This is a genomic window from Bradyrhizobium semiaridum (genome assembly GCF_020329505.1).
Classification (GTDB): domain Bacteria; phylum Pseudomonadota; class Alphaproteobacteria; order Rhizobiales; family Xanthobacteraceae; genus Bradyrhizobium; species Bradyrhizobium semiaridum.
In genome coordinates this window covers 1-55,953 of the sequence record NZ_JAGKJJ010000030.1, presented here as the reverse complement: position 1 = coordinate 55,953, position 55,953 = coordinate 1, and the positions used below count along the sequence as shown (strand labels likewise).

45 protein-coding genes and 1 pseudogene are annotated in these 55,953 nt (G+C 65.1%); 21 read left to right on the top strand and 25 right to left on the bottom strand.

Features of this window, described 5'->3' with window-relative positions; genetic code table 11:
- From J6500_RS26685 to J6500_RS26655, 7 genes are all read right to left on the bottom strand, one after another.
- The coding region (locus J6500_RS26685) for an SDR family oxidoreductase (RefSeq protein ID WP_225715679.1) at positions 1 to 496 on the bottom strand (496 nt) is incomplete at its 3' end.
- The gene (locus J6500_RS26680; protein WP_225715678.1) at positions 493 to 2,808 is read right to left on the bottom strand and encodes a bifunctional salicylyl-CoA 5-hydroxylase/oxidoreductase; all 2,316 of its coding nucleotides are present in this window, start codon (positions 2,806 to 2,808) and stop codon (positions 493 to 495) included. The genes J6500_RS26680 and J6500_RS26685, both read right to left, overlap by 4 nt.
- Before the next feature lie 254 nt (positions 2,809 to 3,062).
- A complete protein-coding gene (locus tag J6500_RS26675) occupies positions 3,063 to 4,601 on the bottom strand; it encodes a sugar ABC transporter ATP-binding protein (protein ID WP_225715677.1) in 1,539 nt (512 codons plus the stop codon).
- The gene (locus J6500_RS26670) at positions 4,598 to 5,719 is read right to left on the bottom strand and encodes an SMP-30/gluconolactonase/LRE family protein (protein ID WP_225715676.1); all 1,122 of its coding nucleotides are present in this window, start codon (positions 5,717 to 5,719) and stop codon (positions 4,598 to 4,600) included. Before J6500_RS26670 ends, J6500_RS26675 begins: the two co-directional genes overlap by 4 nt.
- The gene (locus tag J6500_RS26665) at positions 5,719 to 7,857 is read right to left on the bottom strand and encodes an ABC transporter permease (RefSeq protein ID WP_225715675.1); all 2,139 of its coding nucleotides are present in this window, start codon (positions 7,855 to 7,857) and stop codon (positions 5,719 to 5,721) included. Before J6500_RS26665 ends, J6500_RS26670 begins: the two co-directional genes overlap by 1 nt.
- Before the next feature lie 67 nt (positions 7,858 to 7,924).
- Positions 7,925 to 8,947 carry a sugar ABC transporter substrate-binding protein gene (locus tag J6500_RS26660; protein WP_225715674.1) on the bottom strand — a complete coding sequence of 341 codons (1,023 nt, stop codon included), beginning with the start codon at positions 8,945 to 8,947 and terminating at the stop codon, positions 7,925 to 7,927.
- A gap of 71 nt (positions 8,948 to 9,018) precedes the next feature.
- Positions 9,019 to 10,044: an ABC transporter permease gene (locus J6500_RS26655; RefSeq protein WP_225715673.1), complete on the bottom strand. Its 1,026-nt coding sequence runs from the start codon at positions 10,042 to 10,044 to the stop codon at positions 9,019 to 9,021.
- A 79-nt stretch (positions 10,045 to 10,123) separates the two neighbouring features.
- Here J6500_RS26655 and J6500_RS26650 point away from each other — a divergent pair, with 79 nt between their 5' ends.
- Entirely contained in the window at positions 10,124 to 11,128 is a 1,005-nt protein-coding gene (locus J6500_RS26650) for a LysR family transcriptional regulator (RefSeq protein ID WP_225715672.1), read from the top strand.
- 75 nt (positions 11,129 to 11,203) lie between these two features.
- On the opposite strand, the pseudogene J6500_RS26645 reads toward J6500_RS26650, so the two are convergent.
- A pseudogene (locus J6500_RS26645) lies at positions 11,204 to 11,750 on the bottom strand (carboxymuconolactone decarboxylase family protein).
- Between the two features lie 219 nt (positions 11,751 to 11,969).
- Here J6500_RS26645 and ilvD point away from each other — a divergent pair.
- The gene (ilvD, locus tag J6500_RS26640; RefSeq protein ID WP_225715671.1) at positions 11,970 to 13,817 is read left to right on the top strand and encodes a dihydroxy-acid dehydratase; all 1,848 of its coding nucleotides are present in this window, start codon (positions 11,970 to 11,972) and stop codon (positions 13,815 to 13,817) included.
- 6 nt (positions 13,818 to 13,823) lie between these two features.
- Here the strand turns inward: ilvD and J6500_RS26635 are convergent, their stop codons facing one another.
- The 3 genes from J6500_RS26635 to J6500_RS26625 form a co-directional block, all read right to left on the bottom strand.
- Entirely contained in the window at positions 13,824 to 14,039 is a 216-nt protein-coding gene (locus J6500_RS26635; RefSeq protein ID WP_225715670.1) for a hypothetical protein, read from the bottom strand.
- 277 nt (positions 14,040 to 14,316) lie between these two features.
- Positions 14,317 to 15,366, bottom strand: a complete 1,050-nt coding sequence (locus J6500_RS26630; protein ID WP_225715669.1) for a hydroxyacid dehydrogenase — start codon at positions 15,364 to 15,366, stop codon at positions 14,317 to 14,319.
- 58 nt (positions 15,367 to 15,424) lie between these two features.
- The gene (locus tag J6500_RS26625) at positions 15,425 to 16,390 is read right to left on the bottom strand and encodes a Bug family tripartite tricarboxylate transporter substrate binding protein (protein ID WP_225715668.1); all 966 of its coding nucleotides are present in this window, start codon (positions 16,388 to 16,390) and stop codon (positions 15,425 to 15,427) included.
- Between the two features lie 174 nt (positions 16,391 to 16,564).
- On the opposite strand from J6500_RS26625, the gene J6500_RS26620 reads away from it, so the two are divergent.
- Both J6500_RS26620 and J6500_RS26615 read left to right on the top strand, forming a co-directional pair.
- Positions 16,565 to 17,119: a thiamine pyrophosphate-binding protein gene (locus J6500_RS26620; RefSeq protein WP_225715667.1), complete on the top strand. Its 555-nt coding sequence runs from the start codon at positions 16,565 to 16,567 to the stop codon at positions 17,117 to 17,119.
- 8 nt (positions 17,120 to 17,127) lie between these two features.
- A complete protein-coding gene (locus J6500_RS26615) occupies positions 17,128 to 17,727 on the top strand; it encodes a thiamine pyrophosphate-dependent enzyme (protein WP_225715666.1) in 600 nt (199 codons plus the stop codon).
- 178 nt (positions 17,728 to 17,905) lie between these two features.
- Here J6500_RS26615 and J6500_RS26610 read toward each other — a convergent pair whose 3' ends face one another.
- The 5 genes from J6500_RS26610 to J6500_RS26590 all read right to left on the bottom strand — a co-directional run bounded on the left by J6500_RS26610 (position 17,906) and on the right by J6500_RS26590 (position 23,607).
- Positions 17,906 to 18,967 (bottom strand): ketopantoate reductase family protein, encoded by a 1,062-nt coding sequence (locus J6500_RS26610; protein ID WP_225715665.1) that lies wholly within the window; start codon positions 18,965 to 18,967, stop codon positions 17,906 to 17,908.
- A gap of 170 nt (positions 18,968 to 19,137) precedes the next feature.
- Positions 19,138 to 19,524, bottom strand: coding sequence for a DUF1236 domain-containing protein (locus J6500_RS26605; RefSeq protein ID WP_225715664.1), 387 nt, complete (start codon positions 19,522 to 19,524; stop codon positions 19,138 to 19,140).
- 405 nt (positions 19,525 to 19,929) lie between these two features.
- The gene (locus tag J6500_RS26600) at positions 19,930 to 20,709 is read right to left on the bottom strand and encodes an NYN domain-containing protein (protein WP_225715663.1); all 780 of its coding nucleotides are present in this window, start codon (positions 20,707 to 20,709) and stop codon (positions 19,930 to 19,932) included.
- A gap of 153 nt (positions 20,710 to 20,862) precedes the next feature.
- Positions 20,863 to 21,270, bottom strand: coding sequence for a hypothetical protein (locus J6500_RS26595; RefSeq protein WP_225715662.1), 408 nt, complete (start codon positions 21,268 to 21,270; stop codon positions 20,863 to 20,865).
- Between the two features lie 207 nt (positions 21,271 to 21,477).
- Positions 21,478 to 23,607, bottom strand: a complete 2,130-nt coding sequence (locus J6500_RS26590; RefSeq protein ID WP_225715661.1) for an acetate--CoA ligase family protein — start codon at positions 23,605 to 23,607, stop codon at positions 21,478 to 21,480.
- Between the two features lie 218 nt (positions 23,608 to 23,825).
- Between J6500_RS26590 and J6500_RS26585 the strand changes: the two genes are divergently transcribed.
- The 3 genes from J6500_RS26585 to frc all read left to right on the top strand — a co-directional run bounded on the left by J6500_RS26585 (position 23,826) and on the right by frc (position 27,676).
- Entirely contained in the window at positions 23,826 to 24,521 is a 696-nt protein-coding gene (locus J6500_RS26585) for a GntR family transcriptional regulator (protein ID WP_225715680.1), read from the top strand.
- 78 nt (positions 24,522 to 24,599) lie between these two features.
- Positions 24,600 to 26,333, top strand: coding sequence for an oxalyl-CoA decarboxylase (gene oxc, locus J6500_RS26580; protein ID WP_225715660.1), 1,734 nt, complete (start codon positions 24,600 to 24,602; stop codon positions 26,331 to 26,333).
- Positions 26,334 to 26,398: 65 nt separating this feature from the next.
- Positions 26,399 to 27,676, top strand: coding sequence for a formyl-CoA transferase (gene frc, locus J6500_RS26575; protein WP_225715659.1), 1,278 nt, complete (start codon positions 26,399 to 26,401; stop codon positions 27,674 to 27,676).
- Positions 27,677 to 27,764: 88 nt separating this feature from the next.
- Here the strand turns inward: frc and J6500_RS26570 are convergent, their stop codons facing one another.
- Both J6500_RS26570 and J6500_RS26565 read right to left on the bottom strand, forming a co-directional pair.
- Positions 27,765 to 29,963 (bottom strand): Ig-like domain-containing protein, encoded by a 2,199-nt coding sequence (locus tag J6500_RS26570; protein ID WP_225715658.1) that lies wholly within the window; start codon positions 29,961 to 29,963, stop codon positions 27,765 to 27,767.
- Positions 29,964 to 30,365: 402 nt separating this feature from the next.
- Positions 30,366 to 31,226 carry a LysR family transcriptional regulator gene (locus J6500_RS26565; RefSeq protein WP_225715657.1) on the bottom strand — a complete coding sequence of 287 codons (861 nt, stop codon included), beginning with the start codon at positions 31,224 to 31,226 and terminating at the stop codon, positions 30,366 to 30,368.
- Positions 31,227 to 31,330: 104 nt separating this feature from the next.
- Here J6500_RS26565 and J6500_RS26560 point away from each other — a divergent pair, with 104 nt between their 5' ends.
- Positions 31,331 to 31,729, top strand: coding sequence for a tautomerase family protein (locus J6500_RS26560; protein WP_225715656.1), 399 nt, complete (start codon positions 31,331 to 31,333; stop codon positions 31,727 to 31,729).
- Between the two features lie 36 nt (positions 31,730 to 31,765).
- On the opposite strand, the gene J6500_RS26555 is transcribed toward J6500_RS26560, so the two are convergent.
- Positions 31,766 to 31,933 carry a hypothetical protein gene (locus tag J6500_RS26555; RefSeq protein ID WP_225715655.1) on the bottom strand — a complete coding sequence of 56 codons (168 nt, stop codon included), beginning with the start codon at positions 31,931 to 31,933 and terminating at the stop codon, positions 31,766 to 31,768.
- 397 nt (positions 31,934 to 32,330) lie between these two features.
- On the opposite strand from J6500_RS26555, the gene J6500_RS26550 reads away from it, so the two are divergent.
- The 6 genes from J6500_RS26550 (at position 32,331) to J6500_RS26525 (ending at position 38,708) form a co-directional block, all read left to right on the top strand.
- Positions 32,331 to 32,468 carry a hypothetical protein gene (locus tag J6500_RS26550; RefSeq protein WP_225715654.1) on the top strand — a complete coding sequence of 46 codons (138 nt, stop codon included), beginning with the start codon at positions 32,331 to 32,333 and terminating at the stop codon, positions 32,466 to 32,468.
- A gap of 258 nt (positions 32,469 to 32,726) precedes the next feature.
- Positions 32,727 to 34,022 carry an oxalate/formate MFS antiporter gene (gene oxlT / locus J6500_RS26545; protein ID WP_225715653.1) on the top strand — a complete coding sequence of 432 codons (1,296 nt, stop codon included), beginning with the start codon at positions 32,727 to 32,729 and terminating at the stop codon, positions 34,020 to 34,022.
- Between the two features lie 242 nt (positions 34,023 to 34,264).
- Positions 34,265 to 35,605 (top strand): oxalate/formate MFS antiporter, encoded by a 1,341-nt coding sequence (gene oxlT, locus J6500_RS26540; RefSeq protein WP_225715652.1) that lies wholly within the window; start codon positions 34,265 to 34,267, stop codon positions 35,603 to 35,605.
- Positions 35,606 to 35,888: 283 nt separating this feature from the next.
- Positions 35,889 to 36,353 carry a CBS domain-containing protein gene (locus J6500_RS26535; protein WP_225715651.1) on the top strand — a complete coding sequence of 155 codons (465 nt, stop codon included), beginning with the start codon at positions 35,889 to 35,891 and terminating at the stop codon, positions 36,351 to 36,353.
- 227 nt (positions 36,354 to 36,580) lie between these two features.
- Positions 36,581 to 37,576, top strand: a complete 996-nt coding sequence (locus J6500_RS26530) for an NAD(P)H-dependent flavin oxidoreductase (protein ID WP_225715650.1) — start codon at positions 36,581 to 36,583, stop codon at positions 37,574 to 37,576.
- Between the two features lie 163 nt (positions 37,577 to 37,739).
- On the top strand, positions 37,740 to 38,708 hold the full coding sequence (locus J6500_RS26525) for a zinc-binding dehydrogenase (RefSeq protein WP_225715649.1): 969 nt from the start codon (positions 37,740 to 37,742) through the stop codon (positions 38,706 to 38,708).
- 79 nt (positions 38,709 to 38,787) lie between these two features.
- Here J6500_RS26525 and J6500_RS26520 read toward each other — a convergent pair whose 3' ends face one another.
- The gene (locus J6500_RS26520; RefSeq protein ID WP_225715648.1) at positions 38,788 to 39,639 is read right to left on the bottom strand and encodes a DMT family transporter; all 852 of its coding nucleotides are present in this window, start codon (positions 39,637 to 39,639) and stop codon (positions 38,788 to 38,790) included.
- A 69-nt stretch (positions 39,640 to 39,708) separates the two neighbouring features.
- Positions 39,709 to 40,269, bottom strand: a complete 561-nt coding sequence (locus J6500_RS26515; protein WP_225715647.1) for a TetR/AcrR family transcriptional regulator — start codon at positions 40,267 to 40,269, stop codon at positions 39,709 to 39,711.
- Positions 40,270 to 40,647: 378 nt separating this feature from the next.
- Here J6500_RS26515 and J6500_RS26510 point away from each other — a divergent pair, with 378 nt between their 5' ends.
- Complete coding sequence (locus J6500_RS26510; protein WP_225715646.1) at positions 40,648 to 42,036, top strand: cation-efflux pump; 1,389 nt, start codon at positions 40,648 to 40,650, stop codon at positions 42,034 to 42,036.
- Positions 42,037 to 42,230: 194 nt separating this feature from the next.
- Positions 42,231 to 44,552 (top strand): sensor histidine kinase, encoded by a 2,322-nt coding sequence (locus J6500_RS26505; protein ID WP_225715645.1) that lies wholly within the window; start codon positions 42,231 to 42,233, stop codon positions 44,550 to 44,552.
- Between the two features lie 9 nt (positions 44,553 to 44,561).
- Here the strand turns inward: J6500_RS26505 and mdoH are convergent, their stop codons facing one another.
- The 3 genes from mdoH to J6500_RS26490 all read right to left on the bottom strand — a co-directional run bounded on the left by mdoH (position 44,562) and on the right by J6500_RS26490 (position 49,289).
- The gene (gene mdoH / locus J6500_RS26500) at positions 44,562 to 46,682 is read right to left on the bottom strand and encodes a glucans biosynthesis glucosyltransferase MdoH (RefSeq protein ID WP_225715644.1); all 2,121 of its coding nucleotides are present in this window, start codon (positions 46,680 to 46,682) and stop codon (positions 44,562 to 44,564) included.
- On the bottom strand, positions 46,670 to 48,184 hold the full coding sequence (locus J6500_RS26495) for a glucan biosynthesis protein G (RefSeq protein ID WP_225715643.1): 1,515 nt from the start codon (positions 48,182 to 48,184) through the stop codon (positions 46,670 to 46,672). Before J6500_RS26495 ends, mdoH begins: the two co-directional genes overlap by 13 nt.
- 208 nt (positions 48,185 to 48,392) lie before the next feature.
- Positions 48,393 to 49,289: a LysR family transcriptional regulator gene (locus J6500_RS26490; RefSeq protein WP_225715642.1), complete on the bottom strand. Its 897-nt coding sequence runs from the start codon at positions 49,287 to 49,289 to the stop codon at positions 48,393 to 48,395.
- 244 nt (positions 49,290 to 49,533) lie between these two features.
- Here J6500_RS26490 and J6500_RS26485 point away from each other — a divergent pair, with 244 nt between their 5' ends.
- Genes J6500_RS26485 through J6500_RS26465 form a run of 5 tightly spaced genes read left to right on the top strand, consistent with a single transcriptional unit; the run spans position 49,534 to position 55,510 of the window.
- Entirely contained in the window at positions 49,534 to 50,010 is a 477-nt protein-coding gene (locus J6500_RS26485; protein WP_225715641.1) for a formate dehydrogenase subunit gamma, read from the top strand.
- The gene (locus J6500_RS26480) at positions 50,007 to 51,575 is read left to right on the top strand and encodes a formate dehydrogenase beta subunit (RefSeq protein WP_225715640.1); all 1,569 of its coding nucleotides are present in this window, start codon (positions 50,007 to 50,009) and stop codon (positions 51,573 to 51,575) included. The genes J6500_RS26485 and J6500_RS26480 overlap by 4 nt, the downstream gene beginning before the upstream one ends.
- 14 nt (positions 51,576 to 51,589) lie before the next feature.
- Entirely contained in the window at positions 51,590 to 54,466 is a 2,877-nt protein-coding gene (gene fdhF, locus J6500_RS26475) for a formate dehydrogenase subunit alpha (RefSeq protein ID WP_225715639.1), read from the top strand.
- A 2-nt stretch (positions 54,467 to 54,468) separates the two neighbouring features.
- The gene (fdhD, locus tag J6500_RS26470) at positions 54,469 to 55,305 is read left to right on the top strand and encodes a formate dehydrogenase accessory sulfurtransferase FdhD (RefSeq protein WP_225715638.1); all 837 of its coding nucleotides are present in this window, start codon (positions 54,469 to 54,471) and stop codon (positions 55,303 to 55,305) included.
- Complete coding sequence (locus J6500_RS26465) at positions 55,289 to 55,510, top strand: formate dehydrogenase subunit delta (RefSeq protein WP_225715637.1); 222 nt, start codon at positions 55,289 to 55,291, stop codon at positions 55,508 to 55,510. The genes fdhD and J6500_RS26465 overlap by 17 nt, the downstream gene beginning before the upstream one ends.
- A 251-nt stretch (positions 55,511 to 55,761) precedes the next feature.
- On the opposite strand, the gene J6500_RS26460 is transcribed toward J6500_RS26465, so the two are convergent.
- A partial coding sequence (locus J6500_RS26460; protein ID WP_225715636.1) for a hypothetical protein occupies positions 55,762 to 55,953 on the bottom strand: 192 nt, incomplete at its 5' end.

The window sequence follows — 55,953 nt, the reverse complement described above, 5'->3', positions numbered from 1 at the left end:
GCGTCAGGCCGACGACGCCGTGCTTGGCCGCGACATAGGCCGAGACGTAGCCATAACCGGTGAGCCCCGCGGTCGAGGCGACGTTGATCACGCGCCCGCGGCCGCGTTTGGCCATCCCGGGAAGCACGGCGTGCGTCACCAGGAAGACGCTGGTGAGATTGCTCGCCAGCATGTCCGCCCACAGCACCGCATCCGTCTTGTCGAACGGCGCACTGCCGGCCTTGCCGGCGTTGTTGACGAGGATGTCGATCGGCCCGGCCTCGGCCTCGATCTGCGCAACGCCCTTGCGCACCGCCGCCTCGTCGGTCACGTCGATCGCAACGATAGCGCCCGCGCACTTGCCGAGCATCGCGGCGGTGGCCTTCAGCGCATCGATCCGGCGGCCGGCGATGCTGACGCGCACACCGGCCTTGGCAAGCGCGATCGCGGTCGCGGCGCCGATGCCGGACCCGGCGCCGGTGACGAACGCATGAGCATTGGGCCAGAAACTTGTCATGCCTTGCCTCCGGCAGCGGCGCGCTCGAGATTGGCCTCATATTGCGGCTTGCCCGACAGATATTGCTTGGGCCAGGTGATCGACTTAACGCCGATCTTGGCGGCCTCGTGCAGTGTCCAGGCGGGATCGGCGAGATGCGGCCGTGCGATCGCGCAGAGATCGGCGCGGCCGGCGGCGATGATCGAGTTGGCGTGATCGGCTTCCGAGATCGCGCCGACCGCGATTGTGGCGATGCCGACCTCGTTGCGGATCTTGTCGGCGAACGGCGTCTGGTAGAGCCGACCGTAGATCGGGTGATCGTCGGCCCAGACCTGGCCCGACGAGCAATCGATCAGGTCGGCGCCGGCCTCCTTGAACAACTTCGCGAAGGCGAGCGCGTCCTCCGGAGTGTTGCCGCCTTCGGCCCAGTCGTGACACGACAGCCGGACCGACATCGGCTTCTCCGCCGGCCACACCGCGCGGATCGCGCGGAACACCTCCAGCGGATAGCGCGCGCGGTTCTCGATCGATCCGCCACAGTCGTCGGTGCGGCGGTTGGTCAGCGGCGAGAGGAAGCTCGACAGCAGATAGCCGTGGGCGCAGTGCAGCTCCAGGATATCGAAGCCAGCCCCTGCCGCGCGCTTAGCCGCGGCAACGAACTGCTCGCGCACCTCGTCCATCTCGGTGCGGGTCATCGGCTCCGGCACCTGCCCGTCGGGCAGGTAGGGAACCGGCGACGCCGAAACCAGCGGCCAGTTTCCGTCGGGCAGCGGCGCGTCCATGCCTTCCCATGCCACGCGCGTCGAGCCCTTGCGGCCGGCATGGCCGAGCTGGATGCCAATCCGCGCTTGCGAATTGCGATGCACGAAGTCGACGATCCGCTTATAGGCCGCCGCCTGCTCATCGTTCCACAGCCCGCAGCAGCCGGGCGTGATCCGCGCCTCCGGCGACACGCAGGTCATCTCGGTGAACAGCAGGCCCGCGCCGCCCAGCGCGCGGGAGCCGAAATGCACCAGATGGAAGTCGTTCGGCACGCCCTCCTCCGCCGAATACATCGCCATCGGCGAGACGATGATGCGGTTGCTCAGCGACAGGCCGCGGATATGGAACGGGGTCAGCATCGGCGGCGTGACGCGGTCGTTGCCGACCGGCACGCCGTTCCGTTCGGCGAACCAGCGCTCGTAGCCTTCCAGCCAGGCCTTGTCTCGCAGCCGCAAATTCTCGTGGCTGATGCGCTGCGAGCGGGTCAACAGCGAATACATGAACTGCTCCGGCTCCAGCGTGTCAGCATAGCGCGAGCCGACCACCTCGAACCATTCCATCGCGTTGCGCGCGGCGTTCTGGATCCGCGCTACGTCGACCCGGCGCAGCGCCTCATAGGCGGCCAGCACCGCGGGGATGTTCTCCCTGGTGGCACCGTGGATCTTGAACTGGTTGGTCAGCTCGATCGCATCCTCCAGCGCGAGCTTGGTGCCCGAGCCGATGGCGAAATGCGCGGTGTGCGCTGCATCGCCCATCAGCACGACATGGCTGTTGCCGTTGAACGCGGTCCACTTGTCGCAGATCAGCCGCGGAAACGACAGCCAGGCCGAGCCGCGCAGATGGCGCGCATTGGAGACCAGCGAATGGCCCTCGAGGACTTCGGCGAACACCTTCTCGCAGAACGCGATCGAGTCGGCCTGCGCCATCTTGTCGAGGCCGTGGGCGAGATAGGCCTCCTCGGTGGTCTCGATGATGAAGGTCGCCGCGCCTTCCTCGAACTTGTAGATGTGGGCCTGGAACCAGCCGTGCTCGGTCTTGCGGAAGTCGAAGGTGAAGGCGTCGAACGGACGCTTGGTGCCGAGCCAGATGTAGCGGTTCGGCCGCATCTGCATGTCGGGCTTGAAGTCGTCGGCATATTTGACGCGGAGCTTCGAATTGACGCCGTCGCAGGCGACGATCAGATCGGCGTCTGGGAATTCGAGATCGGAGTTCACCTCGCGCTCGAAGATCAGCTCGACGCCGAGCTCCTCGGCCCGTGCCTGCAGGATGTTGAGCAGCCGCTTGCGGCCGATGCCGACGAAGCCGTGGCCGGTGGTGCGCATGCGGCGGCCCTTGATCAGGACCTCGATATCGTCCCAGTGGTTGAAGGCCTGCTCGATCGTGTCGGCGGTGACCGGATCCCATTTGCGCATGTTGTCCATGGTCGCATCGGAGAACACCACGCCGAAGCCGAAGGTGTCATAGGGCCGGTTGCGCTCGACCACGGAAATCCGGTGTGCGGGATCCAGCATCTTCATCAGGATGCCGAAATAGAGCCCGGCCGGCCCGCCCCCGATGCAAACGATGCGCATGGCGATCTCCCGTCTGACGGCCGCGGGTGGCTCGAACGGAGCAGGTTCCCATGGAGCCGATCCCGGGATAATATTTTATACTTAAAATAATTGTCAAGAGCGGTAGCGGCGCGCAATGCGGGTTTGGGTCTCCGCTTGCCGTCATTCCCGGGCGACGCGAAGCGTCGAGCCCGGAATCCATTCATTCACCGACACTAGGGCCTGATGGATTCCGGATTCGTGCTTCGCACGCCAGGGAATGACGATAGGAAAGCTCAGTGCACCGCGGCGTACAGGATCTTGTCCTGGGTCGCCTCGGCGGCGTCGAATTCGGCGACGATGCGGCCGGTGCGGGCGACCAGGATGCGGTCGGAGACGGCGAGGATTTCCGGCAGGTAGGACGAGATCACCACCACCGCCTTGCCCTCGTCGGCGAGGCGGCGGATTTCGCCGTGGATGTGCGGGATGGTGCCGACGTCGACGCCGCGGGTCGGCTCGTCGAAGATGATGATCGAGGGATCCTGCACCAGCGTCTTGGCCAGCACCACCTTCTGCTGGTTGCCGCCGGACAGTTCGATGATCTTCGCCTTGCGCTGCAACGCGCTGATCTTGAGCCGCTCGACCCAGTAATTGGCAAGCTTGCTGCGCCTCGCGCGCGACAGCAGGAAGCTCCAGCCCTTCCGGGTGGCAAGGCTGCCGATATAGACGTTGTCGTCGACCACCATGGTCTCGAAGAAGCCGTTGGCCTTGCGATCCTCGGTGATGTAGGCGATGCCGTCGTTGATCGCCTGGCGCGGCACGCGGTAGCGGATCGGCTTGCCGCGCAGGCGGATGGTGCCGCCATTGACGAGGTTGCGCTTCAGCGCGCCGTAGATAATCTTGGCGATCTCGGTGCGGCCGGAGCCGATCAGGCCGGCGATGCCGACCACCTCGCCGGCATAGACCGAGAACGACATGTTCTTGACCGCCATGCCCATGGTGACGTTCTCGACCGTCAGCACCTTCTCGCGGCGCTGATGGGTCTTTTCCTTGCGGCCATAGACCGCCTGCGCCACGTCGCGCCCGACCATGTGCTGCACCAGCGCATCGCGCGTCAGCTGCTTGGCCGGTGCCGTGATCACCAGCTTGCCGTCGCGCAGCACGGTGATGCGGTCGGCGATTTGCAGGGACTCTTCCAGGGCATGCGAGATGTAGATGATGGAGACGCCGCGGGCGCGCAGGTCTCGCACCAGATGGAAGAAGTGGACGATCTCCTCCGGCGTCAGCGAGGCGGTCGGCTCGTCGAAGATGATGATGCGCGCCTTGTTATAGATCGCGCGCGCGATCTCGACCATCTGCTTCTTGGCGGTGCCGAGCAGCGCCACCGGCGTCGCCGGATCGACATGGAAGTTGAGCGATTGCAACAGCTGCTGGGCCTGGATGTTCAGGGTGCGGAACCGCGTCAGCAGCTTCTCGTTGCCGAGCTCGATGTTCTGAGCGGCGGTCATGGTCGGCACCAGGCTGGTCTCCTGATAGACCATGCAGATGCCGGCATCGAGCGCATCGCGCGGCTGTTCGAAAGCGGCCGGCTTGCCGTCCAGCAGATAGTCGCCGGACGTGAGCCGGATCGCGCCGGCGATCGCCTTGCACAGCGTCGACTTGCCGGCGCCGTTCTCGCCGACCAGCGCATGCACCTCGCCTGGGTAGAGATCGAAATTGACGCCCTCGATGGCGTGCACGCCGCCGTAGATCTTCGAGCCGCTGGTGATTTGCAACACCGGCTCGCGGGCCGCGCTCCGGGTATTGGAAGCCGCCTGCATCACGCCGTCATTCATCGCAGGTCTCCCGTAAAGAGCAGCAGCCGTCCGGCGCCGCGCGCGGCGATGACGACGCCGCGCGGTGTGGCGCAGGCGGCGGTGATGCCGTGGAAGCGGCCGCCGGCGCGGCTGTGCAGGCTGTCGGTGGCATCGCCCTCGGCGTCGAGATGCACCAGTAGGCCATAGGAACGCGGCGGCGCCCATGGCTTCTGGATGCCGAGCGCCTTGACGCCGCCGATCTGCATCGGCTCCAGACAATCGCTGCCGCCGGCGAGCGCCGGCGCCACCCAGTAATCCGGCGGCATCGTTGCCATCATCTCCTCGCGGAAATCGTCTTCCTTGAGCACGAACTCGATGAGATGCGTGCGCCGCGCGAAGATGCCGAGCAGCAGGCCGCCCTGGCCGTCCGGATGCAACCGCGCCGGATAGCCCGGCATGTTGGATGCGATGACCTCGCCGGCGCCGAGGCCGCTGCCGGTGAGCGCGAAGCGGCTGAGCCGGTGCGCCCAGCTTTCGGTCAGCCACAGGCTCTTGCCGTCGGCAGAGACGGAGACGCCGTAGGGATACGCCAGACCGCGCAGCGGCACCTGCGGATTGTCGAGGCCGGCTCCGCAGGTGATCAGGCGGCCGTTGGCGCGCTTCTCCATCAAATCGTGCCGCCACTCGCCGGGGCGGCGGCCGGCGCTGCCTTCGACCGCATAGATGCGGCCATCGGGTGCGGCAGCCACCGACAACAGCCCCGCGAGCGGACTGCCGTCGGCGGCCTCCAGCCAACGCGGCGCGGGGCTTGCGGGATCGATCACCGCAAGGCCCCTGCCCGCCACGCACACCAGCAAGCGGCCGTCCGGATGCAGCGCGAGGCCACCGGCATCGTCGGCGAACTCGGCGACGACGGTACGCGCCGAGAAATCGGCCCCGCCGAGCTTCAAGACCTGCTTGCCGGCAGAGACGTAGAGTGTGCCGTCGCCGGCGGCGATGACGTCGTCGATGCCGGGCAGCGGGTCGCCGATCGGCACCGCCGTGTCGAGCCGGTCGTTCGGGCTGAGCGCGCCGTCGAGCGGCGGGATCGCGTTCTGGCCGCCGTCGCGGTCGATGACGCTTCTGATATCGCGCAGCAGATGATCGAAGAATCCCATTACGCCGTCACCCTGCTCTTGCTGCCCCAATAGGCGTCGTAGCCGGTCCAGCTGTCGTCGACGCCGTCGAGCTTGATGCGGCCGATCCGGTTGTTCTCAAGCCCGCCGAGATAGAGATAGCCCTGATGCTCGCGCATCGAGGTCAGCGTGGAATGCGAGATACCAGTCGGATCCCACCACGACTCCAGCGCCTCGCCCTTCTCGTTGAACTTCAGCACGCAGCCATGGTTCAGCGCGGGTGCCAGCCACTCGTCGGTCGGCACCTGCTTGACCATGCGCAAGCGGAAGCCGGGCTTGCGGCAGGATAAATCGAAGGTCGGGGTGCGGATGCCGACCAGCGCCAGCCAATAGGTGCCGTCGGACGCGCGGTTGATGTTGTCGGGGTTGCCCGGCAACTCGTCCATCAGGACTTCGGTGCGGCCCTTGTTCGGCCCCTCGATCCAGTGCCGGAAGATCTTGCACAGCGAGGTCGACGCGATGAGGATCGATTTGCCGTCGTGGGAGACGCAGATCCCGTTCGGGAAGTAGAAGTGGTTGATAACCGTGCGCGTGGTCTTGGTCGCTGGATCGTAGCAGACCACACGGCCGTTCGGCCTGCCCTCGAGGATGTCGAGGGTGTTGGTGGTCATCTCGTAGCGCGTGGTGCAGTCGCTGAAGTAGATCTTGCCGTCCGGCGCGATGTCGAGATCGTCGGCCATGCGCAGGCGGGAGTCGTCGTTGAGCTTGTACCAGGTGCGATTGGTCTCGTCGGTGACCTTGAAGATACGGCCGTCGGGCGCGACGCCGTAGACGCCCATGCCGGCGACCGCGACGATCAGGTTTTCGTCGCGATCGAACTGCATGCCGAGCGGCCGGCCGCCGATATGGGCGAACACCTCGCGGGTTTCGAAGTTTGGGCCGGAAAAACGGATCACATTGCCGTCGCGGGTCGAGCCGTAGAGCCTGCCCTGGCGGTCGAGGATCACATCCTCGGGGCCCTCGACCTGATCGAGGCCGATCGCCTGCGCATTGATCAGGCGGTCGTTCTGCGCATAGGGCGAGGCCGATCCCGGCTGCACCGTCGGCGCCGCGGCAAGCGGAACGAAGGCCGGATTGACGTAGATCTTCTGGATCGCCTTGCCGCGGTTCTTCGACCATTTGACGTCGATGCCGACGGCGGCGAGCAGGATCATGCCGGTCACTGCCGAAGTGACGTAGCCGGGGATGCCCATCCGCACGAGGCCGTTGATCAGAAGGAAAATGATTAGCGCGCCGATCATCGCCCGCCACACCGTGCCCTTGCCACCGGCGAGCGAGACGCCGCCGAGCACCACGGCGGTGAGCGCCTGGAATTCCCAGCCGACGCCGGTGGTGGAGTCGGTCGAGGACTGACGTGCTGCGTAGAAGATGCCGCTCGCCGCGCACAGCGCGCCTGAGAGCACATAGGTCATGAACAGCATCAGGCGGACGCGGATGCCGGCATGGCGCGCTGCCTTGCGGCTGGCACCGATCGCGGTGAGATGCCAGCCGTAGCGCGAGCGCGACAGGAAGATATGGCAGACCAGCAGCACCACGAACAGCGCCGCCGCGTTGATCGGAATGCCGAGCACGCTGCCGCCGCCGATGAAATCCCAGGCGTCGCTGTCGACCGAATTGGTCGCGAACACCTGCGCGTAGCTGGTGTTGAGCAGATTGACCGAGGCGCGCAGGATGATCAGCGTCACCAGCGTGGTCAGGAACGGCCGCGTCTTCAGGAATCCGATCAAGAAGCCGTTGATGCTGCCGAGCGCGGCGCCGACCAGCAGCGTTGCCGGCACCACGAGGCTGACCGGCCATTCGCGCACCAGGAGGAAATACAGTGCCGCAAAATTGCACAGCGCGAAGATCGCGCCGACGCTAAGGTCGATGCCGCCGGTGACGAGGCAAAACCCCATCGCCAGCGCGACGAAGCCGAATTCGGCAAACAGCCGCAGCAGCGACACCGAGTTCTGCACCGAGGCGTAGTCCGGGATCGTCACCGCGAAATACGCCCACAGTCCGATCATCACCGTAAACGGGACGACCGGCTCGAACCACTGTTTCAGCAGCAGCTCCGACAGCAACAGCCGGGGTGAAAACCGCCGCACCGACGCGGCAAAGGAATCGACTGCCATCGACATCGCGAATTACTCCCTTGAATACAGCCGGCGCGGGACGCCGCACCCCGCGCCGGCTGTCGCGCCCTTGTTAGTTCTTCTTGGGAAGCGCGAAGCAGTTAGCGCCCGAGGCATTGCTCTTGTCGAGCCAGATCGGCCGCGTGTAGTAGACGAGATTGCGCGAGCCAGGCTTCTCGCCGGACACCAGCAGGGTTTCGGCCGCAAACATCAGATCGTGGCCCTGCTCGGTCGCCTTGTAGCTGAGGAATTTATAGAAGTTGCCGGAATTGACCTGGTCGCAATCGAGCTGCGAGCCTTCGCCCGAGGCGAACACCTTCACATCGTCGATCTTGCCGGCATTGCGGATCGCCTGCGCCGCGCCCGCCTCCATGATGCCCCAGAAGCCGATCGAGGCGCACAGGTCAGGATGCTGCTGGATCACGGTCGCGGTGACGTTGAGCGCGGTGTTGGCGTCCCAGTTCGCGGCCTGGTTCGACACCACCTTGATATTGGAGTCCTTGTTCAGCACTTCCATGATGCCGCCGACCTGATCGACGCTGGCGGCGGCGGTGAGTTCGCCCTGCACGATCTGCACCTTGCCGGACTTGCCGGAGCCGGTGCCGCACGCCTTCACCACCTCGGTCGCGAGCATCTTGCCGATCTCGCGCCAGTCGGCGCCGACGAACGCGCCGGACTTGTAGTTCGAGGACATATTGATCTGGATCACATGCGTGCCCTGGCCCTCCGCGCGCTTCAGGTCCTTCATCAGCAGCGTCACGCTTGGGTTCTGCACCACCAGCACGTCGGGCTTCTGGTCGACCAGCGCGGTCAGCGCCTGCTGCATCGCCGAGGGATTGTTGTTGGGATCGCGCACGACGTATTTCATGCCGCGCCACTCGGCCTCCTCCTGCAGCACGCGGCCCCATTCGTCCGACAGCGGCACGCCGAGCGCGATCGGCAGATAGGCGATCGTCTTGCCCTGCAGCGCCTTGTCGTAGACGGCGCGCAGCTCGCGCGCGGTCTTGGTGCCTTCCTCCTGCGCCGATGCCGCGAACGGCATCGCTGCCAGCGTCGCGCCGGCCAGCAGGATCGTCCAGAACTTGGTCGTCTTCATCGTCGTCTCCACCCTGATCAACTTTTGATTCATCATCATGATGGCCCTGTCCCGGGCCCAATCACCTCAAGTCAGTCGCCCTGACGCGCGGTCTCCTCGTCGCGGGGGTGCAGCCAGTTGTCGAGCACGATCGCCGCCAGCAGCACCACGCCCTTGATGATGTTCTGCACCTCGCTGTTGACGTCCATGATGGTGAAGGCGTTGAGCAGCGTGCCGATCAGGATGCAGCCGACCACGACGCTGAACACGCTGCCGCGGCCGCCGATCAGGCTGATGCCGCCGATCACCACGACCAGGACGACGTCGAAGATCATGGTGCCCTGCGTGATCGCCATCTGCATGCTGCCCGTGGTGCCGACCCAGACCAGGCCTGCAATCCAGGCGAGCAGTGCAACCAGCACGTGCTCCAGCACGATCAGCGGCCGCAGCGGAATGCCGGTCAGCCGCGCAGCCTCCGGATTGTCTCCCTGTGCATAGATGAAGCGGCCGATCGAGGTGCGCGACAGGAACAGATGCATCGCGATCGCGCAGACCGCGAACACCAGGATCGGAACCGGAATGCCGAACAGCCGCCCGGCGCCGAGATACATCAGCCCCGGCGCGTCCTTCGGCGCGTAGACCACCCAGGCCGGCGCGATCCAGAACGCAAGGCCATAAATCACGAAGCCGGCGGCGAGCGTCACGAACAGCGCCGGCGCCTCGACGAAGGCGACCATCACGCCGTTGACGACGCCAATCAGCACCGCGATCGCCAGCGCCAGCAGCACTGCCGTGAAAACCGGCATGCCGTTCTGCATCTCGATCAGCGCGATCGCCCAGGAGCCGGCCATGATCGCGACCTCGGAGAGATCGATGCCGCGGCTGATCACGATCAGCCCCATGCCGAGGCCGAGCACGCCGAGGATAGAAATACTCCGCAACAAATTCAGCAGATTGGAGACAGTGGCGAAGCCGTTCAGCGTCAGGCCGAACACGATCAGAAGCGCGATCGTGATCAGGAGCACGATCTGCTCCTGGCTCGGCTTTGCAAGCATCGCGCCCGTGCGGGACGCATCCGCCGGCACAGCAACGTCGCGCGATGGCGATTGCACGCTCATCGTTTCCTCCAGGTATTATTTTGCTTGAGACTTTAAGAGCGCCAATTCATATTCGTCAAATGCATTCGACGGATACGGATTGATCAACACCATGCATGTCCGCGACATCGATCTCAATCTGTTCGTGGTGTTCGATGCAATCTATTCCGAGGGCGGCGTCAGCCGCGCCTGCTTCCGCCTCAACCTGACCCAGCCCGCGGTGAGCCATGCGCTCGGCCGGCTGCGGGCGATGTTCAACGATCCCCTGTTCGTACGCCGCCACCACGTGATGACGCCGACGCCGCTGGCCCGCCAGATCATCACCACGGTGCGCCAGGCGCTCAACGGCCTCGAGACGACGCTGACCCATACCAACCGCTTCGATCCGGCGAGGACGCCGAAGCGCTTCGTGATCGGCCTGCGCAACAATCTCGAGGCGCCGATGCTGAGTGCGCTGGTCAACCGGATCAGCGCGGTGGCGCCACTGGTCGAGATCGCCACCGTGCGCTGCGAACGCAACAATCTGGAGCGCGAGCTTGCGGCCGGCACGCTCGACGTCGCGGTCGACACGCTGTTGCCGCTGTCATCGGAGGTGCGGCGCGAGCAGATCCTGACCGAGCACATCGCGGTGTTCGCCCGCCGCGATCATCCCGCGCTCGGCGCGCGGCTCGACAAGAAGACGTATTTGCGGATGGAGCACGTCTGCGTCACGTCGCGGCGCAGCGGGCTGTCATTCGAGGACTTCCAGTTCCAGCGGCTCGGCATCCAGCGCACCGTCCGCCTGACATGCCAGAATTTCGCAACCGCCTGTCACGTCGTCAGCCGCAGCAACATGCTGCTGACGGCCTCCGAAAGCGCGGCCTCGGTGCTTGAGCAGCCTGGGCTGCTGCAATGCTTCCCCTGCCCGTTCCCGATCAGCCCGCACGTCAATTATCTCTACTGGCATGCCACCGCTGAGGGCGACACGCCCAATCAGTGGCTGCGCGAGCAGCTGCGCACCGCCGCGGCGCTGCTGGCCGGCAGCCAGTTCGGCCGCAGGAACGGGCGCGCGAAGCGGCGCCCCATGGTCGGGCATCCGGCACCGGCAAGCATTGCCGCTGAATAGGTGCTCGACGCGTCAGCGCCGCATTGATGTCGCGACGACATAGCCGTTCTGGCAGACTTTTTCCGAACAATGCGCTCATCTGCTCCGCGTCCTGCCACTGTCATAGACCGCCATGCCGGCGGCCGGATCGAGATCGGTCTCGGTCGCTTCCGTCAACCGCGCCATCATCATGTAGAAGCCGAGCGCGACGATCGCCTCGACGATCTGCTGATCGCTGAAGTGCTTGCGCACGCCGGCGAAAGCCGCATCGCCGACGCGAACCTTCTCGACCACCTCACGCCCGAAGGCGAGCAGCGCGCGCTCGGCTTCGTTCAGCGCGGCATCGCTCGACGGCATCGATCTGCGCCTGAGTGACGCCGACGCCGAGCGCGATCGGCACATGCTGACGCCATTCATAGGCACCGCCCTCGAGCTGCGCGGCCTGCAGGATCAAGAGCTCGCGGTTGACGGCGGAGAGTTTCTGCCTGTGCAGGATCGAGTTGCCGAGCCGCATCGCCGGGATCATGTTGGCCTCGGCATGCGCCATCATGCGGAAGACGTTGAGCTTGACCGGCATGCGGTCGAACGAGGCGCGGACGTCTCCGCTCGCTGTCTCCGGATCAATCAGGGGCAGCCTTGCCACGCGCCTCTCCCATTCTCGTTGCTTCTTCTTGGTCGACTCTTGCTGGCCGGCACTTCGGCCGGTCCACCTAATGCACAGGACGCACCGGGATCAAGCAGCCCGCCGGATTGGCCGAATAGCGGGGCTCAGCCATGCGGTTCCGCGCTTGAATCCGCTCCCGCGGGCGGGCATAAGGACGCGGTCTCCGCTAAAAAAGCGCCCATAGCCCAAGGATTTATGATGCCCGCCTATCGCTCCCGCACCACCACCCACGGCCGCAACATGGCGGGTGCTCGCGGCCTCTGGCGCGCCACCGGCATGAAGAACGAGGATTTCGGCAAGCCGATCATCGCAGTGGTCAATTCCTTCACGCAATTCGTCCCCGGCCACGTCCACTTACAGAACCTCGGCCAGCTCGTGGCTCGCGAGATCGAGAAGGCCGGCGGCGTGGCGAAAGAGTTCAACACCATCGCGGTCGATGACGGCATCGCGATGGGCCATGACGGCATGCTCTACAGCCTGCCCTCGCGCGAGCTGATCGCCGACAGCGTCGAATACATGGTCAATGCGCATTGCGCCGACGCGATGGTCTGCATCTCCAACTGCGACAAGATCACGCCCGGCATGCTGATGGCGACGCTGCGCCTCAACATCCCGACCGTGTTCGTCTCGGGCGGCCCGATGGAATCGGGCAAGATCCTGCTCAAGGGCAAGAAGCGCGCGGTCGATTTGATCGATGCGATGGTCGCGGCCGCCGATTCCAACGTCACGGACGAAGAGGTCGCGGTGATCGAGCGCTCGGCCTGCCCGACCTGCGGCTCCTGCTCCGGCATGTTCACCGCGAACTCGATGAACTGCCTGACCGAGGCGCTCGGCCTCGCGCTGCCCGGCAACGGCTCGGTGCTGGCGACCCACGCCGACCGCAAGAGCCTGTTCGTCGAGGCTGGCCATCTGATCGTCGACCTCGCTCGCCGTTACTACGAGCAGGACGACGCCAAGGTGCTGCCGCGCAATATCGCGAGCTTCAAGTCGTTCGAGAATGCGATGACGCTCGACATCGCGATGGGCGGCTCGACCAACACCGTGCTGCATCTGCTCGCCGCCGCGCGCGAGGGCGAGGTGCCGTTCACGATGGCCGACATCGACCGGCTCTCGCGCAAGGTGCCGGTGCTGTGCAAGGTCGCGCCCTCGGTGCAGGACGTGCACATGGAGGACGTGCATCACGCCGGCGGCATCATGGCGATCCTCGGCGAGCTCGATCGCGCCAAACTGCTCACCACCGATGGGCCGACCGTACACAGCGCTACGCTCGACGATGCGCTGAACCGCTGGGACGTGATGCGGACGTCAAGCGACAAGGTGCGTAACTTCTATCGTGCCGCGCCCGGCGGCGTGCCGACCCAGGAAGCCTTCAGCCAGGACCGCCGCTTCGACGAGGTCGATCTCGATCGCGAAAAGGGCGTCATCCGCGATGCCGAGCATGCCTATTCCAGGGACGGTGGCCTCGCCGTCCTGTTCGGCAACCTCGCCGAGGACGGCTGCATCGTGAAGACCGCCGGTGTCGACCAGAGCATTCTGAAATTCTCCGGCCCGGCGCGCATCTTCGAGAGCCAGGATGCATCTGTCGAGGCCATTCTCGGCAACAAGGTGAAGGCCGGCGATGTCGTGCTGATCCGCTATGAGGGACCGCGCGGCGGCCCCGGCATGCAGGAGATGCTGTACCCGACCAGCTATCTGAAGTCGAAGGGCCTCGGCAAGGCCTGCGCGCTGATCACCGACGGCCGCTTCTCCGGCGGATCGTCGGGCCTGTCGATCGGCCACGTCTCACCGGAAGCCGCCGAAGGCGGCCTGATCGGCCTCGTCGAGGAAGGCGACATCATCGAGTTCGACATCCCGAACCGCAAGGTCAACCTCAAGGTCGATGATGCCGAGTTGCAGCGCCGCCGCGCGGCGATGGTCGCCAAGGGCAAAGCCGCGTGGAAGCCGGCTGCGCCGCGCAAGCGCGCGGTCTCGACCGCGCTCAAGGCCTATGCGGCCTTCGCCAGCAGCGCGGCCAAGGGTGCGGTGCGCATCCTGCCGGAGGAGTAAGCGGCGTCAGGTCACGTGCAGATCGGCCGCTTCGATCCGGATGCGGTCGGCATGCAGTGACCAGTCGCACAGCGACTGTTCCTGACAGAATTTGATCTTGGCCATTTCGGTAGCCTGACCTTCGCTCAGCGCGTCGATTTCGAGCGCGCCCTGGCAGACCTCGCGCTGGCGGCCGTTGCCGCCGAGCACGTCCTTCATGAAGTGGACGACGAAGCGTGACATGGAACCCTCCCTGCTGGAACCGGCAGAGCCCGGGAAATAGATGCTAGCACCGACGTGAGACGGGTGTGAGTTAATTCTGGCGCCGACGCGTACGGCTGTCGCAGCCGGGATAATAGTGCGGCGATCTGTACGATCCGCGACACCGGACCGAGCGGCTCTCTCGCGTGAGGAACGCATCAGCCGCCGGGGTTCCCTCCCCCCCTTGCGGGAGAGGGAGCCCGACAGATGTGCTTACCTTACAAAGACCCCGCGACCGGGAGCAACGCGGTCACCACAGCTACTGCGGCACAAATCCGAACGCTTTCTCGAACCGCTTGGCGTAGACTGGCCAGACCTCGGGATTGATGATGCGCGGCGGGCGCTTACCGTCGAGGGCGTAGAGCAACTGCTCGGCGGCGATGCGGCCCATGTTGATGCGGGCCTCGCGGGTGACGCCGGCGGTGTGCGGGCTCGCCAGCACGTTGTCGAACTGCAACAGCGGATGATCCGGCGGCGGCGGCTCCTTGGCCCAGACGTCGAGCCCGGCGCCGGCGATGCGTTTGTCGCGCAAGGCTTGCTCGAGCGCCTTCTCGTCGTGGATGAAGCCGCGCGCGGTGGTGACGAAAAAGGCGTGCGGCTGCATCAGCGCGAACTCGCGGGCCCCGATCATGCCGCGGCTCTTGCTGTCCAGCGGACACGAGATCGAAACGAAATCCGAATGGCGCAAGAGATCGTCGAGCTCGACCTTCTCCCCGCCCCGCTTTGCCACCTCCTCCGCGGTGAGGTAGGGATCGTAGGCGATCACCTTCATATGCAGCAGGCCACGGCACAGCTCGGCGATGCGACGGCCGACATTGCCGAGGCCGACGATGCCGACGGTCTTCTCCTTCAGCTCGTTGCCGATCAGATCGTTGCGGTTGACGTTGGGCTCGCGCCGCAGCCGGCGATCGGACTGGATGATGCGCTTCGACAGCGTCAGCATCATCGCCAGCGCGTGCTCGGCAACCGAATTGGCGTTGCCGCCGGACTGATTGACCACCAGCACGCCCGCCCTGGTGCAGGCCTCGACATCGACAGGATCGAAGCCGGCACCGTTCGAGGACACGATCAGCAGGTTCGGCGCGCGCTTCAACAGCTCGGCATGGGCATGGAAGTGCGGCGCCAGCTCGTCGCGCGCGGCGCCGATCTGGTAGGCATGCGCGTCGGCCAGGACCGGCGCGAACTGCGCCTCCGGCGTCTCGTTCTCCAGTCGGTCGAGCCGGACGTCCGGCCGCTGCTTCATGATGTCGACGTAGATGTCGTGGGCGAGGTATTTGACGTAGAACACGCGCTTGTTGTTGACGGTCATCTCTTCTGGCAGCTTTCGGTTGGGGAAGTCGTCAAGTCCTGCGGGATTATCGATCAGCTCACTCCGCCTTCATGCCGGCGGCCTTGATGATCGGCCCCCATTTGTCGTAGTCGGCCTTGATCTTGGCGGCGAACTTCTCCGGCGTCGAGCCGATCGGGATCGCGCCGAGCCTGCCGAGCCGCTCCTTCACGGGTTCAGTGTTGAGTGCCGCGACGAAATCGCGCGAGATCTTTGCCACCAGATCGGGCGCCATGCCGCCCGGCCCGAGCAGGCCCCACCACACCTCGGTGTCGTAGCCCGAGATAGTCTCGGACATGCTGGACACATTGGGCAGGAATGGCGCCCGCACGGCGGTCGTCACCGCCAGCGCGCGCACCGTACCGGCCTGCAACTGTCCGACTGACTCGGGACCGTTGTTGAACGACATCGGAATCTGGCCGCCGAGCAGATCGTTGATCGCCGGCATGCCGCCCTTGTAGGGGATCGCGTTGATGTCGAGCCCGGCGAGGTTCTTCATGAGTTCGCCGGCAAGGTGCGTCGAGGTACCGTTGCCGGCGTGGGCAAACGACAGGCTGCCGGGCTTCGCCTTCGCTGCCAGGACGACATCGCCCACCGTCTTGAACGGCGAGTCCGCGCGCACCAGCAGCACGTTTGGCGACGACGCCAGGAGCGAGACCGGCGAGAAATCCTTGAACGTGTCGTAGGGCAGCTTTGGATAGAGGAACGGATTGGTGGCGTGGCCGCTCGCCACCATGATCAGAGTGTAGCCGTCAGGCGCGGAGGTCGCGGTCGCCTGCGAGGCGATAACGCCGCCGGCGCCGGCCCGGTTCTCGACCACGATCGATTGGCCCCAGGTCTTGGAGACGACATCGGAGAGCGTGCGCGTCAGCACGTCGACGCCGCCACCGGGCGGATAAGGAACGAGAATGTGAACCGCCTTGCTGGGGAACTGCTGGGCCGACGCAGCGCTGGCCGCGATCATCGCCGCTACAGCGATGGCTGTCCGCCAGACCCACCCGGCCATGCAAGCCTCCCCCGTCCTTTGTCGTTGCCGCCTGTATCGCATGCCGGACCAGCAGCAGGACCGCCGGATTCCGCAGATCGCGTTGCGACCGGGGCATGTTGACAATCACATGCGTCCCGTCAAGTTTCGGAGCCGCAAGCGGCCTTTCAGCGTCGCGCGTTCAGGGAGAACAGGATGGCGGCCGCCGCGGAACAGAGCTCAGCACAGGGCAAAGCGACGACTTGGCACGGCATCGTGCTTGAGACGCTGAAGCGCAACGAGATCAAGCTCACGCCGTATGTGCCCGACAAGGTGCTGACGCCGCTGATCAAGAACCTGCACGCCGATCCCTATTTCACGACGTTTCCGACCGCGCGTGAGGAGGAGGCTGTCGGCATCGTCTCCGGTGCCTGGATGGCGGGAATGCGCGGCGCGGTGCTGATGCAGACCTCGGGCTTTGCCACGCTGGCCAATGTGCTGGCCTCGCTCGCGGTGCCCTACCAGATCCCGCTGATCATGTTCGTCTCCGAGCGCGGCACGCTCGGCGAGTTCAATTACGGCCAGGCGCTGGTCTGCCGCACCATGCGCCCGGTGCTGGATTCGCTGGCGCTGGAGCACCACACCATCACAAGGCTCGACGAGCTCGAATTCATCGCCGACCGCTCGATCAAGCAGGCCATCACCACCCAGGCGCCGGTGGCGCTGATCCTCAATCCGCTGCTCACCGGCGGCAAGACGTTCGACAAGTGAGCGCAGCCATGACCACCACACAGCGCAACACCAAGGTGATGAACCGCTTCGAGCTCACCCAGCGCCTCATCAAGGGTCTCAAAGACGAGGCCGTGATCGGCGGCATCGGCAACACCAATTTCGACCTGTGGGCCGCCGGCCACCGGCCGGAGAATTTCTACATGCTGGGCAGCATGGGCCTCGCCTTCCCGATCGCACTCGGCGTTGCGCTGGCGCAGCCGCAGCGCCGCGTGTTCGCACTGGAGGGCGACGGCTCGCTCTTAATGCAGCTCGGCTGCCTCTCGACCATCGCGACGCTGGCGCCGAACAACCTCACCATGGTGGTGATGGACAACGGCATCTACCAGATCACGGGCAGCCAGCCGACCCCGGCCGCCGCCCATACCGATGTGGTCGCGATCGCACTCGCCAGCGGCCTCGCCAACAGTTCCTGGGCCGCCGACGAGGACGATTTCGAACGCCTGATCGCGCAGTCGATGACGGCCTCGGCACCGACGCTGATCGGCGTCCGCATCGACGACAAGCCCGGCACCGGCACGACACGGCGCGATCCGGTGCAGATCCGCGAGCGGTTCATGCACGGCATGGGCGTGAGGCAGCCGCTGTAGGCAACCTACCGGGAGTGTCACCGCCCAGCTTGTTGTTCAGCGATCCAGTGTTACAGAGACGCCGGTGCTGGAATCGAGAGGTCCCGGCGTACTGGATACCCCGCATGCGCGGGGTATGACACCGAGTGTGGGCGGTTTGATCGCCTCGCAAAGATGACGGCAGTCGCCTAACGCCGTCTCAGTTCAATCGTAGCTCGGTAATATGCCGCAGGTCCGGCTTCAGCTCACCGCGCTCGACGCGCTTGACGATGTCGGTGAGCGCGGCGTTGGCGGTGCAGGCGATGCCGAGCCTTTCACCCTCGCGCACCACGAAACCATTGAGGAATTCGATCTCGGTGCGGCGGCCCTTCTGCATGTCCTGGCCCATCGAGGGGCGCTGTGCCGATGAGGTGCGCTTGGAATCCTTGAAACGCTGCTCGTCGCAGGCGCGCATCGCGGCTTCGTCGCCCTCGCCGGCGCGGGCGATGGTTTCGGGCGGCAAATGCAGGATCTCTTCGAGCTGATAGCCCTGCGCCTGGCCGACGCGGATCGCCTCGCTGCCGAGCCGGCTCGAGAAGCGGCGCAGCGGCTCGCTCGCGAGGATCTCGCTGCCGGACAGGCCGGTGCAGGCCGAAAGCCCATTTTGCATCACGTTGGCGACCAGCTTCGACCAGCGCTCGCCCCAGAGGTTGGTCGTGACCTTGGCGCTGTCGGAATAGCCGACCAGGCGGCAGACCTCCTCGGTGCGCGGCGTGATCCGGCCGTGCACCTCGCCGGCGCGAAACACGGTATGCGCCGCCCCGCCCTTGCCGGCGCCGCGATGGATATGGCCGGGCTCCGGCAGATTGACCGTGATGCTGCTGGCGATGCAGCCGAGCGTCCTGCCCCAGCCGACCACGCCGGCCACCGTCTCCTCGTTCATGCAATTCTGCAGCGACACCACATAGCCGTCCGGGGCGAGATATTGCCGGATCAGCATCGTGGCCCAGGCGGTGTCGTAGGACTTCGTACAGACGAAGGCGATGTCGACCGGCTGCTCCTTGGCCAGTTGCTGCGCATCGGTGATGTGCAGCGCGCGAACCGGGACCGAGAATTCGGCGACGTCCATCGCGTGGGTGACACGCAAGCCATGCTTGCGCATATGCTCGACATGCTCCGGCCATGGATCGATGAAGGTGACGTCCTCGCCCGCCTGCACCATGTGCGAACCGGCATAGCCGCCGACGGCGCCCGCCCCGACGATTGCGATCTTCCGACCCACGTTGATCTCCCCTGCTCTTTTGATCATTGCTGACCAGTCTAGGGGATCGGCAAGTCAGGCCAAGCGGGCGCTGCATGCAAAAGCGCGGCGGTGCCATGCCGCTCGTCATGGACAAACGCATCCCCGCGGGCAAGGTGCCCGCGGGGATGTCGTTCACAAGGTCGCCTGGTTCAGTCGATGACCTTGATCACCCGTCGGGTGCGCGGCTCGACGATGACGCGGCGATCGTTGACGACCGCGTAGCGGTACTCGCTGTAGCGCGGCACCGGGTGCAGCACGACGGTGTCGGGCAGCGGCTCGCCGACCACGACGCGCTCACGCACCATGACCGACGGCTGATCGCGCGGGATCGCGCCGATCACGGCATTCGGAATCTCGAGCCCGGCGCCGACCGCCGCACCGACCGTGCCGCCGACGATCTCGCCCACGGGGCCTGCGATGTCGCCACCTGCCCGCGCACCGTTGGCCGCGCCGGCAGCCGTGGTGGACTGCGCAAAGGCCGAGCCGGACGCGAGCAGCGACGCGGCGACAAGGGAAGCGGCAAGACGCTTGTTCATGGTTCTCCTCCTCAGGGTTGATCGATGCCCTTCAACATCCGGAGGTAGGAGATCGTTCCGGTTTCCGACGCGCGACGCATCATGCGCGAAACGCAGTTCCGCCTGGTTCGCGCAACCGAATTGCCGCTGCTGGGAGGCGCGCTATCAAAACCTCGAAAAACAACCCCATGCAAAGGAGCAGGCAGCGCCGGCGTTCGACACGACAGCTTGACATGTCGGGCAACTCAGGAGTATTATTCCATTATTCCGAAACTGCATGATCATCCCCGATGCGCCGACAAACTCCACCGTCATCCGGGCGATCCAGTATTCCAGAGACGGTTGTGATCAATCGATAGGCCGCGGCGTACTGGGTCGCACGGTCGAGCCGGGGGACGACACCGAGTGTGTGGCGCCGAGTGGCGTTCACTCCGGCGGTTTTCGCGCGGGCCGCCGCCGTCTGGGCGGTTTTGGCGTCGGCGCAGTCGCCGGCATGATGCGGATGCGCATCGCGCCGCCCTTGGGTTGATCGATCTCGAAGGCGTTGGTCTTGCGGACCAGATCGCTCAGAGTGCGGAAGCCGTAGGTCCGTTGATCGAAGTCGGATGCGAGGTTGGCAAGCTGCCGCCCGACTTCGCCGAGCGTCACCCAGCCGTCCTCGCTCGCCATCTGGCTGATGACCTTCTTGATGATCGGCGTGGCCGCCTCCGGCGGCTGCAAGGGCTGGGCACGCGCGGCCGTGTCCTGATTGCTGGGCGCCCCGCCGCGCAGGTTCTCGGTATAGACGAACCTGCGGCAGGCCTGGCGGAAACTTTCCGGCGTCTTCTGCTCGCCGAACCCGAACACGTCGATGCCGTGCTCGCGGATGCGGGCGGCAAGCCGGGTGAAATCGCTGTCCGACGACACCAGGCAGAAGCCGTCGAACCGGCCGCTGTGCAGGAGGTCCATGGCGTCGATCACCAGCGTGATGTCGGACGCATTCTTGCCGGTCGTGTAGGCGAATTGCTGTTGCGGGATGATGGCGTGCTTGGACAGCACATCGGCCCAACCTCTGGACCTCGGATTGGAGAAGTCGCCGTAGATGCGGCGCACACTGGCCTCGCCGATCTTGGCGATCTCCTCGAACAGCCCGTCGGCGATCTTCGCGGATGCATTGTCGGCGTCGATCAGGACGGCAAGACGCGGCGAACGGAGTTCGGATGGCATGGCATTTCTCAAGCTGGAAGGCGATGGACGGGGATTCAGCAGCCGGCCGCGGAACCGGCGCAGCCGCCGCATCGGAGCACATCGCGTGGTCCAGGGATAGACTCTGCGGCCGCCGGCGGAGCTTCGCGATCGGGCGGTCGCAGCAGGTGCGGCTCAGATCACCTCGCCCATGTCGATCGCCCGCCTTGCGAACTCGACGGCCTTCTCGGCGGTGATCGCATCCGCCGTCGTCGTCGCCTCGTCACGCACCGAGGGCGGAGAGGCGAGCCGGATCTTCTTGCCGTTCGCGCGGCGGATGGTCGCGCGCCAGCGATCGACATCGCGCCGGTAGGCGTCGATGACAAAATCCCGATAGATGACGCCGGTCAGGGGCGATCGATTGGATGCGGTTGCCGGACCGGGCGCGCGGCTGGCGGCGCCGCGAACCATCTCGATAATCGCCTCGACCACATGCTCGCGTGCGACGCCGGCAGTGTTCCTGAGCAGATAGCTCACCGCCGCGTCGATCTGCGCCCTCGCTTGATCGTCGCTGGCAAAATCCAAATCGAGTTGCGCTGACATGACGGGATAAGGGCCTCCTGCCGATGCAACATCCGGCGCCATCGAGGCATCACGCATGTCGCAAGAGACGGTCTAGTCGGCGCCCGTTAAAGCCGGATTATCCGATAGGCCCCGATTTCTCGGATGCCGTTAACGGTTCGATGCCGCTCCGGAGGATGTCCGAAGCGGCATCGATGTGTCGATCAGATCGATATGACGACGATCAGCTCAGAGCAGGCCCGCGCCGCGCGCCCACTTGTACTTGGCGCCAAGCACCTCGACCGGCAGCTCGGTCGAGTAGGCATAGGCCGGGATGCCGTTCTGGTAGAGATATTCGGCGGCTTCCTCGACCTCGACGTCGCCCGCCAGCGAGGCGACCATCGGCTTCACAAAACCCTTGGCCTCCATCTCCTTCTTCACCTCGACCATGTTGCGCGCGAACACCATCGGCGGCGTCACGATGGTGTGCCAATAGCCGAGGATCAAGGCGTGGATGCGCTCATCCGACAGGCCGAGCTTCACCGTGTTGACATAGGTGATCGGCGGCTCGCCGCCGGTGATATCCACAGGATTTCCGGCCGCGCCGAACGGCGGAATGAACTTGCGGAACGCGGCATCGAGGTCCGGCGGCATCTGCATCAGCGACAGGCCGTTGTCGACGACCGAGTCGGACAGCAGCACGCCGGAGCCGCCGGCGCCGGTGATGATGAGGACGTTCTCGCCCTTCGGCGTCGGCAGCACCGGCACGCCGCGGGCGAATTCGAGCAGTTGCCGCAAGGACCGGGCGCGGATCACGCCGGACTGCTTGAACACGTCCTCATAGATCTTGTCGTTGCCGGCGAGCGCGCCGGTGTGCGACGAGGCCGCCTTCGCACCCGCTGAAGTGCGGCCGGCCTTGAGCACGACCACCGGCTTCTTCTTGGCGACGCGCTTGGCCGCTTCGGCGAAAGCGCGGCCGTCCTTCAGGTCCTCGCAGTGCTGCGCGATCAGATTGGTGTTCGGGTCCTGCTCGAAGAAGGCGAGCAGATCGTCCTCGTCGATATCGGACTTGTTGCCGAGACCGACGATCGCCGAGACGCCCATCTTGGCCGAGCGCGAGAAGCCGATGATCGCCATGCCGATGCCGCCCGACTGCGACGACAGCGCAGCGTGACCCTTGACGTCGTAGGCGGTGCAGAAGGTCGCGCAGAGATTGGCCGGGGTATAATAGAAGCCGTAGATGTTCGGCCCCATCAGGCGGATGTTGTATTTCTTGCCGACCTCGACGATCTCGGCCTGCAATTCGGGCGCGCCGGCTTCGGCAAAGCCCGAGGGAATCAGTACGGCACCCGGGATCTTCTTCTCGCCGCATTCGGCGAGCGCGCCGGCGACGAACTTGGCGGGAATCGCGAACACCGCGGTGTCGATCACGCCGGGCACGTCCTTGACGCTCTTGTAGGCCTTGTAGCCGAGAATCTCCTCGGCCTTCGGGTGGATCGGATAGATCTCGCCCTTGTAGCCGCCGTTGATGAGGTTCTTCATCACCGAGTTGCCGATCTTGCCGTCCTCGGCGGAGGCGCCGATCACGGCAACGCCCTTCGGCTGCATGATGCGGCTCATCGCCGCTACGATCTCTTCGGTCGGGCGTGGCGCCGGGCGCGGCTTGTAGTCGAAGTCGACGACGATGCGGACGTCGGCGGCGATCGCATTGGCTTTGGTGGCGAACACCGGGTTGAGGTCGAGTTCGACGATCTCGGGGAAGTCGCTGACCAGCTGCGAGACCTTCACAATCACGTCAGCCAGCGCCTCGCGGTTGACCGGGTCGCCGCCGCGCACGCCCTTCAGCATCTCATGGGCCTGAATGCCGTCCAGCATCGACAGCGCGTCGTCCCTGGTCGCCGGCGCGAGGCGGAAGGTGATGTCCTTGAGGACCTCGACCAGCACGCCGCCGAGGCCGAAGGCGACCAGCTTGCCGAACGAGCCGTCGGTGATCGAGCCGACGATCACCTCGGTGCCGCCGCCCAGCATCTGCTGCACCTGGATGCCTTCGATCTTGGCGTCGGCCTTGTACTTCCGGGCGTTGGCGAGAATGGCCTCGTAGCTTTTCTCGGCGTCCGCAGCGGTCTTGACGCCGACCACGACGCCGCCAGCCTCGGTCTTGTGGAGAATGTCCGGGGAGACGATCTTCATCACCACCGGGAAACCCATGTCGGAGGCGATCCGGGCGGCTTCGGCCGCCGACTTGGCGACGCCCTCCTTCGGCACCGGAATGCCGTAGGCATCGCACACTACCTTGCCCTCGGGCGCGGTGAGACTCGTGCGTTTATCGGCCTTGACCGCATCGAGAACTTTGCGGACCGCATCCTTCGAGTTTGACATTGGCTTCCTCCTGGGACAAATTTTATGGCATTTGGTATGCCAGAGAAGCAATTGTCAAGCTAGCTGACCACTCAAAAACGCCGAAAAAATGCGCGTCTTGACATTCTGGTATTTGGCATGCCAAAAACTATGATACTTTCTTCTGCTAAGAAGACGTCTCCAAGAGGAGGAGACGAATCGTGCCCGAACCAACACAGACCAAGGCGTCGCCTAACAACATGGCCGACACTGACATCGCCATCGTCCGGATCGCGCCGGAGACAAGCTTCAAGAACAAGGCCTACGAGGCCTTGAAAGAAGCGATTCTGAAGATGGATATCTACGCGACGCCGGAGCCGGTGATGCTCGACGAGCGCGCCCTCTCCGAGCGCCTCGGTGTCAGCCGCACGCCGATCCGCGAAGCGATCGCGATGCTCGAGCAGGATGGCTTCGTGAAGACCGTGCCGCGCCGCGGCATCGTCGTGGTCCGCCGCACCAAGGCCGAGATCGTCGACATGATCCGGGCCTGGGCCGCGCTGGAGAGCATGGCCGCGCGCCTGATCACCACCACCGCGCGCAAGAAGGACATCACGGCGCTGCGCGACTTCTTCAAGGATTTCGGCCCGGACCGGCTGCCGCAGGATCACGTCGAGGAATACTCCAAGGCCAACATCGCGTTCCACCAGGCGCTGATCTCGCTGTCGGAATCGCCTGTGCTGGTCGACCTCACCAATGACCTCCTGCTGCACGTGCGCGGCTACCGCCAGCTCACGATCGGCCGCAAGGACCGCACCGCGACCTCGCTGCCCGAGCATCTCGGGATCATCGAGGCGCTGGAAGCACGCGACACCGAACTCGCCGAAAAGCGGGCGCGCGACCACACCCTTGGCCTTGCGGCTTATGTCGAGGCGCATGGCCAAGAGCTATTCACGTAGAGAATTGTTCACTTAAGTCCACTCGCTTCAGACGACAACAGATCGTCCGAACAAGAACGATCAAGGGAGACGATGCCGATGCTGAATACCGCTGTGAAGTCCGAGGCACCGGGCACCGAGCAAGAGCTGACTGATGGCTTCCACCTCGTCATCGATGCGCTCAAGCTCAACGGCATCAACACCATCTACGGTGTGCCGGGTATCCCGATCACGGATCTAGGCCGTATGGCCCAGGCGGCGGGCATTCGCGTGCTCTCGTTCCGCCACGAGCAGAACGCCGGCTATGCGGCCTCGATCGCCGGCTTCCTGACCAAGAAGCCGGGCGTCTGCCTCACGGTGTCGGCGCCCGGCTTCCTCAACGGTCTCACGGCTCTGGCCCACGCCACCACCAACTGCTTCCCGATGATCCTGATCTCGGGCTCCTCCGAGCGCGAGATCGTCGACCTGCAGCAGGGTGACTATGAGGAGATGGACCAGCTCGCGATCGCCAAGCCGCTGTGCAAGGCCGCGTTCCGCGTGCTGCACGCCCAGGACATCGGCATCGGCCTGGCACGCGCGATCCGCGCCGCGGTGTCGGGCCGTCCGGGCGGCGTCTATCTCGACCTGCCGGCAAAGCTGTTCGGCCAGGTGATGAACGCCGACGCCGGCCAGAAGTCGCTGGTCAAGGTGATCGATGCGGCGCCGGAGCAGATCCCCTCCCCATCGGCGGTCAAGCGCGCGCTCGAGGTTCTGAAGGGTGCAAAACGTCCGCTGGTCATCCTCGGCAAGGGCGCGGCCTACGCGCAGGCCGACGAGGCGATCAAGACCTTCATCGAAAAGGCCGGCGTGCCGTTCCTGCCAATGAGCATGGCCAAGGGCCTCTTGCCCGATTTGCATCCGCAATGCGCGGGCGCGGCGCGCTCGACCGTGTTGAAGGACGCCGACGTCGTGATGCTGATCGGCGCCCGCCTCAACTGGCTGCTGTCGCACGGCAAGGGCAAGACCTGGGGCGATGCCCCGAAGAAATTCATCCAGGTCGATATCGAACCGAAGGAGATGGATTCCAACGTCGAGATCGTCGCTCCCGTGGTCGGCGATATCGGCTCCTGCGTTACCGCGCTGCTCGACGGCATGGGCGCGAACTGGCCGGCGGCGCCGAGCGATTGGCTCGCGACCGTGGCCAAGAAGCGTGACGACAACGTCGCCAAGATGGCGCCGAAGCTGATGAGCAACGCTTCCCCGATGGACTATCACGGTGCGCTCGGCGCGCTGCGCGCGATCATCGCGGAGCGGCCGGAGACCATCTTCGTCAACGAGGGCGCCAACACGCTCGACCTCGCCCGCGGCGTCGTCGACATGCACAAGCCGCGCAAGCGGCTCGACGTCGGCACCTGGGGCGTCATGGGTATCGGCATGGGCTATTCGATCGCGGCCGCGATCGAGACCGGCCATCCGGTGCTGGCGGTCGAAGGCGACAGCGCCTTTGGTTTTTCGGGCATGGAGGTCGAGACCATCTGCCGCTACAAGCTGCCGATCTGCGTCGTGATCTTCAACAATGACGGCATCTATCGTGGCACCGACGTCAACAGCGCCGGCGACGATCCGGCGACCACGGTGTTCGTCAAGGGTTCGCGCTACGACAAGATGATGGAGGCGTTCGGCGGCGTCGGCGTCAACGCCACCTCCCCCGACGAGCTGAAGCGCGCGGTCAACGCGGCGCTGGATTCCGGCAAGCCGACCCTGATCAACGCGGTGATCGATCCGGCGGCGGGCTCGGAAAGCGGCCGCATCGGCAACCTCAATCCGCAGAGCGTGCTGCAGAAGAAGAAGTAAGCTATCCCCCTTCAACCCATTTTCCCTGCGGGTGCAGGGGTAGACCAGAGTACGGAGCAAACGACATGACCAAGGCGCTCAAGGGCGTTCGCATTCTCGATTTCACCCACGTCCAGTCGGGGCCGACCTGCACGCAGCTGCTGGCCTGGTTCGGCGCCGACGTGATCAAGGTCGAGCGTCCCGGCGTCGGCGACATCACGCGCGGCCAGCTGCAGGACATCCCGAACGTGGACAGCCTGTATTTCACCATGCTGAACCACAACAAGCGCTCGATCACGCTCGACACCAAGAACCCGAAGGGCAAGGAGGTGTTGACCGCGCTGATCAAGAGCTGCGACGTGCTGGTCGAGAATTTCGGCCCCGGCGTGCTCGACCGCATGGGCTTCCCCTGGGAGAAGATCCACGCCATCAACCCGAAGATGATCGTTGCCTCGATCAAGGGCTTCGGCCCCGGCCCGTATGAGGATTGCAAGGTCTACGAGAACGTCGCGCAGTGCACCGGCGGCGCCGCCTCCACCACCGGCTTCCGCGACGGCCTGCCGCTGGTCACCGGCGCGCAGATCGGCGACAGCGGCACCGGGTTGCATCTCGCGCTCGGCATCGTCACCGCGCTCTACCAACGCACCCATAGCGGCAAGGGCCAGCGCGTCACCGCGGCGATGCAGGACGGCGTCCTCAACCTCGCCCGCGTCAAGCTGCGCGACCAGCAGCGCCTCGCCCACGGCCCGCTCAAGGAATACAGCCAGTTCGGCGAAGGCATCCCGTTCGGCGACGCCGTGCCGCGCGCCGGCAACGATTCCGGCGGCGGCCAGCCCGGCCGCATCCTGAAGTGCAAGGGCTGGGAGACCGACCCGAACGCCTACATCTACTTCATCACCCAGGCCCCGGTCTGGGAGAAGATCTGCGACGTGATCGGCGAGCCCTCCTGGAAGACCGATCCGAACTACGCCAAGCCGCCGGCCCGCCTGCCGCGCCTCAACGAGATCTTCGCCCGCATCGAGCAGTGGACGATGACCAAGACCAAGTTCGAGGCGATGGAGATCCTCAACAAGGACGACATCCCCTGCGGCCCGATCCTGTCGATGAAGGAACTCGCCGAAGACCCGTCGCTGCGCGCCACCGGCACCGTGGTCGAGGTCGATCACCCGACCCGCGGCAAGTACCTCTCGGTCGGCAACCCGATCAAGCTGTCGGATTCGCCGAGCGACGTGCAGCGCTCGCCGCTGCTCGGCGAGCACACCGACGAGATCCTGCGCGAGGTGCTCGGCTTCTCCGATCACCAGGTCGCCGAGATCCACGCTTCCGGCGCGCTCGATCCGCCGCAGAAGCAGGCCGCCGAGTAGCGGCAGCACGCAGACGAGATGCAAATGGCCGCGGGCAACCGCGGCCATTTGTTTTGGGCGACACGCCGTGCCGCATTTCTTGAATCGGCTAGGCCGACAGCAGGTAGTTCTGCGAGTCGAACTGAAGTCCGAACGTGTTGGTGTAGATCGGAATTTCCCCGAGCGGGAAATCGCCGCCGAGGCTGATCAGCGTTCCCACCGGGTCGGGGAATTTGAGCAGGTCGAGCGATGCGCCGACGTTGAAGCCGATTCCCGTCGTGTTGGTCAGGTCGACATCGGGCGTCAGCAGCAGGTCCATGCCGATCAATCCGTCATGATTGATGTCATGGATCGAGGCGTTCTGGATGACATCGAGCGGCGTGCCGAAATGCACCGGAATGATCGTGTCGTCTTCCAGTTTCAGCGAGGCATCGAGACCGAGCGAGGTGAGATCGAAGTGCTGGGTCATGTTGACGCCGCCGTCGACCGACAGGCTGAGCAGGTTGACGAAGCCGAGGTCGAGCGGATTCGGACTGATGCCGAGGGCGGCCAGCGCCAGCGCCACCATGTCGACGTCGAGATTGACGATATCCGCGCTTGCTCCGTCCGAGTGCAGCGTGTTGGTCCCGTTCTGGGAGCCGACCGTATCGACCTGCGGCCACTGCAAAGTGAGTGTCGCCACCGGATTGAGCGGCGGGATATCGATGGTGTCGCTGAACGTCGCGCTGTCGATGCCGAAGATGTTGAAACCGAGATCCAGCGGACCAACCGTCGCACTGCCGCCGATCAGACCGAGCACGTCGACATGCGCCGACAACAGCGCATGGAAGATGAAGTCGAGGCTGTAGGACCCGCCGGCACCGGTGGTGTTAAAGGTTCCCCCGGCTGCCAGCGCGCTGTTGGGCGTGATCAGGAGCGAATCGGTCGTTCTGTTGTAGGCGGTGTCGATGGTGATGTCGTAAGGCAGCGTCGCGTCGATATCGCCCAGCGTCGCATGCAGCGTCGACTGGAAGCCGACCTTCAGCTCGTAATGGCCGCCGGCCGATCCAAGCACGCCAAGGTCGACGCCGGGATCGCCGCTGACGTCGATCCCGAGGAAGCGGCTGTCGTCGAAGCCGCCCGGCAGGCTCGGATCCCAGATGCTCTGGTTGGTCGCCGTGAACGTCTCCTGCGTCGCATTGTGCGCGACATCGAGCTGGATGTGCTGGGAAGTCGTGACCGACGCCGTGTCGGGATCGCCGTTGCCGTTCTCGTCGGCGGTCGCCGTCATCGAGAAATCGAAATTGCTGGAATGATCGGTCGGCAGGAACAGCACAATGTCCTCTGAGGCGGAGTCCCTGATACCGTCGACAAGCGAGTGCGTGATGGCTCCGGCGTTGATGGTCACGCCGGCCGGCAAGTCTCCGAAGACGAGACTGCTCAATAGTTCGGAGCCGTCGATGTCGGCGGTCGTGGCCGTGACATGGAGACGGATCTCGTTGACGGGATCGCCGTCCTGCGGTGCGAGCACCTGGAAGCTGATCTCCGGCTGGTCGGCGACCGGAACGATGTGCATGTTGACGGTGGCGTGATCCTCGCCGCCGTTGGCATCGGTGACGCAATACGTGAAGGAATCGTCGATGCTGTTGGGATCGGTGTTCAGCCCTGCGAAATCGGGGTTCGGCGTGTAGAACAGGCTCTTGCCGTCGGCGGCGATCGTCACCGTGCCGTGGGCGCCCGCCTCCTGGTGGATCTCGGTGATCTTCAGCGAGGCGGTGCCGTCCGCATCGGTATCGTTGCCGAGCACGAAGAGCTGGACCGTCGTGTCCTCGTGGGTGGTGCCGGTATCGTCGATCGCGTCGGGCGCCGCGGGAGCGAATGCCGTGATCTTGTCGCCGACGCTGGTGAGCCGGGCGCCGACCTGGAGATGCGCGATATCGTCGAGCGTGATGTCCTGCGCGGCATCGAGCGTGAAATGCACGCCGTTGATGAGATCGTGGCCTTTGCCGGGCGTGCCGAAGGCGATGCCGACGTCGAACGGCCCCGTGGCGCCGTTCATGTTGACGCCGCCTCCGAGGTTGCTCACGCCGTTCGCCTTGACCTGCTCACCCGTTATGACGCCGTCGGTATCGATGATCGTCAGTCCGGGGAGATCGAGCTCGTTGAAATGAAAAAACAGACCGCGAAGGTCGGCCGTCTTGCTCGGCGAGCCCAGCACTTCGACGGTGAAGTCCAGATTGCCTGCATTTTCGACGACGGTGACGTCGACGGCGATGCCCAGTTTTGCATTGAGCGTGAAGTGAATGCTGCGGGGACAGAACTCAGCCATGGATAATCCTCCAGTGGTGGCGGTTAAGTCGCGCGATGTCGCAGAGGACGTGGGGGACGGCGGATAGAAATAAATAACTTAAAATTGCTTTCATCTACGACACAATCTCAGCGTAGTCGACGCCTCCCTCGCGCGCAACAGTTTCCCGAAACCTCTTCGAATTGGGACAGCTTGCGATCACCGGATGCTTTTGGTTCCGAGTGTGCGCGCCATCACACCTGCGCGGTCGCGCACAGGAATCAGGCCGAGCGAAACAAACGACAAAAGGGCAATATTCGATGCCGCAGCGCGGGCTCGGAGTTCACACTTGCGGCCGACGAAACCTGGGCATGCTGGTCGGTTCGGGCAGCGTCCCACTTCCGATGCGCCCGTTCTGACACGCGGTTTGAGCTGCGCGCTGGCTCACGCAAACTGCGCCACCAGCAACCGCCTGACCTCGCCCACCAGCGCCGGCTCGTTCGGCTTCGGCGGCAACAGGGAGAATTCGGCGTCGGGCATTTCGGGCAGTTCGTCGGAGACGAAGCGCCGTGCGTCCGGCGGTGCGGCCGAGGCGTTGAGGCAGGTGACGCCGAGGCCGGCGGCGACGGCCATGTGCAGGCCGGCGACGCCCGACGCCGTCAGCACGACGTCGAACTTGACCTTGTGCCGGTGCAGCGCGCGGACGATCGCGCGCTGCAGCGAGCAGGTTTCCGGCAGCGTCACCAGCGGCCAGCGCGCAGCCTTGGGGCGCTTGAACCCGTCATGCGCGATCCACGATACTGGTTCGCGCGCGATCAGGATGCGGCCGTCGTCGGGCGCCCTGCGCCGCACCGCCGTATCGACCAGGCGCATCGAGATGCCGATGTCGAAATCGTCGGGGTCCTCCTCGATCAGCGCGCTCTTGCGCACCGAGACCTGCAGGCGCAGCCGCGGATAGCGCGCGCGGATCCGCGCCAGCACGTCGATGACCTGCGTGGGACGGAAATAGTCGGTCATCGCAAGCCGCAGCGTGCCGGCGATCTCGATGCCCTGGACGTCTTGATACGCCAGTTCGGACAGGCCGAGTAGTTGGCGCGCATGTTGCAGCAGCCGCTCGCCGGCCGGCGTCGGATGCGCGCCGCTCTTGCCGCGTACCAGCAGCAGGCGGCCGCAGGCGTCCTCCAGCTTCTGCATCTGCTCGCTGAGCGCGGATTGCGAGCGGTGCACCCGGCGCGAGGCCGCGGTGAGACTGCCGGCATCGCAGATCACGACAAAGGCGTGCAGGAGATCGAGGTCGAGGCGCATGGGTTAATCCATCGGTAATTCCGATGGATCATACCATATATTCCCGCTTAAGATATCCCGCGCCTAGGCTGCATCAGGGCCAGGGACAACGATTGGAGACAGCAATGCCCGGAATCAAGCTGACGGTGTCGGGGACTCCCGACGAGGCGTTGAGCCGCCGCCTCGCCGCGGAGCTCACCGCATTCACCTGCACGACGTTGCGCAAGCAGCCCGAGCGGACCATGGTGCAGGTCCACTATCTCGCGCACGAACACTGGTTCATCGAAGCGCGCTCGCTCGCCGAGCACGGCAAAAACTCGTTCCGGCTCGAAGTGACGATCACCGAGGGCACCAACACGCGCGACGAGAAGTCGATCTACCAGCAGAAGGCGTTTGCGCTGTTGTCCGAGCTGATCGGCAATCTGCACCCGCACTCGAACATCCACATCATCGACTGCGGCGCGGTCTCCTATGGTTACGGCGGGCTCAGCCAGGAATACCGCTACAACCACGAAGCGGCGTGACGCTTGATCTCGGCGATCGTGCGCTTCGGGCCGGACTCAGCCCTGCACGCCGAGCTTCCACAGCGGCGACAGATTGCCGAACGGCGGCGTGGCGTGCGCGATCACGATCGGGGCACGCCGGCTGTCGGAATCGATCTTGCTGTTGATCGCCTTGACGTGCGCCTTGACCGCATCGAATCCGCTCTGTGTCAGCGGCAGCGGCACACTGAAAGTCCTGAACAGCGGCACGGTCAGCAGCGCCGTGGGTACGATCGCCGGAGATCAGGGTGAAGGCACAGTCACGCTCGACGGCGCCGGCTCCTTCTGGATGGCACCGCCAGCAACAACAACGGCCACATCGGCTATGGCGATCGCGTGCAGGATCACTCCTTGAAGGCCAATTTCAGCTGGAAGTTTCTGAGGACGTCGCCCGGTTTTCGCAGCTCCGGCTCCTGACAAACGGTACTTAAACACCCTTTCTTAGATCCGTTTTGCTGCATTGCACCCTAGGCATGCTGCCATGCAAACAAAACCGTTGTATCTGGCATCTGGTATACATAGCTTGATCCCAGATGATGAGACGGCGTCGCGCCGGCTCCTCCTGACGTAAAGGGACAAACCGATGTCAAAGACCTCCGCTATCGCGCTCGCGCCGTCTTCCTCGCTGTTCGGCCGCCTGCTGGCGACGATCGACCGGCTGCTGATGAAGAGCGCCGAGATCTCGAACCGCAACGGCGATCTGCCGCGGTTCGGCCTCTAAGCACCGCGGATTCCGAGGACGCTAGGGCCGCCCGATTCGTTGGCGCCGCGATATCCCCGCCTGTATTCAACCTTCGACCAATGGCCCCGATTTTCGGGGCCATTTTCGTTTGCGTTGGACTAGTCTTCTTCCCACAAGCGCCACTGCGGCATAAGCGCACGCCGGCCTGCGACAGCTTGAACCTTGGCATTACAGATACCAAGATGGTCGCCGCGCGCCGCAAGTACAAATGACGACAAGCGCGCTTTGGGAGGATCTATGTCGGACATGGTGCAGGCAGCTGCGGCCCCCACAGCCGCGCGGGTCAGCGACACGTATCGCTGGACACAACTTGTAATCGGCGTCGCCGCGATGGTGATGATCGCCAATTACCAGTACGGATGGACGTTCTTCGTCCCCGACATCCAGAAGAAATTTGGATGGGATCGCGCGTCGATCCAGTGGGCATTCACGCTGTTCGTGCTGTTCGAGACCTGGCTGGTGCCGGTCGAAGGGTGGTTCGTCGACAAATACGGCCCGCGCGTCGTCGTCCTGATCGGCGGCGTCCTCTGCGCGATCGGCTGGGCGATCAACGCACAGGCGACTACGCTGAACGGCTACTATCTCGGCATGATCATCGCGGGCATCGGCGCCGGCGGCGTCTACGGCACCTGCGTCGGCAACGCGCTGAAATGGTTTCCCGACAAGCGCGGACTTGCCGCCGGCATCACGGCCGCGGGCTTCGGCGCGGGTTCTGCGCTGACGGTCGCGCCGATCCAGGCGATGATCAAGGACTCCGGCTTCCAGACCACCTTCCTCTATTTCGGTCTCGGCCAGGGCATCATCATCGTGCTGCTCGCCTTCTTCCTGCTCTCGCCGAAGCCCGGCCAGGTGCCGCAGGTGGTGCAGAATGCCAATCTGCTGCAGAGCCGGCGCAACTATCAGCCGACCGAGGTGCTGCGGCAGCCGATCTTCTGGCTGATGTACTTCATGTTCGTGATCGTCGGCGCCGGCGGCCTGATGGTGACGGCCAATCTGAAGCCGATCGCGGCAGACTGGAAGATCGACAACGTGCCGGTCACGCTGTTCGCGGTGACGATGACCGCGGTGACCTTCGCGGCGACCATCGACCGCGTCCTCAACGGCCTGACGCGTCCGTTCTTCGGCTGGATCTCCGACATGATCGGCCGCGAGAACACGATGTTCATCGCCTTCGGCATGGAAGGCATCGGCATCTACGCGCTCTATCTGTTCGGTCACGATCCGCTCTGGTTCGTGCTGCTGTCCGGCTTCGTGTTCTTTGCCTGGGGTGAGATCTACTCGCTGTTCCCCTCGACCTGCACCGACACGTTCGGCGCCAAGTTCGCCACGACAAATGCGGGCCTGCTCTACACCGCCAAGGGCACCGCGGCGCTGCTGGTGCCGATCGCCAACTACATGCAGCAGACCTCGGGCAATTGGGACACCGTGTTCATCATCGCGGCCGGCGCCAACATCCTGGCATCCGTGCTCGCGATCGCCCTGCTCAAGCCCTGGCGCAAGGTGGTGGTGGAGAAGTCGACCGCGACCGCCTGACAATTCCCCCCGATCACGAACGACGAAACGCCCGGCCGAAATGCCGGGCGTTTTCGTTTCTGCAGAACCCGAAGCGCATCGGAAAATCGGTGCGCGCCGTGGTACTTTTGGTGCATTGCAGCAGAAGGACAGGCTTGCATTCTGGGATATAGTATACCAACATCCGCCAGCCGCTTGCGACGATACGCCACAATAATTGCGACACTGGGTCACACAAGACCCGCGCGGTTCGGGAGGACTTGATGGTTTCCAGCACTACCGCCACCACACCTGCACAACCCTCTGCACAGCCCACATCGAGCGGCTTCCGCTGGCTCCAGCTCGTCATGGGCATCGTGTGCATGGCGATGATCGCCAACCTGCAATACGGCTGGACGTTGTTCGTCGATCCGATCGACGGCGCCCATCACTGGGGCCGCGCCGCGATCCAGTTCGCCTTCACGATCTTCGTGGTGACCGAGACCTGGCTGGTGCCGATCGAGGCTTGGTTCGTCGACAAATACGGTCCGCGCATCGTCATCATGTTCGGCGGCGTTATGATCTCGCTCGCCTGGGTGCTGAATTCGTACGCCGACTCGCTTGCGCTGCTCTACACCGCCGCCGTGTTCGGCGGCATCGGCGCGGGCGCGGTGTACGGCACCTGCGTCGGCAATGCGCTGAAATGGTTTCCCGACCGCCGCGGCCTCGCCGCCGGCGCGACCGCGGCCGGCTTCGGCGCCGGCGCCGCGCTGACCGTGGTGCCGATCGCCAACATGATCGCCTCGAGCGGCTATCAGGCCGCATTCTTCGACTTCGGCATCGGCCAGGGCCTGATCGTGTTCGTGCTCGCCTTCTTCATCCGCCCGCCGCTGGTTTCGATCCCGCCGAAGAAGAAGCAGCTCAACCTGCCGCAGACCAAGATCGACTTCACCCCGCCGCAGGTGCTGCGCAGCCCGATCTTCTGGGTGATGTATCTGGTGTTCGTGATGGTCGCCGCCGGCGGCCTGATGACCGCAGCGCAGATCGCCCCGATCGCGCACGACTACAAGATCGCCAACACGCCGGTCTCGCTCGCCGGCTTCCAGATGGCGGCGCTGACTTTCGCGATCTCGCTCGACCGCATCTTCGACGGCTTCGGCCGGCCGTTCTTCGGCTGGGTCTCCGACACGATCGGCCGCGAGCACACGATGTTCATTGCGTTCGGCACGGCGGCGCTGATGCTGCTGACGCTGTCGTCCTGGGGCCACAACCCGCTGGTGTTCGTGCTGGCGACCGCGGTCTATTTCGGCGTGTTCGGCGAGATCTACTCGCTGTTCCCCGCGACCTGCGGCGACACCTTCGGCGCAAAGTTCGCGACCACCAACAACGGCATGCTGTACACCGCGAAGGGCACCGCCTCGCTCTTGGTGCCGGCGGCCAGCATCATCGCCACCAGCTATGGCTGGCAGGCGGTGTTCGTGATCGCGGTCGCGCTCAACGCCACCGCCGCGCTGATGGCGCTGTTCGTGATCAAGCCGCTGCGCCGCGCCTTCATCCTCGGCAACGAGGCCGCCGCGGAAGCCGCGTCGGCGGCGACCGCCGAGACCAAGGCCAAGACGGCCTGATTTCCCGCGGTCGGACATCCTTGGGTCCCGGCGCTCTCCTCCGGGGCGGACTTGAGGCGCACCATCAGGTGCGCCTCTTTCCTTAAGCGAACAGGGATGCCAGATACCAACGGCTGGAAACGGCAAAATGGGATGACGATCACTTTCATCCGAGATCGACCGAAACGTCAGCACAGCTGCCTATTTCGCCTATTTCTTGATGGTAGATTTTACCAAGAGCTCCGTTGACAATTGGCATTTTGTATACCAGACTTGCTCCGTCGCTGATCCCAAGGAGGTTGCCATGCAAGTCGGAGATATCCTGCGCAAGAAGGCCCCTCGCGTTGCCACTGTTCGCATGAACGAGACGGTGGCGATCGCTGCGCAATTGATGCGCGCCAGCAATATCAGCGCGCTCGTGGTCAAGGATGTCGTGCGCACCGAGGGCAATACTCCCGTCGGCATGTTCACCGAGCGTGACGTGGTGCGCGCGATCGCCCAGCACGGCGCGGCCGGCGCCAACATGCGGGTGTCGCAATTCGTCTCGGTGCAGCAGCTCGTCTCCTGCACGTCGACCGATACGCTCGAGCACGTCCGCCATCTCATGAACAAGCACCATATCCGCCATCTGCCTGTCATCGACAATTACAGCTTGATCGGCGTCGTCAGCATGCGCGACATCTCGGCGGCGTTCGACGAGGAGGCCGGTGCTGCGGTCACACCGACCGTGGCGGCCTATCAAGCGGCGCAGCAGTCGCTGCCGACCTGACGATATCGCGACGGCGTTGCAGCCGAGCGCTGCCATGCGTTGTCGCTGAACAGCTCGACTGCAACGTCACGCCCCGCTCTCGCCGCCCCGCTGTTTGCGCATGGGCGCGCCGCCGCAGCCCGGTAGACTTTTGCCGGAGCGGACGGCATCCTTTCGTTCGAAACGCCAAAAGGCACCGTGCGCGGCCGTCCGCGCCGCGGAAAATTCGAACGGAAACCGAGGGCAGAATGATCAAGACACGTTTCACCGAGATGTTCGGCGTCGACCACCCGATCGTGCAGGGCGGCATGCAATGGGTCGGTCGCGCGGAACTGGTCGCCGCCGTCGCCAATGCCGGCGCGCTCGGCATGATCACGGCGCTGACCCAGCCGACGCCTGACGATCTGCGCAAGGAGATCGCGCGCTGCCGCGAGCTGACCGACAAGCCGTTCGGCGTCAACCTCACCATCCTGCCCGCGATCAAGCCGCCGCCCTACGCCGAGTACCGCCAGGCCATCATCGAGAGCGGCATCAAGATCGTCGAGACCGCCGGCAACAAGCCGCAGGAGCATGTCGACGAGTTCAAGAAACACGGCATCAAGGTGCTGCACAAATGCACCAGCGTGCGCCATGCGCTGTCCGCCGAGCGCATGGGTGCCGACGCGATCTCGATCGACGGCTTCGAATGCGCCGGCCATCCCGGCGAGGACGACACGCCCGGCCTGATCCTGATTCCCGCCGCCGCCGACAAGGTGAAGATCCCGATGATCGCCTCCGGCGGCTTCGGCGATGCGCGCGGCCTGGTCGCCGCGCTCTCGCTCGGCGCCGAAGGCATCAACATGGGCACGCGCTTCATGTGCACCAAGGAGAGCCCGATCCACCAGCTGGTGAAGGAGCGCATCGTCGCCAATGACGAGCGCGAGACCGAACTGATCTTCCGCACCATGCGCAACACCTCGCGCGTCGCCAAGAACGCGATCTCGACCAAGGTGGTGCAGATGGAGAAGGAAGGGGCAAAATTCGAGGACGTCCGCGAGCTGGTCGCCGGCGCCCGCGGCAAGATGGTCTACGCTACTGGCGATGCCGACGAAGGCATCTGGTCGGCCGGCCAGGTGCAGGGCCTGATCCACGACATTCCGTCCTGCGCCGAACTGGTCTCGCGCATCGTGCGCGAGGCCGAGGCGATCATCCGCGAGCGGCTGGAAGGCATGCTGTCGGGCGCCAGGCGCCAGGCCGCGGAGTAATAAGGTATCCGTCACCCTGAGGTGGCCGCTTCTTCAGCGGCCTCGAAGGGTCGACGGCCCGGCTGGTGGCCGATTCATCCTTCGAGGCTCGAAGAGGCGAGCACCTCGGGATGACGGGCCTAAAAATCAATTCGCGTCATACGATCCAAACGAGAACAAACCCATGAAAGCCTATGTGTACGGCGCCAACGGCCCCGAAATCACTGACGTCGCAAAGCCCTCGCCGAAGGGCACGCAGGTGCTGGTCAAGGTGCATGCTTGCGGGCTTAACCGCGCCGATCTCGGCATGACCAAGGGCCACGTCCACGGCGCCGCCGGCGGTGTCGGTACGGTGCTCGGCATGGAATGGGCCGGCGAGGTCGCCGAGCTCGGGCCCGACGCCAAAGGCGTCAAGGTCGGCGACCGGATCATGGGCTCGGGCGGCGCGGCGTTCGCCGAATACACGCTCGCCGATCACGGCCGGCTGTTCCGCGCGCCCTCGAACATGAATTTCGACGAGGCCGCCACCCTGCCCGTCGCGCTCGCCACGATGCACAACGCCGTCGTCACGTCAGGCGCGCTGCAGCCGGGCCAGACCGTGCTGATCCAGGGCGCAAGCTCCGGCGTCGGGCTGATGGCGATGCAGATCGCAAAACTCAAGGGCGCCAGGCTCGTGATCGGCTCGTCGACCGACGCGATGCGCCGCGGCCGCCTGAAGGAATTTGGTGCCGATCTCGCTGTCGATTCCAAGGATCCCGGCTGGGTCGATCAGGTGTTGCAGGCGACTAGTGGCGAAGGCGTCGATCTGATCGTCGATCAGGTCTCGGGCCCGGTCGCCAATCAGAACCTGAAGGCCACCAAGGTCAAGGGCCGCATCGTCAATGTCGGCCGGCTCGGCGGCACCCATGGCGACTTCAATTTCGACCTGCACGCGGCGCGCCGCATCCAGTATATCGGCGTCACCTTCCGCACCCGCACCATCGAGGAGATCCGCGAGATTTTCGAGGAGGTGCGCAAGGACATCTGGCCGGCGGTCGAGTCCCGCAAGCTGCAGCTGCCGATCGACAAGGTCTACAAATTCGCCGACATCGGCAAGGCGTTCGAGCACATGGAAGCCAACCAGCATCTCGGCAAGATCGTGGTGACGCTGTAGCTGCGTAGGCCAGATTGCCGAAGCGTGGTTCGCCATCGCGTGCCAGATCCAACGGCGGACCCCGGTGGGCCAACCCGCCTCACGCTCGACTCCGTCTTACCTGCGTAATGGCGACACCAGAGATCGCGAGCAGTCCACCGACGACCAGCTTCGGCGTCACGCAGTCGCCAAGAAACAACACACTCGAGATCAACGCGAACACCGGAACCAGCAGGCCGAAGGGCGCGATGCGATCCATCGAGCAGCGCGCGATCAGCCAGAACCAGAGGCCGAACCCGACAATCCCCCCGATAAAAATGGTGTAGGCGAGCGCCAGCCAGCCGCGTCCATCCGCCGTGACAAGGCTCGCCGCCTGTCCATACTCGAGCAGCAGCGACATCAGCAGCACCTGCGGCACGGTGAGCAGCGACGACCACCCCATCAACATCAGCGGATCAAACGGGCCGTAACGTTTGGTCAGGACGTTGGACACCGCGAATGCGAAGGCGGCTCCGACCACAAGCAGCAGCGGCAATGCGTTCGCCGACCGGCTGGGCTCCGCTGTCAGCACCACGCCGGCAAACGCAAGCACCACGCCGGCAGATGTCACGAGCGACGGCCGCTCCGCGAGCAGCGGCCAGGCCAGCAGCACGGTGAAGGGCGGCGCGAGTTGATAGGCGACGGCCGACATGCTTCCCGAGCCGAGCCCGAGACCGACATAAAACAGCCCGAAGTTCAGCCCGCCGAGAAAAAGCGAGATGACCGCGATCGGGCCGAATTGTTGGCGCGTCGGCGCTTTGACGAACGGGACCAGCAGCAGCGCCATCGCCAAGAACCGTAGCGCGAGGAAGAACAGCGGCGGAAACTCCGTCACGCCCACCTTAATGACCACGAACTGATAACCCCAGAGCAGGGGAACGGCCACCGCGCAGACGATCTGGATGGCAGACATGGCATTTTCCTTTCAAGACTGATCGGTCTAGATATCGGCGCGCCGATAGTTGAGGCGCCTATGGGTTCTCTACCTGAGGAAGCGATCGAGGAGCGCGTCCGCGGTGGCCTGCGAGGTGGTCCGCGCCGGTCCCGTTTTGGCGACCACCCGCAATCCCCAAACAAAACAGATGAGAATTCGAGCGGCACTCGAAGGCTCGACGCCATCGGCCAATCTGCCCGTAGCCTCCGCACGGGAAAATGCGTCCGCCACCCTGGCTTCCATGGTTTTGAAGAAGCTCGCGATGCGACGACCGACCTCGGCATCCTGGCCAGCCAGTTCCATAGCGGTCGCCACCAACAGGCAGCCGCGCCGGCCATTGGCACCGCACGAGCGCTCAACGTAACCGGCAAGGTAGGCTCGCAGGCCATCGACCGGATCTGCCTGGGTGTCGAGTTCGACATCCATCCGCGTCAGGGCATCGGCAATGTAGCGATCGAGCGCGCGCAGGAACAGCGAATGCTTGTCGCCGAAGGCGGCGTAGAGGCTGCCGCGCGAGAGTTTCGTCGCGCGAAGCAGATCCGGCAGCGCGGTGGCGTGATAGCCGCGCGACCAGAACACATTCATCGCGCGCTCGACGGCGGCTTCCATGTCGAAGCTTCTGGGGCGGCCACGGGGCGACTGCACGGTGGTTGGGCGGCTCATCCGGGATATATAGACCAATTGGTCCATATATCGCAAGGGGCCGATTTGAGGCCTCCCCGTCGTTCCGGAACTCGCGAAGCGAGAGCCCGGAATCGATTCCACCACTTGCTTCGTGGCTCAATGATTCCGGGCTCGCGCCAAGCGGCGCGGGCTCAGGTGCGCAATCGCGCAGCGGGGAATGACGGTGGGCAAGCACGCCTTTGCCTCACCCTGCGCAATTCGCAATTCGAAATGACTCGCAACAAACCTGCTCATGCAAGTGAGTTGCGATTGCGCGTGAACAGCGACACTTGATGTTCACAGACAGCCTGCTACACCGCCGCCATGAGCTCTTCCAACGCCAGCGCACCCTCCACCAAGACATCCGTCGCCGCGATCTCGATCCTCGCCAGCGGCGGCATGGCGGCCGCGAAATTCGTCGTCGGCGTTGCGATCGGCTCGCTGGCGCTGATCTCCGAGGCGCTGCACTCGACGATCGACCTGATCGCCACCATCATCACCTGGGCGGTGGTGCGGGTGTCGGACCAGCCGGCCGATGCCGAGCATCACTACGGCCACGGCAAGTTCGAGAGCATCTCGGCGCTGTTCATCATCGCCCTGCTCTACGTGCTGGCCGGCGGCATCCTGGTCGAGGCCTACAGCCGGCTGCGCGAGGGCAGCCCGCCGCCCGAGATTTCGGCGATCCCCTTCGTCGTTCTCGTGATCGACATCGCCATCAACCTGTGGCGCGCCCGAGCGCTGCACCGTGCCGCGCGCGCCACCAAGAGCCAAGCGCTGGCCGCCGACGCGCTGCACTTCGCCTCCGACGTGATGGGATCGTCAGCCGTGATCGTCGGCCTGATCCTGGCCGGGCTCGGCTTCTGGTGGGGCGATGCCGCGGCCGCGGTCGCGGTCGCGGTGATGATCGCCCTGCTCGGCCTGCGCATGGCGCGCGAGACGGTCGAGACCCTGCTCGACCGGGCGCCCGAGGGTGCCCAGGACAAGGCCACCGCCGCGATCGCGGCCGTCCCCGGCGTCGTCGGCGTCGACCGCCTGCGCGTCCGCATGGTCGGCGCGACGTATTTCATCGACGCCATCGCCACCGTGCCGCGCACATATCCGATCGACCGCGTCGAGGAGATCAAGCGCAGGGCGCAGGACGCAGTGGCGAGGACGTTCGGCGACGCCGATCTCACCTTCACTGCGGTTCCGGTGGCGCGCGACAATGAGAGCGTGCGCGAGCGCATCATGGTGATCGCGCGCAATTCCGGCCTCGCCATCCACCACGTCACCGTGCACGATCTCGATGGCCGGCTGATCGTCGGCATCGACCTCGAGGTCGACGGCGAGATGGAATTGACCGCGGCGCACGCCATCGCCCACGATCTCGAGCGCGCGATCCGCGAGGATTTCGGCGAGGACGTCGAGGTCGACACCCATATCGAGCCGCTGCAGCCCGAGCTGCCGTTCGGAACCGACGCCGCGCCCGAGCGCGTGGAGACCATCAAGGCCGCGTTGACGCAGTTTGCCGATGGCGGCGCGATCCACGACATCCACAATGTGCGGGTCCGCAACACCGACGCCGGCGAGATCGTCAACTTCCACTGCCGCGCCGCGCCATCGATGAGCGTGATCAAGGTGCACGACGGCGTCGACGAAATCGAGCGCGCGCTGCGCCGTGCGTTCCCGAACATCAAGCGTGTGATCAGTCACGCCGAGCCGCCACGCGCGTAATTCTACGGAGTCGTTCTCGGTTCGGACTCGTTTTGCGCATTCCGATTCTGCGTTGAGCAAGATTTATTTCGCATTAACGAATCGTTGACTCTCGACAGCTCGCGAAATCTGGATTCAAATCATCATGATTCGGATGCAACGTGGGGAGCATCCGGACAGGGTAAAACAGCAAGCTTAGAGTGGGGGTCTAAGGCATGGCGCGCGCGCATGCAGCGAACGTGTGCGTCCAATCCGATTCGATCAAGGGATTGGCGCAGTCGATCGCGAAACCGGCCTATCACAGGCTCTTGACGGCCGAGCCTGCACTGCGCCGCGCTGTGCCCACTCTCATCATCGCCTTCCTGATCACGATCTGCCTCGGCGCCTTCGTCCAGGTGATCGACCAGAACCGGCAGAAGCGCGGCGCGATGAAGCGCGACCTGGCCGCCCTCTCCGACATCCTCGCCGAGCGTCTCGACCGCCTGACCTCGGTGCGCCGCGACCGGCTCGCCAATATCGAGCGCATGCAGGAACTGTTGCCCGACCTGATCCCGTCCTGGGGCATCGCCTTCGGCCGCCACGTCATCATCGCTGGCGCCGATCACCGCGTGCTGGCGCGCGTGCCGATCGACGGCCTCGGCGAGAGCGATCGCGTGCTCGACATCATCTCGACCGCGCAGCTCCTGGTCGCGCCCGGCCAGCAGGGCGTCGTCAGCGACATGACGCTCCCCGGCGGCACCCGCGCGCTGGCGATCTCGCGCCTCGTGAAGTCGCTGCCCGGCCAGGTCGTCGTCATCCAGGAGATGAACGAGCCGATCTGGGGATCGGACGCCGCGCTCTCGATCACGCTCTCGGCGACGACGAGCTTCGTGGTGCTGATCCTCGGCTTTGCCTTCCACTGGCAATCGACCCGCGCCCGCGAGGGCGACCTGATCAACGACGCGGTGCGCGGCCGGATCGACACCGCGCTCAACCGCGGCCGCTGCGGACTGTGGGACTGGGACCTGTCGCGCGGCCGGATCTTCTGGTCGCAGTCGATGTTCACCCTGCTGGGATTGGATACCCGCAACGACCTGCTGACCTTCGGCGAGGTCAACGCGCTGGTGAACTCCGACGACATCAATCTGTTCGACATCGCCGACCAGCTGATCTCGGGCAAGATCGATCACATCGACCAGAGCTTCCGCATGCGGCATGTCGGCGGTCACTGGATCTGGCTGCGGGTGCGCTGCGAGCTCAGCCACGCCGCGGCCGATGGCGGCCTGCACCTGATCGGCATCGCGGTCGATATCACCGAGCAGAAGAGCCTTGCCGAAAAGTCGGTCGAGGCCGACCTCCGCCTGCGCGACGCGATCGAGACAATTCCGGAAGCCTTCGTGCTGTGGGACGCCGACGACCGCCTCGTGCTCTGCAACTCGCACTTCCAGCGGCTGCACAAGCTGCCTGATTCCGCCGTCAGCCCCGGCACCTCCTATGAAACGGTGATCGAGGTCGGCTGCATGCCGGAGGTGCGCACCCGCCTGCACGAGAGCGGCCTGCCGGCGCCCGGCGCCCGCACCTTCGAGGCCCAGCTCGACGACGGCAGCTGGCTGCACATCAGCGAGCGCCGCACCAAGGACGGCGGCTACGTCTCGGTCGGCACCGACATCACCCGCATCAAGGCGCACGAGCAGAAGCTGGTCGACAACGATCTGCGCCTGCGCGCCACCGTCATCGACCTGCAGCGCTCGCAGGCCGAGCTGGAGCGGCAGGCCATCGAGCTCGCCGACCTCGCCGAGAAGTACTCGCAGGAGAAGACCCGCGCCGAGGATGCCAACGCCGCGAAGTCGAAGTTCCTGGCCAATATGAGCCACGAGCTGCGCACCCCGCTCAACGCCATCATCGGCTTCTCCGAGATCATGGGCTCCGGCCTGTTCGGCACGCTCGGCTCGGACAAGTACCAGGAGTACTGCAACGACATTCTGACGTCGGGCAAATACCTGCTCGAGGTCATCAACGACATCCTCGACATGTCGAAGATCGAGGCCGGCCGGATGAAGTTCGACATGGCGCCGCTCGACCTCTCCGGCATCCTCGCGGAATCGATCCGCGTGGTCTCGGGCCGCGCCGAGGACAAGCAGCTGTCGCTGGAGTCGGATATCGAGAGCACGATCTCGGTCGTGGCCGACCGCCGCGCGGTCAAGCAGATCATCGTCAACCTGCTCTCCAACGCAGTGAAGTTCACACCCGACCACGGCCGCGTGCTGGTGCGCGGCCAGATGCTGCACGACTCGATCGTGCTGCTGATCGCCGACAGCGGCATCGGCATCGCGCCGGAGTCGCTGCGCCGGCTCGGCAAGCCGTTCGAGCAGGTCGAGAGCCAGCTCACCAAGACCTATCAGGGCTCCGGCCTCGGCCTTGCGATCGCCCGCTCGCTGACCAACCTGCACGGCGGCTCGATGAAGCTGCGCTCCAAGCTCGGCGTCGGCACCGTGGTCCGCGTCACCCTGCCGCGCGATCCGCACCTGCCGCAGCAAAGGCTGTCCGAGGCGGCGTAGACCTCGGCGCTACTTGGCAAGCACTTCGTTGAGCAGCGCGCGATCGCCGAGGACGGCGAGCGTCTCGCGCGGCGTGAGATGGCCGACCGCTTCGTCGAAGCTGTCGCTGGCCTCGATCCGCGCACGCGCCAGCGCGAGGTGCAGATCGATCTCGCCCGGACCGCAGCGCCGCGCCGGCGGCAGTGACGCCAGATGCCGATGCAGCAGGCCGACATCCCGCCGCAATGTCGCGAGCGCGGGTCCTGAGGCGCACGCGGATGACGCGGTCAGCTCGTTGGCGCGAACCAGCACGCGCGGCGGCTGCACCTCCTCCGGCGTGACGAACAGCGCGCGCAGCGCCGGCTTCGCTGTCCAGGCGCCGATCGGGATCGCGAACAGCAGCCCTGCGATCACGGGCGACATCCACAGCAACAGCGGCAGCGACACGGCATAGGCGGCTGCCGCCATCGCGACGCCGCAAGCGGTCGGGACGCCGTACTTGCGATACAGTTCGCGCCGCTCGACTTCGCCATCGTCGCGCCTCTGGGTCTGCCAGCCGGCGTCGCGGCCGAGCAGGATCTCGACGACGGCAATCGACTGGAACACCATCATGACGGGTGCGACCAGCGCCGAAATCACCAGCTCGGCGATGACGCCGGCAAAGGCGCGAAAGCCGCCGCCGAAGCACCGGCGCATCTCGCGCCTCGTCAGCAGCAGGACGAAGCCGAGCAGCTTCGGCACGATCAACAGCGCCATGGTGAGGCCGAACACCCAGGCGGCGAGCACGGGGTCCTGCGCCGGCCAGTTCGGGAACAGCGCAAAGCCCTTCGGAAAATACTCCGGCAGGATGAAGCGCGCCTGCAACGAGATCAGGATTCCGAGCAGCAGGAACAGGAGCCACAGCGGCGCGGTGATGTAGGAGCCGATCCCGGTCAGGAAATGCAGCCGCGAGATCCAGTGCAGATGGCGCGTGCTCAGCACCGCCAGATGCTGCAGATTGCCCTGGCACCAGCGCCGGTCGCGCGCGGCAAAATCCAAGAGCGACGGCGGCACCTCCTCGAAACTGCCACCGAGCGTCGGCGCCATGTAGATGCCCCAGCCGGCGCGCCGCATCAGCGCCGCCTCGACGAAATCATGGCTCAGGATATGGCCGCCGAACGGCTTGCGTCCGGAAAGCTCGGGCAGTCCCGCCTGCTCCGCAAATGCCGGAACCCTGATGATGGCATTGTGTCCCCAGTAATTGCCCTCGGAGCCGTGCCACCAGGCGACACCGGCGGCGATCATCGGCCCGTACAGCCGGCCGGCGAACTGCTGCAGACGGCTGAACAGGCTGCGTGCGTTGACGATGACCGGCAGCGTCTGGATCAGCGCCGCCGCCGGATGGCGCTCCATGGCATGCACCATCCGCACCATCGTATCGCCCGACATCAGGCTGTCGGCGTCGAGCACGATCATGAACTGGTAGGCCCCCCCGAACCGCGTGATCCATTCGCCGATATTGCCGGACTTCCGCGCGGTATTGTCGGGGCGATGCCGGTAGTACAGCCGCTCGGCGCCGCAGGCCTCGCAGAGTCCGAGGAACGCCTGCTCTTCCGCAATCCAGATATCGGGATCACGAGTGTCGCTCAGCACGAACCAGTCGAAGCGCTCAGCCTGTCCGGTCGCCTCGACGGATTCGTGGATGGCGCGCAGGCGGGCCATCAGCTGGTGCGGGTTCTCGTTGTAGGTCGGCAGCAGCACCGCGGTCTGACTCGCCAGCTGTGGCAACGGGCCATCGTCGGGGATCGGCAGGGCATTGCCCTCGCGCCGCAGCAGCACGAAGAAGCCGGCCAGCGCCGAGGCAAACGAGAAAGCGATCCAGGCCAGCAGCGCGACGAACAGCACCAGCACCATGCCTTCCATGATGGTCACGCCGCCGACCTGCACCACCATGTACATCTCGTAGGCGCCCGCACAGGTCAACGCGGCCGTCAGCACCAGCACGGAAGCGCGGCGCATGGTCATGCGCGTTCCGACCGATACCGGCTTGCCATTCGCACGCGGCGGCCGGCCGAGATCCGCTGTGGACATCGCAAGTGGGCTCTCGCGCGGCAGGAAGCCGTCGGCCGCCTTCGCGACATCGGCGGCGGGCGACGTGATCACAGCGCCCATCGGTAGACCCAGATCTCGGACAGCGGCTTGTCATCCTGGGCCAGATGGGCCCGCAGCTCGACGGGCTCCTTCTTCACGGCGCACTGGAAGCTGAGCCGCCACCCGCCGGTATTCGGGTTCGGCTGCGAGACGATATTGGTGAGCTCGGCCTTCTCGGCCGACACGACGCCCTTGATGCTGGCGGGATCGAGGCCCTTCAGATTGTCCCCGAACAGGTCGAGCACGAACAGCCTGCTGTTCTCGCCGCGCGCGCCGATCCCGGTGCGCGTAAAGCGCGCAAGCGCATGGGGTTTCGGGGCGTCCGGTCCCCAATGCAGGCGATAGGTGAGATTGGTCTCGCTCTTGGCCTTCAGCGGTGCCTTCGGCCGCCAGAACGCGGCGATGTTGTCGTGGATCTCTTCCTTGGTCGGAATCTCGAACAGGATCACCGCGCCCTCGCCCCAGTCGCCGATCGGCTCGACCCACAGGCTGGGGCGCTTCTCGAAGCCTGATTCGATATCCTGGTAGGCGAAGAAGTTCTTCTCGCGCTGCATCAGCCCAAAGCCGTGCGGATTGACGTCCTGGAACGTCGAGATCTGCAAATCGCGCGGATTGCTCAGCGGACGCCACAGGCTCTCGCCCTTGCCGTTGTAGATCGCAAGCCCGTCGGAATCGTGCACCGAGGGACGGAAATCATCGACCTCGTTGCGATCGTTGGGTCCGAAGAAGAACATGCTGGTCATCGGCGCAAGTCCGGCGTGATCGAGATCGGCACGCGGATAGATCGAGGCCTCGACATCGAACACCGTGGTCTTGCCGGGCCGGATCGTGAAACGATAGCTCGCCGCGCAGCTCTTGCTGTCGAGCAAGGCGTGAATGACCAGCGACGTCGCATCGGCTACGGGCCGCTCGAGCCAGAACGCCTTGAAGAAGGGGAACTCCTCGCCCTTGGCCTCGCCGGTGTCGATCGACAGGCCGCGTGCGGACAGGCCGTAGGTCTCGCCGGCGGCGACGGCGCGGAAATAGCTTGCGCCGAGGAAGACGCAGACCTCGTCCTTGTAGTTCGGCTTGTTGATCGGCGCGTGGATGCGAAACCCGGCGAAGCCGAGATCGGTCTCGGTGAAGGCAGGCACGTTCTCGCCGAATGTAAAATCATCCTTGCTGTAGCGGATCGCGGTTGCCTTGCCGTCGGCAACCTCGAAGATCGCGACCTTGTTCTTGTAGAAGAAGCCGCGATGGAAGAACTGCGCCTCGAACGGCAGCTTCCTGTCGCGCCAAAGCGCGCGCTCCGGCGAGAAGCGGATCGAGCGGTACTGATCGTAGGTCAGGTCCTTGAGTCCGCCAGGCAGCTTCTCGTCCGGCGCCTCGAACGACTTCGCAGCGAGGTTGCGCGCGAGCTCTCTCACCATGGAAGCGTTGAAAGGCGTGTCCGGCGGGTCCCCTGCGGCCGCAGCTTCGCGCCGTGGCAGGAGCAAAAGTGTCGGCAACACGGCCGATCCATGGAGGAGTTGACGGCGATTCAAAGCAGCTCCTGCTCGTTGATCGGGAACGCCGCAATGAAACCGCCGAGCGGCAGGAGAGTTCCGCAGGTGCTAGGGGCGCGAGAGGATTGCCTGAGCCAGACGATGCGATTGCAAGGCGAGCAGGCAGAAGGACAATCGCTCAGGGTGCAGCCCGGCGATTGTCAGAACTTGGAACGGCGATGAAGGAACCCGGGTTGATGGCCGGGCGCTACGGCGTCTCGAGCGTCGGCGCGACTTCGCGCGCGACCTGCACGAGGGCGGCGATCAGCGGCGTCATCGGATCGCGCTGCGGGATCACCATGCCGATGCTGTAGTCCACCACCGGGTCGACGATCGGGATGCTGCGCACGGCGTCGGCCAGCCCGAGCGTCTCGGCGAGCTTGGCCGGCATCACGCTGGCCCAGCGGCCGGTCTTCACATGGGTGTAGAGCACCAGCAGCGAGTTCGAGGTCAGCGTCGGCGTTGCCTCGGCACCGACCGAGGTCAGGGCACGATCGATGATGCGGCGGTTCTGCATGTCGGGCGTCAGCAGGCAGAGCGGCACGGTGCCCACCTCCTTCCACGTCACCTGCTTACGGTCGCCGAACTTGGCGTCGGGCGCCGTCAGCAGGCGATAGCTCTCGTTGTAGAGCGGGATGGTGCGAACCTTGCCGATCGGCTCGTTCTCGATATAGGTCAGCCCGGCATCGACCTCGAGATTCTCCAACAGGCCGAGCACGTCTGCCGAGGTGCAGGACTGGATGCGGAAACGCACGTCGGGATGGCGCGCGCGGAACGGCGTGGTCAGCGATGCCACCATTCCGAGCACGGTCGGGATCGCGGCGATCCGGATTTCGCCGGACAGCTTGTCCTTGAGGCTGTTGATCTCCTGCTTCATCGCCCGCGCATCGCCGACAATGCGCCGCGCCCAGTCAAGGGTCCGTTCACCCTCCGGCGTGAATCCCTGGAAGCGGGAGCCACGTTGCACCAGCATAACGCCGAGGATTTCCTCGAGCTGCTTGAGGCTGGTCGACATGGTCGGCTGGGTCACGCCACAGGCCTCCGCCGCCCGGCCGAAATGCCGCTCCTTGGCCAGCGCCAGCAGTAATTCCAGCTTGTCGATCAAGATTCAATTCCCATCGGAAAACGGTGCCCCAGCACAGTCAGACGTAGCACGTCCGCGGTATGGTCCGTAATCCCAAAGCGCGTCCGAAACCTGTGATTCCTAACCATAATTGCGATCCTATATCGTTCGATTTGACAGCGCCATTAATCGCTTTTCGCAATCGCCGCATGAGACAGCTTTATTGATGTTTCGAGCGATTCCAATTCTCATATCGACGCAGAAAAACTGATCGTGAGAATGCACAATGGCGTCGGGATACGAACCTTGGGACGAGGCGCGCGGCGCTGAAATCATCGCCGAACATACTGGGCTCGAGGGCGCCACGCTGGTGATCCTGCACGCCTTGCAGGAGGCCTTCGGCTACGTGCCCGAGCCGGCGATTCCGATGGTCGCGCAGGCGCTCAATCTGTCCCGCGCCGAGGTGCACGGCGTGTTCACCTTCTACCACGACTTCCGCAAGCGGCCGGCCGGACGCCACGTCCTCAAACTGTGCCGCGCCGAGGCCTGCCAGGCGGCCGGCGGCGACGCGCTGGCGGCGCGCGCGGAAGCCAAGCTCGGCATTTCGCTCGGCAATACCACCGCCGACGATCGCGTGACGCTGGAGCCGATCTACTGTCTCGGCCTCTGCGCCACGGCCCCTTCGGCGATGCTGGACGGCCGCGTGGTCGGCCGGCTCGACGAGACGCGCATCGATGCGCTGGTCGCGGAGGCACAGCGATGACGACGCGGATATTCATCCCCCGCGATGCCGGCGCGGTTGCCGTCGGCGCCGACGACGTTGCGCTCGCCTTCGAGCAAATCGCCGCCAAGCGCGGTATCGCGGTCGAGCTCGTCAGGACCGGCTCGCGCGGACTGTACTGGCTGGAGCCGATGGTCGAGCTAGCGACGCCTCAGGGCCGCATCGCATACGGCCCGGTGAGCGCAGCCGATGTGCCCGCCCTGCTCGATGCGATGGCCGGTAACGGTCAGCACGCCCTGCGGCTCGGCGTCACGCACGAGATTCCCTGGCTGAAGCGACAGACCCGCCTGACCTTCGTCCGCTGCGGTGTGATCGACCCGCGCTCGGTCGACGATTACCGCGCGCATGGCGGCTATAGGGGCCTGGAGCGGGCGCTGGCGCTGACCTCGGACCAGATCCTGGCCGACGTCACCACCTCGGGCCTGCGCGGCCGCGGCGGCGCCGGCTTCCCGACCGGCATCAAGTGGAAGACGGTGGCGCAGACCAACGCCGATCGCAAATACATCGTCTGCAACGCCGACGAAGGCGACAGCGGCACCTTCGCCGATCGCATGATCATGGAAGGCGATCCCTTCGTCGTGATCGAAGGTATGACGATCGCCGGCATCACGGTCGGCGCCACCAAGGGCTACATCTACATCCGCTCGGAATATCCGCACGCGGTCGAGGCGATGAACGCGGCAATCGCTGGCGCACGCCGCGCCGGCCTGCTCGGCAAGCGCATCGGCGGCTCGGCGCATGAGTTCGATCTCGAGGTCCGCGTCGGTGCCGGCGCCTATGTCTGCGGCGAGGAGACCTCGCTGCTCGAAAGCCTCGAAGGCCGCCGCGGCATCGTGCGGGCAAAGCCGCCGCTGCCGGCGCACAAGGGGCTGTTCGGCCGTCCGAGCGTCATCAACAACGTGCTGTCGTTCGCGGCAATCCCCTTCATCCTCGACAACGGCGCCAAGGCCTATGCCGATTTCGGCATGGGCCGCTCGCGCGGAACGATGCCGATCCAGCTCGCCGGCAATATCAGATACGGCGGGCTGTTCGAGACCGCATTCGGCGTCACGCTCGGCGATCTCGTCGACGACATCGGCGGCGGCACCTTCACCGGGCGTCCGGTGCGCGCCGTACAGGTCGGCGGCCCGCTGGGGGCGTACTTTCCGCGCGCGCTGTTCGACACCCCGTTCGACTATGAAGCCTTTGCCGCACGCGACGGCCTGATCGGCCACGGCGGCGTCGTGGTGTTCGACGACAGGGTGGACATGGCGAAGCAGGCGCGCTTTGCGATGGAATTCTGCGCCGTCGAATCCTGCGGCAAGTGCACGCCGTGCCGGATCGGCTCGACCCGCGGCGTCGAGACCATCGACAAGATCATCAACGGCGAGCGCGTGAAGGAAAACCTCGCCGTGGTCGAAGACCTCTGCAACACCATGAAGTTCGGCTCGCTCTGCGCGCTCGGCGGCTTCACGCCCTACCCCGTGATGAGCGCATTGAAACACTTCCGGGAAGATTTTGGCGGAGATTTAGGTCCCGCACCGGCCACGCTGCAGGCCGCGGAATAGGCAAGGAAATCACCATGTCGCTGATCCACGAAATCGACTTCGGCACGCCCAAATCCAAATCCGAGACGATGGTCACGCTGACCATCGACGGCAATCAAATCACGGTACCCGAAGGCACCTCGATCATGCGGGCAGCGATGGAAGCCGGCACCCAGATCCCGAAACTGTGCGCGACCGACATGGTCGACGCCTTCGGCTCCTGCCGGCTCTGCCTCGTCGAGATCGAGGGGCGCGCCGGCACGCCGGCTTCGTGCACCACGCCTGTTATGAACGGCCTCGTGGTCCATACCCAGAGCGAGCGGCTGAAGCAGTTGCGCAAAGGCGTGATGGAGCTCTACATCTCCGACCATCCGCTGGACTGCCTGACCTGCGCGGCGAACGGCGACTGCGAGTTGCAGGACATGGCCGGCGCGATCGGCCTGCGCGACGTGCGCTACGGCTACGAGGGCGAGAACCACGTTTTTGCCAAATCGCACGGCTGCGATAACGACGCCTGGATGCCGAAGGATGAATCCAATCCGTATTTCACGTATGATCCGTCGAAATGCATCGTCTGCTCGCGCTGTGTGCGCGCCTGCGAGGAGGTGCAAGGCACATTCGCGCTGACGATTTCCGGCCGCGGTTTCGACAGCCGCGTCTCACCCGGCATGAACGAGAGCTTCCTCGGCTCCGAATGTGTCTCCTGCGGCGCCTGCGTGCAGGCCTGCCCGACCGCGACGCTGACCGAAAAGTCGGTGATCGAGATCGGCCAGCCCGAGCATTCGGTCGTCACGACCTGTGCCTATTGCGGCGTCGGCTGCGCCTTCAAGGCCGAGATGCGCGGTGAGGAAGTGGTTCGCATGGTGCCCTACAAGGACGGCAAGGCCAATCGCGGCCATTCCTGCGTCAAGGGCCGCTTCGCCTGGGGCTACACCACGCACAAGGAGCGTATCCTCAAGCCGATGATCCGCGAGCGGATCGAGGATCCCTGGCAGGAAGTGTCGTGGGACGAGGCGTTCAACTTCGCTGCTGCCAAGTTCAAGGGCATCCAGCAGAAGTACGGCCGCGACGCGGTCGGCGGCATCACCTCCTCGCGCTGCACCAATGAGGAGACCTATCTGGTGCAGAAGCTGATCCGCGGCGGCTTCGGCAACAACAATGTCGACACCTGCGCCCGCGTCTGCCACTCGCCGACCGGCTACGGCCTGTCGCAGACCTTCGGCACCTCGGCCGGCACGCAGGATTTCGACTCGGTGGAGGACACCGACGTCGTGATGATCATCGGCGCCAACCCGGCCTCGGCGCACCCGGTGTTCGCCTCGCGGCTGAAGAAGCGGCTGCGCCAGGGCGCCAGGCTGATCGTGGTCGATCCGCGCCGCACCGAGATGGTGGAATCGCCGCACGTGAAGGCGCTGCATCTGCCGCTGATGCCCGGCACCAACGTCGCCGTGATCACTGCGCTGGCCCATGTCATCGTCACCGAAGGTCTCGTCAACGAGAGCTTCGTGCGCGAGCGCTGCGACTGGAGCGAGTTCCAGGACTGGGCGACCTTCGTTGCCGATCCCAAGAACAGCCCGGAAGCCACCGCGATCGTGACCGGCGTCGATCCGAAGCTGCTGCGCGAGGCGGCGCGAACCTATGCCACCGGCGGCAACGGCGCGATCTATTACGGGCTCGGCGTCACCGAGCACAGCCAGGGCTCGACCACGGTGATCGCGATCGCCAACCTGGCGATGGCGACCGGCAATATCGGCCGGCCCGGCGTCGGCGTGAACCCGCTGCGCGGCCAGAACAACGTGCAGGGCTCCTGCGACATGGGCTCCTTCCCGCACGAGCTGCCCGGCTATCGTCATATCTCCGGCGATGCGGTGCGCGAGCAGTTCGAGGCGATGTGGAACGTCAAGCTCAACAAGGAGCCAGGCCTGCGCATCCCCAACATGTTCGACGCCGCGATCGAAGGGACCTTCATGGGCCTCTACGCGCAGGGCGAGGACATCCTGCAATCCGACCCCAACACCAAGCATGTGGTGGCCGCGCTGTCGGCGATGGAATGCGTCATCGTCCACGACCTGTTCCTGAACGAGACCGCGAACTACGCCCACGTCTTCCTGCCCGGCTCGACCTTCCTGGAGAAGGACGGCACCTTCACCAATGCCGAACGCCGCATCCAGCGCGTCCGCAAGGTGATGACGCCGCTCAACGGCCTTGCCGACTGGGAGGTGACGATCCGCCTCGGCAAGGCGATGGGCTTCGAGATGAACTACAGCCATCCGTCCGAGATCATGGACGAGATCGCGGCGCTGACGCCGACCTTCGCCGGCGTCTCCTACGCCAGGCTCGACGAGCTCGGCTCGGTGCAGTGGCCCTGCAACGAGAAGGCGCCGGAGGGCACCCCGGTGATGCATATCGGCGGCTTCGTCCGCGGCAAGGGCAAGTTCATCATCACCGAATACATCGCGACCGACGAACGCACCGGGCCGCGCTATCCGCTGCTGCTCACGACGGGGCGCATCCTCAGCCAGTACAATGTCGGCGCGCAGACCCGCCGCACCGACAACGTGGTCTGGCATTCCGAGGACCGGCTCGAGATCCATCCGCATGACGCCGAGCAGCGCGGCGTGCGCGACGGCGACTGGGTGCGGCTGGCGAGCCGCGCCGGCGAGACCACGCTGCGCGCCGAGATCACCGACCGCGTGGCGCCCGGCGTGGTCTACACCACGTTCCACCACCCCGACACCCAGGCCAACGTCATCACCACGGACTTCTCCGATTGGGCGACCAATTGTCCGGAGTACAAGGTGACCGCGGTGCAGATCTCGCCTTCGAACGGTCCGTCGGACTGGCAGAAGGCGTATGACGAGCAGGCGCGCCAATCCCGCCGTATCGCGCCGGTGGTGGAGGCCGCGGAATAGCGATGCGCGAGCCCATCCACCAGGCAAGCCGAAAAGCCTGGCGCAACGGCGCCTTCAGTGACGGCGCGCGCCTGATTCCGGAGGAGACGGCGCTGGCGCTGACCTACAATGGCGGCACCTATGCGGTGATGATGGGCACGCCGGAAGACCTCGATGATTTCGCCGTCGGCTTCAGCCTGAGCGAGGGCGTCGTGCAGTCGGCCGACGAGATCGAGACGCTCGACATCGTCGAACTCGACGACGGCATCGAGCTTCGGATGTGGCTCAAGTCGGAGAAGGCCGATCGGCTCGCGGAGCGGCGGCGGCAGATCGCCGGGCCGACCGGCTGCGGCCTGTGCGGGATCGATTCCATCGCCGAGGCGGTTCGGCCGGCCGCGGTGGTTCAGGCAGGCCGCGTCTTCGCGCCACGCGAGATCATGTCGGCGATGGCCGCGGTGGCACCGCTGCAGGAGATCAATCACCAGACCCGCGCCGTTCACGCCGCGGCGTTCTGGACGGATGGGCGCGGCATCGTGGCGCTGCGCGAGGATGTCGGCCGCCACAACGCGCTCGACAAGCTCGCCGGCGCGCTGGCCCGCAACGAGGTCGCGGCCAGCGACGGCATGGTGCTGCTGACCAGCCGCGTCTCGGTGGAAATGGTACAGAAGACCGCAGCGCTCGGCGCACCGCTGATGGTTGCAGTGTCGGCCCCGACCGCCCTCGCGGTGCGAATGGCGGAGGCCGCCGGCGTCACGCTCGTTGCCATCGCCCGCTCGGACGGATTTGAAATCTTCACGCATCCGGAACGCGTCATCGGCGCGGCAACCGGCAAGGAGTCCCGTTATGTCGTCGTCGCCTGACAAACTGGTCTACATGGCAAACCAGATCGGAAAATTCTTCCAGAGCCAGGGGCACGACCGCGCGGTGCAGGGCATTTCCGAGCACATCTGGAAGTTCTGGGACCCGCGCATGCGCAAGCAGATCTTTGCTCACCTCGACGCCGGCGGCAGCGGTCTCGACGCCAACGTCCGCGACGCGCTGGAGAAGCTGAGGCTGCAGGCGTAGCAACTGCGCACCACGCGTACCTTTCTCTCGCCGTCACCCTAAGAGGGTGTGAGGCTTTGTCCTCACACACCGCTGCCATCGTCCGGCTTGACCGGGCGATCCAGTACGCCGCGGCCTATCGGTTCAATAGCGACTGTCTCTGGAATACTGGATCGCCCGGTCCATGTGCGCAATTGCGCACAGGCCAGGCGATGACAGCGGTGGGTAGGAAAAAGCCTCACATCCTCTCAGCATGACGGGGCCGTCTAAACCTAACCCACAATGGCGTTGAAGACCCGCCGCACCTCGCTCTGGGTCTCGCGCAGGCGGGCTTCCAGCGAGGAGAAATCCGGCGTATCCCCTGCCCGCGCCATCACGCGCAAGAGGTCGTCGCCGGCGGTATCCGGGTTGAACTTGCCGGTGACGCAGAGCCGCAGGATCTGGGTCAGGTCGTGATAGAGCCG

Coding starts and splice junctions, on each gene's coding strand:
- mdoH (WP_225715644.1), bottom strand. CDS start 46,682: ATGGGCGCTGTGATCACGTCGCCCGCCGCCGATGTCGCGAAGGCGGCC.
- J6500_RS26565 (WP_225715657.1), bottom strand. CDS start 31,226: ATGCGCCTCGACCTCGATCTCCTGCACGCCTTTGTCGTGATCTGCGAT.
- J6500_RS26570 (WP_225715658.1), bottom strand. CDS start 29,963: ATGGCTGAGTTCTGTCCCCGCAGCATTCACTTCACGCTCAATGCAAAA.
- J6500_RS26530 (WP_225715650.1), top strand. CDS start 36,581: ATGATCAAGACACGTTTCACCGAGATGTTCGGCGTCGACCACCCGATC.
- oxlT (WP_225715652.1), top strand. CDS start 34,265: ATGGTTTCCAGCACTACCGCCACCACACCTGCACAACCCTCTGCACAG.
- J6500_RS26595 (WP_225715662.1), bottom strand. CDS start 21,270: ATGTCAGCGCAACTCGATTTGGATTTTGCCAGCGACGATCAAGCGAGG.
- J6500_RS26560 (WP_225715656.1), top strand. CDS start 31,331: ATGCCCGGAATCAAGCTGACGGTGTCGGGGACTCCCGACGAGGCGTTG.
- J6500_RS26620 (WP_225715667.1), top strand. CDS start 16,565: ATGGCGGCCGCCGCGGAACAGAGCTCAGCACAGGGCAAAGCGACGACT.
- J6500_RS26600 (WP_225715663.1), bottom strand. CDS start 20,709: ATGCCATCCGAACTCCGTTCGCCGCGTCTTGCCGTCCTGATCGACGCC.
- J6500_RS26515 (WP_225715647.1), bottom strand. CDS start 40,269: ATGGAAGCCGCCGTCGAGCGCGCGATGAATGTGTTCTGGTCGCGCGGC.
- J6500_RS26615 (WP_225715666.1), top strand. CDS start 17,128: ATGACCACCACACAGCGCAACACCAAGGTGATGAACCGCTTCGAGCTC.
- J6500_RS26665 (WP_225715675.1), bottom strand. CDS start 7,857: ATGTCGATGGCAGTCGATTCCTTTGCCGCGTCGGTGCGGCGGTTTTCA.
- J6500_RS26635 (WP_225715670.1), bottom strand. CDS start 14,039: ATGTCACGCTTCGTCGTCCACTTCATGAAGGACGTGCTCGGCGGCAAC.
- frc (WP_225715659.1), top strand. CDS start 26,399: ATGACCAAGGCGCTCAAGGGCGTTCGCATTCTCGATTTCACCCACGTC.
- J6500_RS26660 (WP_225715674.1), bottom strand. CDS start 8,947: ATGAAGACGACCAAGTTCTGGACGATCCTGCTGGCCGGCGCGACGCTG.
- J6500_RS26585 (WP_225715680.1), top strand. CDS start 23,826: ATGGCCGACACTGACATCGCCATCGTCCGGATCGCGCCGGAGACAAGC.
- J6500_RS26625 (WP_225715668.1), bottom strand. CDS start 16,390: ATGGCCGGGTGGGTCTGGCGGACAGCCATCGCTGTAGCGGCGATGATC.
- J6500_RS26505 (WP_225715645.1), top strand. CDS start 42,231: ATGGCGCGCGCGCATGCAGCGAACGTGTGCGTCCAATCCGATTCGATC.
- J6500_RS26480 (WP_225715640.1), top strand. CDS start 50,007: ATGACGACGCGGATATTCATCCCCCGCGATGCCGGCGCGGTTGCCGTC.
- J6500_RS26550 (WP_225715654.1), top strand. CDS start 32,331: ATGTCAAAGACCTCCGCTATCGCGCTCGCGCCGTCTTCCTCGCTGTTC.
- J6500_RS26670 (WP_225715676.1), bottom strand. CDS start 5,719: ATGGGATTCTTCGATCATCTGCTGCGCGATATCAGAAGCGTCATCGAC.
- oxc (WP_225715660.1), top strand. CDS start 24,600: ATGCTGAATACCGCTGTGAAGTCCGAGGCACCGGGCACCGAGCAAGAG.
- fdhD (WP_225715638.1), top strand. CDS start 54,469: ATGCGCGAGCCCATCCACCAGGCAAGCCGAAAAGCCTGGCGCAACGGC.
- J6500_RS26590 (WP_225715661.1), bottom strand. CDS start 23,607: ATGTCAAACTCGAAGGATGCGGTCCGCAAAGTTCTCGATGCGGTCAAG.
- J6500_RS26535 (WP_225715651.1), top strand. CDS start 35,889: ATGCAAGTCGGAGATATCCTGCGCAAGAAGGCCCCTCGCGTTGCCACT.
- J6500_RS26465 (WP_225715637.1), top strand. CDS start 55,289: ATGTCGTCGTCGCCTGACAAACTGGTCTACATGGCAAACCAGATCGGA.
- J6500_RS26655 (WP_225715673.1), bottom strand. CDS start 10,044: ATGAGCGTGCAATCGCCATCGCGCGACGTTGCTGTGCCGGCGGATGCG.
- J6500_RS26525 (WP_225715649.1), top strand. CDS start 37,740: ATGAAAGCCTATGTGTACGGCGCCAACGGCCCCGAAATCACTGACGTC.
- ilvD (WP_225715671.1), top strand. CDS start 11,970: ATGCCCGCCTATCGCTCCCGCACCACCACCCACGGCCGCAACATGGCG.
- oxlT (WP_225715653.1), top strand. CDS start 32,727: ATGTCGGACATGGTGCAGGCAGCTGCGGCCCCCACAGCCGCGCGGGTC.
- J6500_RS26520 (WP_225715648.1), bottom strand. CDS start 39,639: ATGTCTGCCATCCAGATCGTCTGCGCGGTGGCCGTTCCCCTGCTCTGG.
- J6500_RS26485 (WP_225715641.1), top strand. CDS start 49,534: ATGGCGTCGGGATACGAACCTTGGGACGAGGCGCGCGGCGCTGAAATC.
- fdhF (WP_225715639.1), top strand. CDS start 51,590: ATGTCGCTGATCCACGAAATCGACTTCGGCACGCCCAAATCCAAATCC.
- J6500_RS26605 (WP_225715664.1), bottom strand. CDS start 19,524: ATGAACAAGCGTCTTGCCGCTTCCCTTGTCGCCGCGTCGCTGCTCGCG.
- J6500_RS26630 (WP_225715669.1), bottom strand. CDS start 15,366: ATGACCGTCAACAACAAGCGCGTGTTCTACGTCAAATACCTCGCCCAC.
- J6500_RS26675 (WP_225715677.1), bottom strand. CDS start 4,601: ATGAATGACGGCGTGATGCAGGCGGCTTCCAATACCCGGAGCGCGGCC.
- J6500_RS26510 (WP_225715646.1), top strand. CDS start 40,648: ATGAGCTCTTCCAACGCCAGCGCACCCTCCACCAAGACATCCGTCGCC.
- J6500_RS26680 (WP_225715678.1), bottom strand. CDS start 2,808: ATGCGCATCGTTTGCATCGGGGGCGGGCCGGCCGGGCTCTATTTCGGC.